The sequence below is a fragment of the Psychrobacter okhotskensis genome, from assembly GCF_965638355.1.
GTDB lineage: Bacteria > Pseudomonadota > Gammaproteobacteria > Pseudomonadales > Moraxellaceae > Psychrobacter > Psychrobacter okhotskensis.
The window spans coordinates 403,700-461,370 of the sequence record NZ_OZ281822.1 but is presented as its reverse complement, the minus strand read 5'-3'; the positions used below and the strand labels follow the sequence as shown (position 1 = coordinate 461,370).

Genomic DNA, 57,671 nt, shown 5'->3' with positions numbered 1-57,671 from the left:
GATTATTAAAGCACAATTCTCTACATAATGGGTTTTTGCTTTATTCTTGTCGCTGTTGACGTAATGATTAGGAGTTGGCATGGGAATTGCCATGTCACTACTTATTATTATTGACCGTCTTATCCATTAGCAATTTGGGCATAATATTATTTACACATAGTATTTAGGCGTAGTATGTATACATAGTATTTAGGCTTTTAACCTTGCCATATTACACAATCACACACTAGGCTCGGCCTAAGGATTACCCTTTGTTTAACCACACGACCCTTATCATTATTATTACTGTTATTGTCAGCTTGCTTGCTTGGCAAAACAAAGCGCTATTTAATCGGCTTATTTTTTATCCGCCTGCGGTAAATAATGGGCAATGGGATCGTTTTGTGACGCATGGTTTTATCCATGCTGATAGTATGCATCTGCTGTTTAATATGTTTACTTTGTATTTTTTCGGTCGTGCTATCGAAGGGTTATATCAATCGTTTTTGTTCGGTTATGGTTTCGTGGTGTTTTACGTATTGGCTATCATTGTTGCGATGATTCCAAGTTATCTTAAGAATAAAAATAACGCCAGCTATCTCAGCCTTGGCGCCTCAGGTGGTGTATCAGCCGTATTGTTTGCTTTTATTTTGCTGGCACCATGGGAAAAAATCTATTTATTCGCGGTCATTCCTATCCCAGCGATATTATTTGCGGTCGCTTATGTGGCTTATAGCATCTATGCGGACAAACGCGGTGGCTCAAACATCAATCATCTGGCACATATGTGGGGCGGCGCGTTTGGGATAATCGCCACTATTATTTTAGAGCCACAAGTGCTACCACACTTTTTAAATGCACTATTATCGCCAGGCTTTTAGTAAAGGCTAGCTTTTAGAGCAATTTTTTAAAAATTTTTTTTGAAAATAATTAAACCCTTATTAACTTTATCGCTCTACTTAAGCGGTTAAATACGTTTACATTTTAAGATTAGATAACGAATTATGATTATAGATATTATCGGTGACATTCATGGTTATGCAGACAAGCTAGTCGGTCTACTCACCCAGCTAGGCTATCGCCATAACGGACAATGTTTCGTGCCGCCAGCAGGTCATCGGGCGTTGTTTATCGGTGATTTGATCGACCGTGGGTCGCAGCAAATGGCCACGTTAGAAATCGTGTTTGCCATGCTAGATGCTGATGTGGCCGATGCAGTGATGGGCAATCACGAATACAATGCTTTGGCTTTCGCGACGCTTGATCCTAATAATCCTCAGGAATACCTACGCTCGCACAATGAGATACATATGCGCCAACACGAGGCCTTTTTGGCAGAAGTACCGTTTGGCTCAGAGCGTCATCACTATTGGCTACAGCGCTTGTATGAGATACCCCTATGGCTTGAGACCGACTATGCTTGCTTTGTGCATGCTTGTTGGGATGTAGACAGTATGGCGGTACTGACGCCGTTATTGACTGCTGATAATTGCTTAACGCCTGAAGCACTTGTCGCCACTGCCCAAGAGCATAGCGAACCTTTTGAAGCGTTGGAGAGGGTATTAAAAGGTGTGGAAACCCCCCTACCTGCGGGCATGGTAATGGTTGATAAAGAAGGAACTGAGCGCACACGAGTACGGGTACGTTGGTGGCTTGAAGGCCTCAACGAACGTACACTATATGAGGTTGCGCGTGCCCCTTCATCAGCATTGGCACAAATTCCAGCGGATATATTGGCAGAAAATATCGACTTTGCGCTTAAAACCGATAAACCCGTATTTGTCGGTCATTATTGGCTAACTGGGACGCCTGAACCATTGAGCCCGCAAGTAGTCTGTACTGATTATTCGGCAGCGGTCGATAGCGGTTATCTAACATGCTATCAGCTCGATACCGAGCAGCCTTTGCCACTCAAAGCCGGTAATTTTGTGCAATATCGCCACGACAAAGACCCAGTGATATCGTCATAATAAAAGCGCTATTCAACTCGCTTTCGCATTAATCAGTAAACTTGGCTTTACGAAGGCGGCAAAATTTTTGTATGATGGTCGTTTTGAGGATATCAAAGCATGAGCACTCTATCAGCTAGTGTTAACTCTGTTGAGCAAAACAGTCCAATCACCTCTCCTGCTGGTCAACCAAAAGTTGGCATCATCATGGGCTCGCAGTCTGATTGGGCGACCATGAGCGCCGCTGCGCAATTGCTCGCCGACTTTGATATCGCTTTTGCTTGTGAAGTCGTATCAGCACACCGTACACCTGACAGATTATTTGACTATGCCAAAAACGCCAAAAGCAATGGCTTACAAGTCATTATCGCTGGGGCTGGCGGTGCAGCACATCTGCCGGGTATGTGTGCCAGTCAAACGCCGCTACCGGTCTTTGGTGTCCCTGTAAAATCCTCGATGCTCAGCGGTTGGGATAGCCTATTGTCTATCGTACAGATGCCAAAAGGCGTTGCTGTCGGTACTTTAGCGATTGGGGCGGCAGGTGCTTATAATGCAGCATTACTGGCGATTCAGGTCTTGGCCTTGCATGACGACGTAATCGCTAGCAAGCTAGATACGCTACGCCAAACACAAACTGACACCATTCTTGCCAGCCCCACACCGGGCATTATCAACAACTAGATTGGCGATAATGGTTAGAAAATATCAAGACCAATTATTTGGACTATAAAATCTAACCGTCAAATCCAACGATCAATGTTGTAAACTTGATATTTATGCTTAGATGAGCTCTACTAAATACAAGGTGCATACAGTGCACCTTTTCCTATTTTAATAGATTAGATTTTAGACTTAATAAACCGAATAACCTTTATCCATTTCCAATTCAAAGAGCCTGCCATGACTACAGCGAACGCTTATCCTGTGACCCAAAACATTCGTACTATCGGTATTTTAGGCGGTGGTCAGCTTGGCATGATGCTTGCCGAAGCGGCCATGCCATTAGGTTATCAGTGTGTTTTTTTAGAAGACAATGCTGACTGTCCTGCCAGTCTTTACGGGCGCGTCTTTCATAGTGAGCAACTAGAAGCCTTTATTGCCGCCGCCGATGTATTTACCTTAGAGTTTGAAAACACGCCGACGGCGACCGTTGAACAACTGGCCAATTTATCAAAATCTGGTAGCAAACAAGGCATGTTTCCGCCACCGATTGCACTTGATATCGCGCAAGACCGCTTAAAAGAAAAGCAGATGTTTAATGCGCTTGAGATCGCTACCGTACCCTTTAAAGAAGTTAACTCTGAAGCTGAATTGCAGCAAGCTTGCAGCGAGCTAGGACTGCCAATCGTCCTCAAAACCAGCCGCGGTGGTTATGATGGTAAAGGTCAATTTGTCATCAAGCAAGACAGTGATATCAAAGCGGCGTGGCAAGACCTCAAAGACGCCGTCAGTGGCCAAGGTGAGTTGACGCCAACGCCAGCGCCACTCATTGCGGAAGGTTTTATTCACTTTAGCCGTGAGGTTTCTATTATCGCGGCACGGGGACAGAACGGCCAGATGCGCTGTTATGATTTGGTCGAAAACCATCACCATCACGGTATTTTGGCCAAAACTCAAGCGCCCGCCGTTGGTACTAGCCATCTACTCAAGCAAGCGACCGATGCAATTACCACGGTCATGAATCATTTGGGTTATGTGGGCGTGATGGCACTTGAGCTGTTCGTCACCAAGGACGTGCGTGGCAATGATGTTGTACTCGTCAATGAAATTGCGCCGCGTGTGCACAATTCTGGACACTGGAGTATTGAAGGCGCTGTCACCAGTCAGTTTGAAAACCATATCCGTGCCGTGGTTAATTTGCCATTGGGTGATACCGACAATGTTCATCCAGCGATTATGCTCAACGTTTTAGGACAGTACCCCGATATCAGCGCAGTGCTGGCTATCGATGGCGCGCATTATCATAGTTATCATAAGGCTGAGCGCGAAGATCGAAAAATTGCACACATCACATTGATGCCCAATGATGTCGCTAATTTGGAGCCTGCCTTAGCCAAGCTCGTCGCGGTATTGCCCAATAAAGTCGGCCTCGACAAAAAGTCTGCTCCTGTGAATAATCAGCCAAAAGCGACCAATGACCAATCAACTATTGGCAATGACACTGTTAAAGCTATAGAAAACCCTCAAGTAGATACTGATGACGATCAAACAGATAATGCGGTAGACGTTAAGACAAAAACAGCGAAGGTTAAGAAATAATGCAAATTTGGGTGGATGCTGATTCGGTGCCATTGATTGCCAAAGACTTGATTATCAAAACGGCTGAGCGGACGCAAACAATGGCTATTTTCGTCGCCAATCAGCCAATTAAATTGCGTAAGTCACCGCTGCTCGTCATGACCGTGGTGCCATCAGGATTTGATAAAGCCGACGATTATATCGTAGAACAGATACAGCCAGGTGATTTAGCAATCACCAGTGACATCCCTTTGGCCAACGATATTTTGGACAAAGGCGGCTTGGTACTGACCACACGCGGCATAGTCTACGACAAAAATAATATTAAGCAAAAGCTCAATATGCGCGACTTTATGGATACCATGCGCGGTACTGGCGTGTTAGAGCTGCAAGAAATGAGCGGACAAAAACCTTATGGTGACCGTGACAAAAAAGCCTTTGCCGACGGTCTTAATCGTTTGGTTCGCTGATTTTTATAGCCATAATCTTTGCTATCTATCTTAACCCCCTCCTAGCCTGTGCTCTTTGCAAACCGTATACATTCATAACCAAACACTATGCAATCGGCACGCTTCATAACGAAGTGTGCCCATCATTGTTGTTACGCTGTAGTCAACTTTTAAGACAAACAGTTTTTACAACAACAGTAACGTATATAAGAATAGGAATGACTATGAAAATTTTAGTAATTGGCGCCAGTGGACGAGTGGGAACTGATTTAGTTAAGCAGTTATTAGCAGATGATCATCAAGTGATCGGTACCACGCGTGATAAAAAGAAATTGTTCGATGCAGATAATTATTCGCAATTGGATTTAGACTTATTAGCAAATAAAGACGATATTCAAAATCAGATTGATGATGACGTTGAGGCGATATACTTTGTAGCAGGTTCCGGGAACAAGAACTTGTTAGAAGTAGATTTACACGGTGCGGTGAAAACAATGCAAGCGGCGCAAGATAAAGGTATCAATCGCTATATCATGCTTAGCACAGTGTTCTCATTAGACACCAGCAAATGGACAAGCCCTGCGATTGAAAATCTAAAAGAATATTACATCGCCAAACATTACGCTGACCAATGGTTAGTCAACGACAGTACTCTTGATTACACCATCGTCCAAGCTGCTGCCCTAAAAGAACGCGCTGGAACTGGCAAAATTACGATCAATGGTACTGATGCTGGCGAGAATGCGATTGCGGATGTAGCATCGACTTTAGCAGCGGTTTTGAATGCTGATAGCGCAAGTAAGAAAGTCTTTAGCATGCAAAATGGTGAGACAGCCATCGATAAAGCTATCGCAACATTATAATCAAGCTCAGCGCTACCATGTTTATAATTAAAGAAAAAAGCGAGTAAGCCTTCCGGTCTACTCGCTTTTTTTATGATGGACCATCTAATAAATTATCAGGCCAGACCACTTGGAAACGGAATGACGTCCTCTACTCTGTCGGCTCCTGTGATGACCATAAGCAATCTATCCAACCCCACAGCAATGCCACTACAAGGTATCAAGTCATTAGATGCCGCCAATAGATGCTCATCGATTGGCATGACTGGCAAATTATGGCGCTGGCGTAATTGATTGTCTTGCTCAAAACGCATTCTTAACGCCTGCCCATCTGCCAGCTCGTCATAGGCGTTGGCAATCTCAATACCATTGATATATAGCTCAAAGCGCTTCGCAACCTTATTACCGTCTTTATCTAAAGCCGTTTTTGCTAATGCTGCCGTTGCTGGTGGATACTCTATAATCAAAGTCGGCAAATCATGCCCTAAATTTGGCTCGACCGCGTGGCTAAATAATAGATCTAACCAGCTTTGCCGGCTTTCTTCTTCGCTATTGGTTGCACCGCTTTCTACATTATTAAAATCAAAACCGGTTAAACCTTTATCTTCTGCCACTGCTTGTAATGTCGCCAAACTGGCCGTCAGTGGATGTATACCAACGAAGTCCATAAACGCATCAACGTAGCGGTAATGATTCATCACAATCGAATAACCATATAGGGCTTCTAGTAGTTCGCCAAGCTCAGTCGCCATATCGGCTAAGCTATAGTTTGGCTGATACCATTCCAACATGGTGAATTCAATATTATGGCGTACGCCTATTTCATTATCTCGAAATACCGGGCAAATTTGATAAATAGGCATTTGCCAGCTGGCCAATAATCGCTTCATGGCAAATTCAGGTGACGTATGCAGGTAATAAGTGCGTGGTCGATCTTGATAGGTAACTTGCGCAGCGACGGACTGCAAAAAGGTATCCGTATTGCCAGCTTGCGACAACAGCGGAGTCTGTACCTCAAGCACCTGCCGCTTATTAAAAAACTGACGAATATCGCACATAAACTGCGCACGCTGCCGCGCCATCGCTAGGGTCATGGTGGGCGCGTAACTGGGCTTAGTATTTGGCTTAACAGAAGAACGGGTTGATTGGCTCATTAGTATTTACTGTGACTGATGAATAATAAAAATAGGGTGATAAGTAGGTTTTTGACTTTAGAACTGCCATTCACGGCGCAAATGATAATCACGGCGCAGTTGATCAAAATCAGCGCCATTAACTTGTCCGTCAATTATCTGACGTCGCAAGGAAGCATCATCTTGCATAATGTCATAAAACTTAATCAACTTATCTGGATGCGCTTTTAATTCAGACCACAAAAACATATTCAGTGGCAGCAGCTTTTGCATAGACTGTGCAGGTGTGACCGCCAGTTTTTCACATAGCGCATCATAGATAATTTGGGTACCGCGCAGCTTCCCCTCTACAGTATAACCAGCGATATGTGGCGTTGCGATAGCCAACTTGCTTAACAAACTCTCGGCAATCTCTGGCTCATGCTCAAACACATCAAGCACTGCTTGGCGTCCCGTACGCTCAATACCTGCTGCTAAATCACGCGCATGAATGACGGGTCCGCGCGCGCTATTAATGAGCATAGTATGCGCAGGCATCATACTCAGGGCATCTGCGTTGATTAGATGCCGCGTTGGGTAATCGCTACCACTCGGGTGAGTATAGTCTCTCTTATCAGTCAGTGGCACATGTAAACTGACAACGTCGCTTTGGCTAAGTACTTGCGCCAAGCTGGCGTTATTCGTCTCTGAAGGGGGCAATAACGGATCATAGCCCAATACTTGCCAGCCCAAATCATTGGCATACTGAGCGAGCGTGCTACCAATATTGCCAAGGCCAATGATGCCTAAGGTTAATGGCCTCGTTGGTGACGTCGTTGATAGCTGCCAATACTGCGGACGCAATGTCAAAATAGCCGTCAGTACATATTGGGCGACCGAATGCTTGCTACAACCCGCAGCATTGGCAAAAGTGATGTTGCGCGTCGCTAGATAATCTTGATCAACATGATCGGTGCCGATCGTTGCCGAGCCTACAAATTCTACGCTTTCATTATCAGCCAATAACTGCTCGTTCACTGGCGTCACCGAGCGTATCAACAATATAGTGGGCTGTAATTCAGCAAGCAATGCCGCATCGATATCGCGCCCCGCAACTTTGACAATATTTACTGTTTGCTCAGTCGCCTGTCCAAGCGCAGTGGCATTAAAAAACTCATCAAGGCTAGCGATATTACTGTCAGCCACAATAGTTATGCTGTTTATCGTATCTATCATCGCATTAAACCTTATTAAAAATTTCTATCAATCAGTACATAATTTATCAGTGACTTGTTATCTATGACATTATTTCGCTAAATATTTTTTACTACCGCTGTCGGCGTAGGCACAACACGCAAGAAAAAATTATTTCAGTCTCGCGCTAAAATGCGCCGTCTCTGTTTTATTTGGTATCAACTATATCCGCTATTTTCATTTTGCTCATCAACCGCTAATGGTGTATTTTTATCGATCAACACCTCTTCTTGTGGCGCAAATAGCTCATTTTTATGATTTGAAATCCATTCACGCCATACCGCAAGGCCGATAGCTAATACGACAGGACCGATGAACAAACCAACGAAACCAAAGGCTGTTAAACCGCCCAACACCCCGATAAAAATAATGATAAAAGGAATCTTGGTGGCACCACTAATGACGATAGGACGGATAAGATTGTCCACCCAACTGATGACCAATATGCCCCATAAAGCCAAACCAATACCTTCTACCGTATGACCTTGACTTAATAACCAAATCGACACCCCACCCCACACAAATGGCGTACCAAATGGGATTAAGGCAATGATAAAAGTGACAATCGTCAGTAAAATCGGACTTGGTGCGCCAGAGAAATAATAACCAATACCCGCCAAGATTGCCTGCGCCAATGCGGTCAGACCAATACCATATACCACAGCGCGGGTGGTCGTACCCACAGAGTCAATATAACCATCGATACGATTGCCAATGATATTGCGTAAGGCTTGGCGAATTTGGCGCACCAAGCTTGTGCCATCACGATAAAAGAAGAATAAAGTCATCAGTGCCATACCAAGCTTGGCAAGACTGCTGAACACCACATCAAAGGCGACTTTGCCGTAATATAAATGAGACTGTACCCAGATACGAAAGGCTTCTAGCGTCCCCTCAGGATTTTTATTAATGCGCCACAGCACATCTTTGACTTGTTGCCCGATAATCGGCAAATCCTTAACAGAGTCAGGCACATCCAAATACCCTACTTTAATACGATAGATTAAATTGCTGATAAGACTCAAAGCTTCCTGCTGCAAGATAAAAATACCAACCACCAGCGGCACACCGATGATGAGAGTAATACTCACAGTCATGATAGCGGCACTAAAATTTGAACTGAACTTTACTCGTTGGTGAAAAAAGTTATAAATAGGAAAGGTAACATACGCTAAAATCGCTGCCCACAATGCCGGTACAATAAAAAACTGTACCACTTGAAAACATAATATAAACAACACGACCAACAAAGTAATGGCCAATAAGCGCTGAATAATAAATTCTTTTGTCCAGTTTTCTATCATAGTGTATAAACCAAAAGCGGACAGCAAACCTCATACGGTATTGCTGAGAAGTTTATAAATGGGTGAACAGCAATTTATGGACAACATCCATAAATCGTATCCATTAGCGAAGGTGGTTGGCTATAAATCTACAGCTCAATTATTGGCGGCCATTACGCTCTGTGCCGAGACAACCGTAACACAGTTAACGCCAGTAATGTCATAGAAAACAGATGGCTGACCGACGATTATTATGCAACAAAATGGCTCAAATAAATAACGCTATGTTGTAATCTTTACTTACAACTTTCTTAGACGAGATTCACTAAAGCCTTACCTGAATAACCAAATCATCGTACGCAGAATGAATACCGAAAAATAATGACCACTAAGTACCCTACGCCGTCACTTTGTCAGTCATTATCTAGCAAGGTAAATCACTGGCGCGTTCTATTAGTAACAACAATTGATGTTATACTAGAATAATTATTTTGAACTTTTAAATGCCGCTACATTAATTTGACCTTATTTATTTTTGTCATTATTAAAGCGCATCACTTTTCACAACCCTTCTTTATCCTTCCTCTCTAAACGACATTAATATCTAATCGTTAGAGTAGTGCGGCATAAATTGGGTCTACTACATAAGCATTACATTGATGCTTATACAAGCGTTGCACGCATCATGCGAGTTCGATATCAGGACTCAGGGTCAAAAAAAATGTAAAAGAAACTATGATTGACGCGCGATGTTTTGAGTGAATTTCGGATTGATTTTATTTTAAAGCAACACTGCCTCACCAAATTTTAAATACTATATTCATAGGAACAATAACAATGTCAAAAGACAATGATAACCCTAACCTTACTGTCTCAAATGAGGCGAGTAAGAGCACTAAAACCCAAGATAGCGTTACTTTTGCTTTAGCCCAATCACACTTTTTGGTCGGTGATATCACTGCCAATGCAGCAAAAATGCGCACGCTGGCATTAGAAGCGCGTGAGCAAGGCGCTGATGTGATTGTCTTTCCAGAACTCGCACTATTAGGCTATCCACCCCAAGATTTATTGCTACGCCCTAGCTTGTCAGGTCGCATCAAAAGCGCCTTGTCTACTCTAAGTGATATCGATGACATCGTCATGATCGTCGGCTATCCACACGTTGATCACCATGGTACCTTCAACTCAGCCGCCATCCTGCATAACGGTCATCAAAAAGGCTTTTATCATAAGCAAATATTGCCAAACTATGGCGTGTTTGATGAACGCCGTTACTTTGACAAAGGTCGTAATCAAGTTCTGTTTGATTATAAAGGCATTACCATTGGCCTGCTCATCTGTGAAGACTTGTGGGAAAAAGGCCCTATTGCTGATCTCAAAAAGCAAGGCGCGGATCTGGTCATCAGCTTAAATGCGTCACCTTTTGAAATTGAAAAACAAGACAATCGTAAAACCATGCTGACCAAGCGCAGCCGTGAAAATGGCCTGCCGATTATCTATGTCAATGCGGTTGGCGGTCAAGATGATTTAGTCTTTGACGGTGGCTCTATGGCCGTGCAAGCTGATGGTAGCGTTGCCCACGAAGCGCCGCGTTTTATGAATCAGTTGCTACTGGCGACGTTAGATGTCAAAACCAGCAAGTTTAACACCCAGTCTAAAGCGCCTTTAACCCTTAGCCGCGAATCAGAGATGTATCAAGCGCTGGTGGTTGGTTTGCGTGATTATGTCAATCTTTCAGGATTCTCTGGCATTCTCGTTGGGCTATCAGGTGGTATTGATTCGGCCTTGACCCTCTGTATCGCCGTCGATGCGTTGGGTGCGGATAAGGTTTATGCGGTTATGATGCCGTACGAATATACCTCACAAATCAGCCTCGAAGATGCACAAGCACAAGCCCGTCGACTCAACGTTTCTTATACCGTTTGTCCAATTTTTGATGCCGTCGAAGGCATTCGTCATACCCTTGCCCCACTCTTTAATAAATCACCTGCGGACACCACCGAAGAAAACATCCAAGCACGTGCGCGCGGCGTTGTATTGATGGCACTGTCTAATAAGTTTGGGCATTTGGTCATCACCACCGGCAACAAATCAGAGCTGGCGGTTGGTTACTCGACACTGTATGGCGATATGGCAGGCGGCTTTGATGTCCTAAAAGACGTCTATAAATCGCAGGTTTATAAATTAGCCAGCTATCGTAACCGTTTAGAGGACACCCCCGTTATTCCTGAGCGCGTGATTACCCGTCCGCCATCAGCCGAGCTACGTCCTGACCAAAAAGATCAAGACAGCTTGCCTGACTACGACGTATTAGACGGCATCCTAATGTCTTATATCGATGAAGATATGGGCTATCAAGATATCGTGGATAAAGGCTTTGATGCGGACTTGGTCGCCAAAGTCATCCAAATGGTCGACAATAGCGAATATAAGCGCTGCCAAGCACCGATTGGCACCAAAATCAGCCATAAAGCCTTTGGTCGTGAGCGCCGTTATCCATTAGTGAATAAATGGTCAATAAAAGGCTAGAGTGTAATCGTCATCTGGCTGCTACATAGAAAGTCAGATGACGACAGACCTTACTTATAAATCGATTGCTTATTATTAGCTGGGTGCTTGCCCAGCTTTTTTTAGTTTCTGACCACAAAATTTTCTTGTTATTCCGACGATTCAATCCATTACTTTTAATTTATCTACCCCTACCTATTTCTATCCGAGTATGTCATGAGCTTGCTAACTGCTAGTGTGTTTATCTTTTTGCTAATTGCCCTCAGCGCCCTTGTCTCTAGCTCCGAGCTGGCCCTAGCCTCCGCCCGAAAAATCAAACTACAAGTGATGGCCAAAGAAGGCGAAGTACGCGCGCTTGATGTCCTCAATATGCAAGAACACCCTGGCAGTTTTATTACCGTGGTACAAATCGCGCTCAATGCGGTGGCCATTTTGGCCGGTGTCATCGGCGAGTCAGCCATCAGCCCCTATTTAGTGCGCTTGTTCGGTCATGAAGCGCTCGCCTCTGTGGTGTCATTTATCATTGTCACCAGCGTTTTTGTCCTGTTTGCCGACCTCATGCCAAAACGTCTCGCCATGTCCAACTCTGAACCTATCGCCATCAAAGTCGTACGACCAATGATATTTTTGATTTTTATCTTAAAACCTATCATATGGGTGTTTGATGGTGCGGCGAATTTTCTCTTTAAGCTGCTAGGCATCTCTACGGTACGTAAAGATGAGATGACATCCGAGGATATTGTCGCGGTGATGGATGCCGGTGCGGAAGCGGGTGTCATCAAACACCAAGAGCATCACCTGATTGAAAATATCTTTGAGATGCAAGAGCGTACCGTCACCTCAGTGATGAATCCACGCGAGAATATTGTATATTTTGACAGCAAAGTCAGTACCGAAAAAATTGTCGAGGTGATGATTAAGCAGCCGCATAATAAATTTTTGGTTTGTCTTGACGATGATTTAGAACATATTATGGGCTATGTGGAGTCACGCAGTTTTTTAGCTTTAGTGTTGAATCAGCAAGAGGTAAGCTTAACCGATAAGGCATTATTAAAACCGGCGCTTTTTATCCCTGATACCTTATCTTTATTTGAAGTGCTTGAGATGTTTAAATCGACGGGCGCTGACTTTGCGGTGATCGTCAATGAATATGCGCTGGCGGTAGGCGTCATTACCCTAAAAGATGTGATGAGTATTGTCATGGGCGAGCTGGTCACGCTAGAGGAGCAGCCTATCGTCCAACGTACCGATAACTCCTGGTTAATCGACGGTATGACGCCAATCGAGGATGTCATTCGCTCATTGGGTATCGTCAATTTACCCAACAGCCAAAACTATGAAACGATCAGCGGTTTTATGATGTATATGCTCCGCAAAATCCCTAAGAAAACCGATAGCATCGAATATGCCAATTATCGTTTTGAGATTCTGGACACGGATAAGCTGAAAATCAATCAGCTGCTGGTGACCAAACTTGAAGTGGTTGTTTAGCGTAGTTAAGGTCTGTTGAATTGAGGACACGCCCTAATCTCGAGCACCAAATATGGCGGTACCGACGCGCACCATGGTCGAGCCATTGGCAATCGCCTCTGCCATATCATCACTCATACCCATGCTAAGCGTATCCCAACCAGTTAATTCTGGATGATCGCGCTTAATGTCTTCAAATAATTGCTTGGTGCGAGCAAAAGCATCGGTGTTGGCTTTTGCGGGAATAATCATCAGACCACGCAACTGCAAACGCTCATAGCCTTTCATTATGTTGATCAATGCTGGTAACTGGGCTGGTAAACACCCTGACTTGCTGTCTTCATTATCAATATTGACTTGAATCAAAACGTTTAGTGGCGACAACTCACTTGGACGTTGGTCGTTTAGACGCTTCGCAATAATGTCACGCTCAACCGTTTGTACCCAGTCAAAATGCTCAGCGATATCGCGCGTCTTATTACGCTGGATACTGCCAATATAATGCCAAACGATAGCGTCACCAACCGTCTGAGATTTTAAAGTACTGATTTTTTCGATAGCTTCTTGTAGATAATTTTCCCCAAAGTGATACTGACCTTGCTTGGCTAACGCCGCAATCATGTCAGCAGGTTTGGTTTTAGAAACCGCAAGTAAAATGACCTCATCTACTGCACTGTCTTTGGCTTGTTGCTCTGCCTGCGCGACCTGCTCTTTTACCTGTTGCCAATTGTCAACGAGGCTTACCTTATCAATATTATTTTCAGCATCTTTCATATATGGCTCACAAGGATAAATTACTCAATTATTTGTTTTGGCTGTTATTAAGACTTTTATAAAAATTTTGCCATGAGCAAAATTTAAACAATAAATAAATGACTGCCTAATTTTACATTTTCTTAGCCTAGTAGATGGTTAAATGCCAAGAGTCTTGTTATGATATTGTTACATGGTTTAACATATGCTACTAAAAATAGTAGTAACAGTAACAACCATGACCTACTCCATCGCCAAATAACTGAGCTAGCATAGGATGAGTGAAAAGGTTATTGTTTAAAACCTGCTGCTAAGCTCTTTTTGCCTTACCTTTATTCATTGATAGGAATGCCTGATTATGGCTGAAAAAAACAATCTAAGCATCGAAGATCTGCTGCGTTTTACGGTCAAACATAAAGCGTCGGATTTACATATTTCAGCCGGCATGCCAGCGATGATTCGGGTCGACGGTGAGATGACGCGCATCAATATGCCAACGATGACACATCAAGTGGTGCATCAACTTATTTATGACATCATGAATGATAAGCAGCGCGCTGACTTTGAAGAGTTTTATGAGACGGATTTTTCTTTTGAAATTCCTAACTTAGCACGTTTTCGGGTTAACGCTTTTAACCAAAATCGCGGTGCCGGTGCTGTCTTTCGTACCATTCCTTCCAAAGTTCTGACCATGGAAGACTTGGGTATGGGTGAAGTGTTTAAACGCGTCTCCGACTTCAAGCGTGGCGTCGTGCTAGTAACAGGTCCGACAGGCTCAGGCAAGTCAACGACCCTAGCGGCTATGATTGATTATATCAATGAGAGCCGTAAAGAGCATATTTTGACCATCGAAGACCCGATTGAATTTGTCCATGAATCTAAAAAAAGTCTGATTAACCAACGCGAAGTACACCGTGATACCTTGGGTTTTGAGCCAGCGCTACGTTCAGCATTGCGTGAAGATCCCGATGTTATCCTCGTCGGCGAGCTACGTGACCTTGAGACCATTCGACTTGCGCTCACAGCTGCTGAGACGGGGCACTTAGTCTTTGGTACCCTGCATACCAGCTCAGCGGCTAAGACCATTGACCGCGTGATTGACGTATTCCCTGCGGCCGAAAAAGACATGATTCGCGCCATGCTGTCAGAGTCGCTACAAGCGGTAATCTCACAGACTCTATTGCGTCGCCAAACTGGGGGACGGATTGCCGCGCATGAAATTATGCTGGGTACGCCAGCGATTCGTAACTTGATTCGTGAGAATAAAATTGCCCAGATGTACTCGGCTATCCAGACAGGGGCTGGCGATGGCATGATTACCCTAGATCAAACGCTTAAGAACCTTGTGACCAAAGGCACGATTAGCAAAGACGTTGCTCGTCCTTATGCCAAACAGCCTGAAGCATTTTTATAGTTATAGTATTGCTGATTGGTTGACACTTCCTATTTGATGAAAATCCCTAATAGTCAGTGATTTTTTTACACCTTATTTGTTTTTAATGATCATGATGACTGATCTTTAAAAATTGATATTAGACAATTTTTAATCGATTTACATCGAATGCAGGTACGATATGGATATTGATAAATTATTACAGTTGATGATCAATAAAAACGGCTCCGACCTTTTTATTACCGCTGATGTAGCGCCTTCCATGAAAATAAATGGCAAGATTCTACCGGTTGGTAAGACGCCTCTGAGCGCTGAACAAACCATGAAATTGGTTAAAGGTGTGATGACAGCAGGCCAACGCCAAGAGTTCGAAGAGACCAATGAGTGTCAATTTGCCATTACTGATGAAGCGCAGCAAGCACGCTTTCGAGTCAGTGCCTTTATACAGCGCGATATGGCAGGCATGATTTTACGGAAAATCGAAAATAAGATCCCAACCGTCGAAGAGCTACGTCTGCCGCCAGCGTTAAAAGAGCTGGCCATGAAAAAACGCGGTATTATCTTATTGGTCGGCGCAACTGGTACGGGTAAATCGACCACCTTGGCTGCCATGATCGGTCACCGTAACCAAAACTCTCATGGTCATATTATTACCATCGAAGACCCGATTGAATTTGTCCACAAACATCGTGGTTGTATCATTACTCAGCGGGAGGTCGGTATCGATACTCACTCCTTTGAGGCCGGTCTAAAGAACACCTTGCGCCAAGCGCCAGACGTTATTTTGATTGGTGAGATTCGTAACCGCGAGGTCATGAGTTATGCGATCCAATATGCAGAAACAGGCCATTTGGTATTTGCTACTTTGCACGCCAACAATGCCAACCAAGCAATTGACCGTATCATTCACTTTTTTGAAACCAGTCGCCACAATCAGTTGTTTATGGATTTGTCGCTGAACTTGCAAGCCATTATCGCCCAGCAATTGATTCCAACCCCAGACGGTAAAGGTCGACGGGCAGCTATTGAGATTTTATTAAACTCACAACTGATCAGCGACTATATCCGTAAAGGCGAAGTGCACGAAATCAAAGATGTCATGACGCGCTCGCGTGACAGCGGCATGCAAACCTTTGACCAAGCACTCTTTGACTTGTATGAGCATGGCGAAATCACTTATAAAGAAGCGATATTGCACGCCGACTCCCCCAATGATCTGCGCTTAAAAATCAAACTCAGCAGCAAAAATAGTAACGCCAATTTAGACGAAGGTGCTGATAGCTTGTCCTTAGACGTCAGCTAATCTGTAGCAAATAAGTCAGTCAATAAAAAAACAGCCCTCAATCATGAGGGCTGTTTTTTGCATGCATTAATATCAGCATCTATTAAGTGGTCATATAGCCATTATTTTGCGCTGTCGCGACATTCTTGATTGTTACAAATGCCATATAGTACCAATGAATGACCCGATAGCTTAAAGCCATGCTCAGCGGCGACTTTGATTTGTTCTTCTTCAATAGTTTCATTATGAAACTCAATAATCTTGCCGCAAACGTCACAAACCAGATGATCATGATGCTCTGCTTGGGTAATCTCAAACACAGATAAATTGTTTTCAAAGTTATGGCGCTCAACAATCCCTGCTTGTTCAAACTGGGTCAGTACGCGATAGACGGTCGCTAGCCCTACATCTTCACCTTGCTCAATCAGTGCTTTGTAGACCTCTTCTGCACTCATATGATGCAGCTCTGCGCGCTCAAGCAACTCTAAAATTTTGATACGCGGTAACGTTATTTTTAATCCTGCTTTACGTAAATCTTGATTGGTAAAAGAAGCCATAATATCCCTTCTGACTGTTAAGTCTTAGCAAATAAAAACTAAAGAACATGAGGTAAATAATCGCCAATGATTATTATTAATTAAATACTAAAAATTCAAATAGCCCTAAACTGGCTTATCTTGCGAAAATTTTTAGCATGGTTAGCGTGGTTAAACCTCACCGCAAGTCTATGAATTTGAAATATAAAACATCCAATACGTGAGGTAGTGTTTGGTAAATAATGTCGTAAGTGGTAGGCAATTGCAAGTAAATGACGTATCATTTGTCCAAGATTGTCGGCAAGACCAGCAGCAACGCTTCTTGACCGCACCTAATCCATTTTTTATGAGTCATCTTACCATGATAAAGACATTAAATTTTCGTCCGTTAAGCCGCGCAAGCGCATTACGCAAGATTGTCCTGACCGGTATGCTTAGTGCCTCGGTTGTGATGTCTGGCTGCTCATTAATGAGTGTGTATAAGATTGATTTGCCACAAGGGACTGCGATTACCCAAGTGCAAGCACAAAAACTGCAAGTGGGCATGAACCAAAACCAAGTCCTTTATATTTTGGGCAGCCCAGCGATTAAAGATACGCTAGAGCCTAAACGTTGGGACTATATTTACGATTATAAAGCGGGCACAGAAGGTAAACGTAAAGGCATCGCTAATGTCAAAAACGCTAGCCAACATTTAGTGGTGTATTTTGATGATAACGGCTTGGTCAGTCGCATCGAAGGTATCGAAACCCTGCCTGCCCAATAATTCTGATGTAAATTTAGGCTTATTGGTTGTTAGTCTCAAAATGGCAGACTTGATAACGCTTAAGCTTAACGGTTCGGCTAAATGATTAACCTCGAGACTTACTTTTGCGCTGAGACATAGGATCAGCGCTTAAGCTGCGATAGACTTCTATCCGGTCAAACGGCTGCAATTGATAGTTTAGCGGCTGCTTTTGGGCGTAGATACCTACATGCCAACGCTTAGCCGCTGGTGCTGTCACATGTACCACTTCCTCACACCACGTTGCCAATGCTGGAAATTGCATCAACCAGCCTGCTTGCGCGAGTGCCTCATACAAAGTAGTGCCCTCAGCGACTGACAACGTCAGATAATGTTGACGCTGCGCCTCTTCAGCATATGCCAGATATACTGTCATGAACGCGCTCCGCTTAGACTGGGCCACAGTATTACTGTTACGAGTATGGTTAAATTCAACCGCATCAGCCGTTAGCTCAACCACTGCATCACCCAGCCTATTAATGCCAATAGCAATGCCACTGGTACAATGAGACGTATCGCTACCCGCCATAGGTTATAGAACGCTTCATTGCCAAAGTTTAGAGACTTGCGTAAATGGCTTATCTTCATCTGCCAGCCGGCGAAAATCGACAACAACAATACCGTGATACTACTGATAATAACCAGTATACCTACTAGCCATGTAGTCGGTATAACGAGGACTAGTACCAGCGCTACCACAAAAGTTATCATCAAGCTAACCAACAGTCCAAACTTATGCGCCAACTGCTGTGCACTATAATGTAGCAAGTAGCTCGCCACAAACACCACCCCTAGCCAATAAATCAGTTGTCCGATCGGCGGTAGTGCCATGCCACTGATGAATAATGCTACAACGCCAACCAATAACTGTAATATCCATATAGGCAATACCAGCTTGGTCGCCCGATATTCTTGATTGGCACGAGTGCGTGCTGGCTTTTGCGCATTGATATTGTCTACCTCTACCGCTGTGACGACTTGCTTGGTTGATAAATGTTGACCGAACCAATACAGTCCTGTACCCGCCCCCACACTGACTAGCGCTAAAGCAACCGCGCGCGCCCATTCACTTAAGCTGATACCCGTCATCGCAAAGTCAATATTCGGCAAACCATTCGCCACCCCTAGCAGCAAGCCGACGAGCATTAATCCTAAGCCAATCGGTAAAGGCGTAACACCGAGTAAGCTTAATAAGACGGCGATGACCATCAATCCCGCAGCGATAGCAAAGCTTGGAATGTCAGGTGCACTATTAATATCGCTAAGCGCTGATACAATACCCGTGCTAGCGCCCGATATGACTAACGCGGCAATAATAATCGAAACTAGGGCTGCCAACCAACCAAAGCTTCGCCATAACGGACTGGCATCAGCCTCACGAGTGAGTTTCTGCATACCTGCCAACGGGGCATCGACACTACGATAAGCGAGCGCAATCTCAGCATATACCACTGGCAGTGAGACCAATAGCATTGCCAACAGCCAAAGTAACCAAAAGTCAATCTCACCAATGGACGCAGGCGCAAACCAGCGAAACAACAATAGTGGTAGCAACGCGGCGATAAAATAAGAAGCATAGCGGATCATCATAATCTAAATCCAAACGATCTAAAGTGAATAACGATAATTTATAACCCTCTGTACAATACACAGGTCTGTTTAATATAAGGGACTATCTAATATAAGGGACTAGCAGTTATAAAAAAACCCCGAAATCGGGGTTTAATAACTAAATAATGGCTGACACCTAAGCGACGGTTCCATAGCAAGGTGCTATCTATGATACAGCCAATTTATAATATAGCCGACGCTAAGCAATATCACTTAGTGAACGGCGCTCACATAGTCGGCCAAAATACGGATATCGCGATCTGACAGCTTAGAAGCTACTGTCTGCATCATACCCTTTTCGCCTTCTTTCGCTGCATCGTTAGCACGCTTTTGATCATCGCTTGCGATATCATCTTCGCGGCCAGCGGCACGGAACAGTTTTAGCTGAGTCGCAATATATTGCGAGTGTTGTCCACCTAAACGTGGAAACGCCGCCCAAGTATTACCGGCCGCATCTGGACCATGACAACCTGCACAACCAATAATGCCACGAGATTTGTCACCACCTAAAAACAGCTTGGTCGCTTCTTGGTTAGTCGCTGGATTACCGAAGCCAACACCCCAAGGTGCTTGGCTTGCATAATAGCCTGCCACATTGGCCAAGTCTTGTTGCGACAAATTCGCCACTTGCGACTGCATAATACCGTTTTTGCGGTAGCCTGCTTTAAAATTGACCAACTGCTTATAGAGATACTTAACATTTTGGCCGCCTAAATTAGGCTGAGCAGGAACAACACTGACACCGTCAACACCATGACAAGCTGCACAGACTGTTTCTGCAATTTGCTTGCCGGCGTTAACGTCATATTCGGGAACAACAATAGCAGCTTGTACGCTGAAACTTGCAACGCATAAACTGGCAGCAGCGATTAACTTTTTCATTGATACAAATCCTACTAGCTCGGCGTAAGCATTATTTAGAGTGGTTGCATCGACGAGCCCATTGATATACGTCGCGCTACTATTTAGCGAGTTCAGCATATATCTTATGGACTTGTTACAAGCAGTCTGAAAGTACTTACTAACATCAGGGTTTATTTTGGATTATTATAGCAAGACTTTATAGTATTTGCCTACTTAATCCCTAATTAATACCTACTCAGTCACAGTAGCCAATGGTTTTTCTATTGGTGCTACCACAGAAAACTGCCTGAAAAATAAAAAGCGCATGAGGGGTATGCCCCTAGCGCTTTATTATATCCGTCTAAAATTTTGGTCAGGCACCTGCTATTTATGCGTTTTGCTATTTACTCATATAGTCAATCAGCTTGCGATAGTCATCATTACTACAGTTATCACAGAGTCCGCCAGCTGGCATCTGTGTCATACCACTTTTGACTGAGTTGATCAGAGCTGGCATGCCTTTTTGTTGGATGAGCTGCTGCCACTTAGCACTGTCGCCTTTTTTGATAGCATTCAACGCGCCACTATCGTGACAAGCCGCACATGAGTTATTATAGGTCGTAGCAATATCAGCAGCACCGGCACTGGTTGTCATTGCCGTTGTCAGGATGAGCGCTGCGCCGCTACCTGCTAACAGACGGCAGGTTTTGGTAAAAAGTGTGGTGATTGAAGACATGGGACACCCCCTTATGTGTTTTTCAGACGTTTAATTTAATATTTGCTTAGTTAAATACGATCTTAAACGTTTTTCATTAAACATTGTAACAATATATGTCGACTTAATATACATGAATCGAGTTTGGCTTTCGTAACGCCTTTATTGTGCTGTAAAGAACTTTCGCTAAGCGCTACTACGCTTTAATGGTATGCTGTCGTTTATATGAGACTAATCGCCATCATTTCAATAAGTAAGACGGTTAATAGTATAGAATAGTCACTAATTTGAGACGATCATTGCTATCAGCCTTAGCCACTCGCGTTTTATTTATTCGATGCGCCGCTTGAACGATTAGCCAACCCCCAACTCTCACTACCGTATCCAATTTTTTGCAGATTAATGAGCCATTTATGAGTACCCCGTTTACAGATGTCGCCGCCGAACATGCGGTGTTTAATACCAAATCGCGCCAACGAATTCAGCAAACTGAGTTTATGACGTCAGCACCTACGTTTCGCCTTTGTCCGCCTGATGTCGGGTTAGAGGTTGCTTTTGCAGGACGCTCAAACGCGGGTAAGTCCTCGGCTATCAATGCATTGACCAACCAGCGGCAGTTGGCGCGCTCGTCCAAGACGCCTGGGCGTACGCAGATGATTAACTTTTTTAGTATTGGTGACAAGCACAGACGTCTGGTTGATTTACCAGGCTATGGTTATGCTGCCGTGCCGCTGGAGATGAAAAAAGAATGGCAGGTCGAATTGGAAGAATACCTGGTATCGCGCTCAAGCCTAGCAGGTTTGGTGTTGATGACAGATATTCGTCATCCGCTCAAATTCTTTGATGAGCAAATGCTATTTTGGGCCAAAGAAGGTGATCTACCTGTCCATATTTTGCTGACTAAAGCGGATAAATTGAAATATGGCGCTTCTAAAAACGCCTTACTCAATACCCGTAAAAGACTAAAAAAGTTAGGTCTTAAATGCACCATTCAACTGTTTTCTGCCTTAAGAAAAGAAGGGCTTGATGAATTGGCTGGGGTAATGGGCAATTGGTATGAGTACCAGCTTAGTGATGACAAAATCATTGAATCTTCTTTTAATCTGCTTGATGATGAGCCACTTACAGAAGAAGATATGTTCGAAGATAATGAGCAGCCTAACCATGAGTTGCCAACTGATAAGTAAATAGCAGAGTATTAGTAGTACTTCATAAAAGTTGATAAAAAAAAGGGTGTATCGTTAATAGCGATACACCCTTTTTTGCTGTCATGTATTTGTTCACATTGATTCTAGCCGCACAACAGTTTCGCTAATTCTTGCGGTGTCTCTACCTGATAAGTGGGTAACTGAGCAGCCAGTTCGGCGCTGGATGCGGTACCATAGTTGACAGCAATGCTAGTCATACCCAGCTTATTTGCCATTTGAATATCATAGATACTGTCACCGATGAATACCGCGCCTGATATTGGCTGCTGCGTATGATTCAAGATGTCGGTCAGCATTTGTGGATCAGGTTTTGAGCCTGACTCATCAGCACAGCGGGTAATGTCAAAATAATCATGACTTGCCGAAGCATCCAATACGCGATCCAGTCCGCGCCGCTTTTTGCCAGTAGCCACGGCAAGCTTACGACCCTGCTGTTGCAAAGTCTTTAGCATGGCCTCCGTAGGGGCAAAGAACGGTGTGCGATGGCTATTTGGAATATAGTAGTCAGCGTAGCTTTGCTGAATGGCCAGCTTTTGCGTGTTACTTGCCTGTGGATACAAAATCTCAATACCGTTCATCAGGCTAAGACCAATGATGTCTTTGACTGCTTGATCAGTCGTGTGAAAGCCATGCGCCTCTCCAGCCACATGCATAGACTCAACGATTAGACCAATTGAATCCATCAACGTACCGTCCCAATCAAAAATAACTAGCGTCTTATCAGCTAAGCCATGATCAGACTGTTCACTCATAAATTTGCCTTGGTAAATGGTGTGCATTTATTACAGATACTAAAACGTCACGCCGACTTATTAATACAAATCAATAAGTGAGCATGACGTTTAGGGTTAACACTTAATACTGGCTACACTTTAACATGGAGCGCAAAGCGGTCAAGTTTATTCAGGCAACTTGGTTTGCTCTGGTAGCCAATCAGCCATCTCATCTGGTAATGGTGCGGTAATAGTCTTATAACCCGGAATATCTAAGCGCCATGCATGCAAGCACAGACGATGCACGCCAGATTTGTCATGGACGTTATACTTATCGTCACCTAGGAGAGCGTGACCCAGATGAGCCAAATGCACCCGGATTTGATGGGTACGACCCGTTAGTGGCTTCGCTTCGATTAAGCTGACCGGCTGACCGGCAATCATAAAACGGCCATGCACGATAATATCTGTCTGGCTTTCTTTAGATTGAGGATCCTGCGCATCTACTTTCACGCGGCGCTCACCACTAGCCAGTGTATAGCGTAGCAATGGTGCATCGATACGTTGCTCATTCAGGGCAGGCTGACCCTTAGCAATGCATAGATAATGCTTTTGGATGGTTTTGTCGACGAGATGCTGCTGCAAGGTTTTCAGCGCTGAGCGCTTCTTGGAAATCATCAGCAGACCTGAGGTATCTTTATCGATGCGATGAATCAGCTCTAGGTATTTTTTACCAGTCACTTCACGCATGGCTTCGATAACGCCAAAATCAAGGCCGCTGCCACCATGTACGGCAATACCAGAAGGCTTATTGAGCACTAGCAGACCATCGTCTTCATAGACCACTCGCGCCAATAAGCTATTGGCAAATTCAGTGCTGATAATGGGTTTTTCACGGGTCGCCAGCTGTACAGGAGCGATACGCACCACATCCTCACGCTGCACTCTATCGTGTGCTTTGCAGCGCTTATTATTAACTCGAATCTCATCTGAGCGAATCATTTTATAGATGTGCGACTTGGGCAGACCTTTTAGACGGTTCAATAAAAAGTTATCTAAGCGCTGGTCGTGCTGATGGCGAGTGACTTCAAGGTAATTGACCTTTTCAAAGTTACTAATCTCATCGTCGGCGCTTTGCGGGCGAGTTTTGCTATTGAAGATAGCAGGAGCTTCATGGGTAGTTGCGTCGTCAGTCATTTTGGAGTTTGTCATTTTTAGTTAGGTATTTACACAAAGATTTGTTATAGTTTAGCATGTTGAGCGCCAATTAAGCAGAGGTTGCGGCAATAATCGTTATTGTCTCAAACAACTTATCGCCATCTTTACTACTTGCTAGTAACGAGGCCTACATTGTACTTCAAGCTAATTTTGCACGCATCATCTAATTTTTAGGATAAAATGCCAATTAACACATGGCATAGCGTCCAGTAAACGGTATTTATACCAAATATAATCGCCTTGACCATGGTAGCAAACGCGCCCATGTATCAAGCGATAGCAGTACACAACTACTCATTTAACGCACGACCACGACTTGATTTTTAATCATGCAAGCGCGCGCAATTGAGCAAGTGATGGTAGTCCGATATTAAGAGTTTAGAGCTGCCTGAATATTGGCGGTCAAACAGATATAATAGATGTCATATAAAAGATATATACCCAATCGAGCGATTCGCCGATTACTATTCTGTTTGCCAAGTACGCCCCGCTGAGCAGCAGCGCAGTGGCACTCTTAAGGTCAGACACCAAAATACATAGATGTTATAAGTTAAAATAATAGATAAAACAATTGATTTGATTTGAGCTAATATTGAGAGGTTCGTTGAATTTAACGGTTTAGCGAATAAACCGAACAGCGAATGAATTGTGACCATGTGGCAAGCGCTTCGATAGACTCTTACAAAGTATATTACATGCCCTTCACCACTTTAGATGTTCATCATCTTGGTAAAACTTACGATGGCAAGGTGTTAATCGCCAAGCCTCTAGGCCGATAAAAACGGTTGACAGTCGGTGTCGATATTTTAGCGGTAGTTTTCAAGCCCTTAAAGTGTGACAGTAGATAATATTACAGCCTTACACCCTGTATCAGTAACTACTTAAAGCTCTCTGTTTGCTACGCTCAAACGCAGTCAATTCATTGTGAATTAATAGGCAATTTTTTTATATGTGCCACTTAATACGCTCTTTTATTTATTCAATTTTATCTGAGCACAATGCTGCTCTATCATCTGGTATTTTTAGCTAATCTTAATATTAGCGTCCCTTGCTACCACCGCTTCCTTACTTTGGTTATTATTATATTGATCACTGTCCAATTGGCAGTCTGAATAAATCGTTAATGTGGCTTGTTATAAAAGCCACTTACCATAAAAGTTTTTTCATTCAGAGTTTTTCAATATATTAGTCGTTGTCCTGTGTATTCATAGGATAATAGTATGAAACGCATTCTGATTAACGCCACTCAAAACGAAGAAATTCGTGTCGCCTTATGTAAAGGCAACCATCTTTACGATTTCGATTTAGAAAACCGTACCCGCGAACAAAAAAAATCTAACATCTATAAAGGCCACGTCACCCGTGTCGAGCCGTCGCTTGAAGCCGTGTTTGTCGAATATGGCTCACAGCGTCAAGGGTTTTTGCCTATTCGTGAGATTTCTGCCGAATACCTTAGCGGCAATCCACGTGATGAAAATATCAAAAAATTGATTAAAGAAGGCGATGAGCTCATCGTCCAAGTCGAAAAAGAAGAGCGCGGTAATAAAGGCGCTGCCCTATCGACTTATGTGTCATTAGCCGGACGTTATCTGGTATTGATGCCAAATAACCCTCGTGGCGGCGGTATCTCGCGTCAAATCTCGGGCAAATTGCGCGAAGATATGAAACGCATGCTAGGCGGGCTTGACTTGCCAAAAGGCATGAGCGTCATTATTCGTACTGCTGGTATTGGTAAAACTCAAGAAGATTTGCAACACGATTTAAACCATCTGCTCAATATCTGGCAAGCCATCCAAGAGCAAAACCAAAAATATCCATCACCGCGCTTGGTACATCAAGAAGCGGGCGTTGTTACTCGTGCCGTGCGTGATTATCTACGCGATGACATTGCTGAGATTTGGATCGATAACGAAAACGCTTATATAGAAGCGGCAGGCTTCATCGATGCGGTCATGCCAAAACAAGCTGAAAAACTGCGTAAATATACCGATTATGAGCCGATGTTTTCGCGCTTTAATATCGAAAAACAAATCGAAACTGCCTATCAGCGTGAAGTGCGCCTGCCATCAGGCGGCTCAATCGTTATCGATCAAACTGAAGCCTTGGTCTCTATCGATATCAACTCAGCCAAGTCGACCAAAGGCTCAGATGTCGCTGAGACGGCTTATCATACCAACTTAGAAGCCGCAGACGAGATTGCTCGTCAATTGCGTCTGCGTGATATGGGCGGCTTAATTGTCATTGATTTCATTGACATGAATGACAATAAGCACCAAAAAGAAGTGGAAAAACGTCTGATTGATGCCACCAAATATGACCGCGCGCGCGTGCAATTTGGAGATATCTCTAAGTTTGGTCTGATGGAGATGAGCCGTCAGCGTCTGCGTCCGTCATTAGAAGAGTCGACGGGTTATATCTGCCCGCGCTGTCATGGCAACGGTATGATTCGTGACTTGCGCTCGCTGTCACTATCGATTATGCGTCAGATTGAACAAATTGCGCTAAAAGAGCGTCAAGGTGAAGTGCAAGCCGAAGTACCGACTGATATCGCCGCTTTCTTATTAAATGAAAAGCGCGATGCCTTAGTTTATCTTGAGCAAGACAGTGGTACGCGTATCACCATCTTGCCGCACGCACATTTAGAGTCACCAAACTTTAAGCTACACTTTAACCGTGATGGCTTTGCGCCTTCAAGCTACGAGCGTATTACGGATACAGCCCAAGAACATAGTGATCTTGGCTACGAGGTTGACTGGCAAACTGCTGAGAAAGAGCGTCCCGAGCAGCAGCCGACCCGCCAGCCACGTCAAGTAGCAGACAATAGCGCCACAAGCCAAGCAGCTAACCGCGCACCTACTACTGCCCCAAGCGCAACTGAGCAACAGCAGACTAGCACCGTCAGTCATAGCAATGAGCGTCGTAATAATACGAATACGAACGCCAATAACGCTGTGTCAGCACGTGCACCACAAGACAATAAAGCGAGCGTTGCCGCGCCTGTAACCACTCAAGCTGCTAGTGTTGCAACGACTGTGCAGCCGCAAGCTGTGGCATGGTTGTCGAATCTATTTGCACAAGCCCCGCAGGCGCAAACAACCAATAGTGTCAGTAGTCGTGATGCCGCAGAAGCCATCGAAGCCCTCGTAAACAATGGTGGGCAAAGTTTAGGCTCTTTCGGACAAGTTGATAATAGCGCGTTGACTGGCAATGCCCAGAGCACATCGCAAACGACTCAACCAGAGAGCAGCCAAAAAAGCGATAACCAAGCGTCGAATACCAACGCTAACCGTCAGCAAGCACGTCGCAACACGGACAGTGATAATGACAGTGACGACAACAATGCTGAGGATAGAAGAAGACGTAAGCCGCGCAAATCAAGATCTTCTAAGCCGCATCAAAGAAAAGAGCAGCGTGACGAGACGAGCAATGATGATGTAGCCAACAATAATGCCGATAGCAGCGCTGCAACCAATACTGATGACAAGTCAGCTGATAGTAGCCAAGACAAACGTCAGCAGGACAATAGCAATAGACGCCCTAACGATCGTAACCGCAATAATCGTCAAGATAGCAACCGTAATAGTAATAACAACGGGCGTAACGACGGAAATCGCGATGATACTGAGCAAAAAGACAGTAACGAGGCAGCGGCAGCAGACGAGCAGACTCGCACTAAACGTAAGTCGAACGCTCAGCGTGCCTCACGCGGCAAGCTTGAGCGCGGCGATACACTAACAGCTGACAATGTTAAGCAAAACGCTCAGCAAACGGCTACCAGCGCTAGCAAGAACCAATCAAGCACACGCCGAAACCAAGACCCTAACGAAGTAGTGCTACAGGTCAATGAAGCAACCAATGAGCTTAAGACACCAGAAGTGGTGCACTTATCCTTAGATGACAGCAAGTCTACACAGACAACTCGTCAGTCAGCTGAAGAACAAAGCTCCGCGCGCGATACGACGAAAGACGAAGCAGCGAAAGAGCCTACAGACAATAGTCATACTCAGCAGAACGCTGCTAAAGAAAGTGTCCACCAGCAAAATAGCGCGGTGAAAAATACTGACAAGCATGGTACGAATGAGCACGGTACCAGTCAGCACGTTACCAGTCAGAAAAGTACTCAGGTGAAAAGTGCTCAGGTGAAAAGCGCTGAAGAAAAAATCACTGAAGAAAAAAGCGCTGATATAAAAAGTAACGCTAAACAGGATAATGAGTCTGTTAGTGAGACGCAAAAAGGCAATACCCAAGCCAATACTGGCAAAAGCAATGATGCAGAAGTGAGCACTACGGCAGATCAGGTGCAACAGGCTGCACCTACAGACGACCGTAAAGTCAATGACAAAACAGCATCGGTAGATGAGCAAACAGCGTCTAAAAACAGTGTTGACAGTCAAGCGGATAGTCAGAAGCCAGTCACTACTGAGGCAGCTAGCGTAGCAGCAGCACCAAGCGCACAAAAAACTGACGACGGCAATGCAACTACGCCCGCGACGGATACTAGCAACCCTAGTAACTCAGCGCTTGAGCTGACGCATGACGCATTGTTTGCCAAACGCTACGTGACAGCTAAGAAGTTCGGGCAAGCGAGCAATGACCCACGTGTCGTTCGTAGTCAGCAAGCGCAATCTGCTGAGCAGCCGCAAGCAACTGAGCAAGTAGTAACAAGCGCACCAAGCATTCGTGGTACAGTTGGTGACTTTGTTCGTAAGGCATTAACCGATGCAGAAAGTCGTTTAAAAAATGATGGTGTCATCAGCTGCTTTATTGCTGCTATCGAAGCACATACGCAGCAAGCCCAACCGGCTGTTAATGGCGCTAAGGTTGAACGCGATTCAAGCGAGAACAAAGGCGACGACAATGACTTTGCCACTCGTCGCTTTGACTTTAGCAACTACGGCTATCAACCTTTAGCCGCGGATTACCTTGCCCGCTTTGAAGCGATGACGCAAGCGGTCAGTCAGTTTGCGGCAGCGCAAGGCAAAACAGCCGTTGAGCCACGTGCTATTGGCAAACGTGCCAGCAACGATCCACGCGGTCAACATCCTGATTATCAGGAACCAGCGGTACTCACTATTGCTGATGAGCAAGCAGCGCAGCCAACCATGACCGCTAGCGAGCCAGTCACTGAGTCTAAGCAAGCTGGTAACGACGTGGATGCGCACAAGGTAGAAGCGACAGCCTTAGCCAATCAAACGCAGACATACGATATCACTGCTGAGAGCGAACAACTGCTAAAAGCAGAGCAAGCGCTAGAAGAGGCAAATGCCAGTGGCAATGGCAATGATAATAGCATTGACAATAAAACTGCTGATGTCAAAGATGTTGAGGCTGAGCAAGCAGAAACTGAGCAGCCTATAGTGGAGCAACTGACTAAAGAAGAAAGTCAGGCAGCTAAGTCAAAAACCACGATTGCCAGTTATAAAAACATGATTGAGAATGTGGCGGAGCAACTATTGCCACAAACAGGTATGTTTAATTTAACCACGCCAAAAGTACCAAAGGCGCGCAGCCGTAAGCCAAAGACTGACCATAAAAAGCCAACGCAAGCTGAAAAGCTAGAGTCTGGTGAGTCAGACAGCGAAAGCTAATTGTAGAGCCCAAAAGCAAAAGCCCCAAAGTTGTCAGCAACTTTGGGGCTTTTTTATTCTATAGGTTGCTTTAAGTCTTAACATTGATCGCTTATATGCATTATATTTAATGTATAGGCAAGGAATTTTAGAATCGCTACAAGGCGACCGACCGCAGATAGTACACTGAGTACATCTAAGGCGTGTAACACTGTAGCGATTTAAAAGTGCTCTGACTATAGCGCTTTAATGCGCAGAAGAAGCGTCTTTATCCTTACCGCGTATTTTGCCAATCATCGTCATAATGCCAACCATGATCACACCTACTACCAAGCCGACCAAACCATTTAGCAGCATTGTCGTCGCACTTTCAAATATGCCAGTCAGATGCGCCAAGTCTTCGACTTCATGATGCAAAAAGTCGATACCGTGTACCAGAATACCACCACCGACTAAGAACATCGCCAATGTCCCAGCGATAGTTAAAAACTTCATCAGCTTGGGTGCCGCCGATACCAAAAATTTACCGATTTTTTGCGTGACACTGCCTGATTTTTTCATCAGATAAAGACCCGCATCATCCATTCTGACGATACCAGCAACCAAGCCATATACCCCAACCGTGATCGCTATCGCAATAATGGAGAGTACCAAGCTTTTTTCTAGCAAGCTTGCCCCTGCAGCTGAGCCTAAGGCAATGACGATAATCTCAGCAGACAAAATAAAATCTGTCCGAATAGCGCCTTTGATTTTTTCTTTTTCAAAAGCAACAAGATCGATGGTTTCATCCGCATTGGCTTGCCGACGGGCATTTTGCTCCTCGTCGTGTGGTAAGACGTGAGGCCAAAACTTATGAATGACCTTTTCAGCGCCTTCATAGGCTAAGAATAGCCCGCCACACATCAGCAAAAACGTCACCAAGGGTGGATAAATGGTACTGATTAATAACGCGGCCGGTACTAAAATGAGCTTATTGATGAATGAACCTTTAGCGACGGCCCAAACCACTGGTAACTCGCGATTGGCTTTGACCCCTGTTACCTGCTCCGCATTCAGGGCTAAGTCATCACCTAGCACCCCTGCGGTTTTTTTGGCGGCCACCTTGGTCATGACCGAAACGTCATCGAGTATTACACTGATATCATCAAGTAGGGTTAACAAACTGGCACCTGCCATACGCACTCCTTAGTATAAATTCGCTTAGATTAGTAAATGTTTCAAAATGACAGTACTTCAAAATAAATGTTGCAACATAATAGTGATGTCATCATAAAAAGTGATTATAAGCAGTAGACTACCTATAGGTGCGACGATATGAAATAGTACAAATGTATTTTATTTTTTCAAATTTAACCGCCATCGATGCATTATGTTTATGATGGGTATAAAAATAGCCTTTAGAGGTTATTAAAAAAATTATGTTAATATAGCGTATATGATTACTTATCCTTTATGATTGATAAATGCGATAAAACCAGCCAATGTCGCCCTTCTTACCACACGACCTACTCGTCATGATGGGTCAGAGACCATACAAAGCCCTTTTATTATGAACCCTTTATTAGGCGTGACTGCCTAAAGGAAACACCCTATGTCCTTCTCTCCTTTTTCGAAAGCCGTGCTGACTGCTGCTAATTTTTCACGCAACCATTTATCTCGGGTCATGATGAGTGCCTTATTGGTCATCGTCGCGGCTGGCTGCTCAAACAATGCCGCCGATGCCACCAGTACTAATGCTAGCGTGGTTAATAGCTCTCAAGCCAAAACCAGCACTGCCCCAATCACGACTGAAAGCGACGCTGCTGTGGTTAAAGCACTACAAGCCAACTTAAACGCCTCTGGCATTGAAGAAAAAATCATCTCCGCCGTGCCGACTGATATGGATGATATCTATTGGGTCACCGCTGAAGGGCTGCCTGCTTTTTTTACCGACAAATCCGGCAAGCATATTATTCAAGGGCAAATCATTGCGGTTGGTGACGCTGCCCCCGTCGATATTAGCGCCGCCTTAGTCGCTGGTACTGCGCAAGAAGCGCTAAAAGCCGTCGATAAAAGCGAGATGATTATTTATCCTGCAAAAGGTGAAACCAAGGCTGTGGTCTACGCCTTTACCGATGCTGACTGTGGCTATTGTCGTAAGCTGCATTCAGAGATGGATGACATCAATGCACGCGGTATCGAGGTACGTTATCTCGCATGGCCACGTAGTCAGGAATCAGTGCCTAAAATGGAGGCGATTTGGTGCAGTGAGGATCGCAATGCTGCCATGAATCAGGCCAAAATAGGCGCAGATATCCAAGGGCCTAGCTGTAGCAATCCGGTGCAAGAGCATATGGCATTGGGCGCAAGACTTGGTGTGCGTGGTACGCCAGCGATATTTACTGAAGCAGGCGAACAAGTAGGTGGTTATCTCCCAGCCGCCGAGTTGGCTCAAGCAGTTGGTGCTATCTAAGCGAACGCAGGCTATTGAACGTAAGCTACTGAATTAAACGCGAGCGATTGATTCAGTAGCTGTTATATATTTTTGATATTGTTGACCACAGCGACATTGAGTAGACGTCACAAGCGCTTGTCGGTATGATACGATAAAGCGCAAGGCAACATCAGCCACATACTTTTTTATCTAAGCATTTTTTATCCCACTATAGTGAAGCAATGGCAAGACTGACATTAGGAAGATGAGCGCAGACCGTACGTTTAGTACCGTAAGCGCATCTGATACCGTAACAGCTGGTCATTGCTGCACTATATTTAACCTTTTGAGGATACTGTGAGCAACTCCATCAAACTAGCTATACTTGGTCTGGGCACCGTCGGAACGGGCGTGATCAACTTAATCAATGATAATTTAGATGAGCTAAAACGCCGTAGCGGACGCGATATTATTATTACCGAAGTCGGTACGCGCCGTCAGCGTGATGATATCGATCCCGATATTATGCAAAACAGTGATTTGATGGCCATTGCTGCCAGTGACAATGTCGATATCGTCATCGAAGTGATCGGCGGTACTACCCTCGCAAAAGACGTCATCATGCACGCTATCAAAAACGGCAAACATGTGGTGACGGCAAATAAAGCCTTGTTGGCTGAGCACGGCAATGAGATTTTTGCTTTCGCTGAAGCCAATAATGTCCACGTCGCTTATGAAGCGGCGGTCGCAGGTGGTATTCCAATCATCAAAGTGATGCGTGAAGCATTGGCTGCTAATAAAATCAATTGGTTGGCGGGTATCATTAATGGTACTGGCAACTTTATCATGACCGAAATGCGCGATAAAGGTCGTCCGTTTGCAGACGTGCTGAGTGAGGCGCAAGAGCTGGGTTATGCCGAAGCAGATCCTACTTTTGATGTCGAAGGCATTGATGCAGCGCACAAACTGGCCCTCCTCGCCTCGATTGCTTTTGGTATTCCGCTACAGTTTGATAAAGTCTACTGTGAAGGCATTACTGGTATCACCTTACAAGACGTCAACTATGCCGAAGAGCTTGGTTATCGTATCAAACACTTAGGCTTTGCGGTGCGCCGTGATAGCGGAGGCAGCAATGGCGACGATGCAGGTATTGAGCTACGCGTTCACCCCACACTGATTCCTCAAGATGCGCTACTAGCAAATGTGAATGGCGTAAAAAATGCGGTGTTGGTCAATTCGCACCCGCTTGGGCAGACGCTATATTGTGGTGATGGCGCTGGCGCTGGTGCTACGGCGTCTGCAGTAATGGCAGATGTGATGGACTTGGTTCGGGTATTGGGCAGCAAGGACAACGACGATCAAAGCAACAGTAATCAAAACAACCACGGCCACCATGTGCCGCACTTAGCTTTTATTCCTGAACAACTATCAGATACGCCTATCTTGCGTGCTGAGCAGATGATCACGGGCTATTATTTACGCGTTCATGCTTTTGACAATCCTGGCGTATTGGCTGATATCACTCGTATACTTAGCGATGCCGGTATCAACATCGATGCTATTTTACAAAAGCCTGCCCATAAGCTGGGTCAAGTACCCGTCATTATCTTGACGCTACCAGTGGTCGAGAGTCAGATGAATCTGGCCATTGAAAAAATTGAAAAGCTAAACACCATTACCGATAAAGTGGTTCGCATTCGTTTGGATGAGCTTGCTTAAGTTAGAAGCTTATCACTGGTTTTTAATAATGGCTGATTTTAGTCTTTTAAGACTTTGCTATAGATAATACTGTAGTCACATTCATGAGCCATTGTTTTAACCTTGAATAAAATCCAGCCGTACTTATATTATCGTTAACAGAAATGATTTTAGTCGCGTTTTTTGTTTAAACACACAGACTTTTATTAAAACAAATGAAAAGGAACAACAATAATGTCAAATGATGCAATTGTAATTTTAAACGGCGCACGTACCCCAATGGGCGGCTTCCAAGGCGCTTTAAAAGACGTCAGTGCAACCGACCTAGGCGCAACAGCCATTAAAGCCGCTGTTGCTCGCTCTGGTGTTAGCGCGGACAAGATTGACGAAGTAATTATGGGCTGTATCTTAACAGCGGGTTTGGGTCAAGGCCCTGCGCGTCAAGCCATGCGTAAAGCTGGTCTATCTGATGCCACCGGTGCTGTCACTATCAATAAACTTTGTGGTTCAGGTCTAAAAGCTGTGATGCAAGCACATGACGGTATCAAAGCGGGCAGCTTCGATGTCGCAGTTGCGGGCGGCATGGAATCCATGACCAATGCTCCTTATATTATGCCAGGCGCACGTGGTGGCTATCGTATGGGCCATAAAGAAGTCAAGGATCATATGTTCCTAGACGGCTTAGAAGATGCCGAAACGGGTAAACTAATGGGTCAATTCGCCCAAGAAATGGCCATTGAAAAAGGCTATACCCGTGAGCAAATGGATAACTTTGCCATTGAGTCGCTGAATCGCGCCCTCACTGCTATTAAAGACGATCATTTCAAAAATGAGATTGAACCCGTTACTTTTGAGACGCGTAAAGGCGAGCAAACCGTCGACACCGATGAACAGCCCGGTCTTGCCAATGCAGAGCGCATTCCTACGTTGCGCCCAGCCTTTGCTAAAGATGGTACGATTACCGCCGCCAATGCTAGCTCAATCTCAGATGGCGCTGCTGCTGTCGTAGTTATGAAAGAGTCGCAAGCAAAATCTGAAGGCCTTGATTATCAAGCACGTATCGTGGCAACGGCTTCGAACTCGCGTCATCCAAGCGAATTTACCATTGCACCCATTGGCGCAATCGAAAAAGTATTAGCCGGTGCAGGCTGGTCAGTTGCCGATGTTGATCTATGGGAAATCAATGAAGCCTTTGCGATGGTGACCATGGCTGCAATGGATGAGCTAAACATTGAGCATGCCAAAGTAAACATTGAAGGCGGTGCTTGTGCCCTTGGTCATCCAGTTGGCTGCTCTGGCGCACGTATCCTAATTACCCTGATCAACTCTTTACAGCGTACTGGTGGTAAGAAAGGCGTAGCTACTTTATGTATCGGTGGCGGTGAAGCAGTAGCAGTAGCCATTGAACTACCATAGGTAACGAGTATTAAAGTTAACATTGTGATTTAAAGTGTAATTACTAAAAATCACTGTGTCATTGAAGCGCTAAAGTATGACTTAAAAATATAGTATTTTGTTCTTTAAAAGACCGCATTGCCAAACGCTTTGCGGTTTTTTTGTGCGCAAAAATTTCTCAATAAACAAGTTTTGTTCTTTACCGTAAGAAAGCCTTAACTCAAATATATATATCTATCATTCCTTTTACAGCATCTTACACGCAATTACTTCAAGTGCACACTTTGCTACCTTCCTCATATATCTCATTCAAAATCCTGATGTTACGATAATTACAAGTTGAGGTAGAAGCTACTTAGATCTATATGACTTATCACTTATTAATTTTGAAAGTTTTTTACCAGACCAAAAATTTAACTACCTAAAAAAACTATTAATAATTTACTCATACAAAAGGAAGATAATAATGAGCCAACTAATTCGTTTAAAAGACATCCAAGCTACCCACCGTGATCTTATTGGTGATGACTATTATGACCCAACAGGCAAAACAGCCTACGGTGTTAATGAAGAAAAAATCGGTAAAATCGAGGGCGCATTAGTAGAAGATACGACTGGTCGTATTCGCTACTTAATTGTTGACGCTGGAGGCTGGTTTAGCTCAAAAGAAGTATTAGTACCAGCAGGTTTAGCACGTATCGTTGGTGATGATGTATTCTTTGATAGTTTAACGCAAGCACAAGTAGAAGCGATGGACGTCTATGACCATGATTATCAGTACAGCTATAAAGAGCAGTACGAAAAAGATCGCCAATCATTCGTTGCTGACAGTGTGCCAACTGCAGAACGTATGGAAATTGCGGAGCATAACTACGACGCGCCAAACAAGTTAGAGCTATTAGAAGAGCGTTTGACTGTTAACAAAGATCGTATCGTCGCAGGGCTAGTAAAAGTCGGTAAGCATGTCGTGACCGAAGAACGTAATGTAGATGTTGAACTAGAAGAAGAGCATGCCAACATCGAGCGTACCAATGTTGACCGCCCTACTGATCGTCATATCGGTGATGTGAATGGCAATGAAAGCATCGAAGTAGAGCTCTCAGCAGAACGTGCCCGCGTTGGTAAAGAAACCTACGTTTCTGAAGAAGTGAACGTTGGTAAAACAACTGAGCGTCATACTGAGACTATCGTTGAGACCATTCAGCGTGAAGAGCTAGATATTGACCGTGATGGTAATGTGGTTGATCGTGAAGGCAATATTGTCGACCGCGACGGTATTACTGCTGAAGATGTACGCCGTGCTCGTGGTATGTAGTACGCCAAAAATAGTTGCTTAATGCATTTAATTAGATAAATAAGTGGAAAGTGACTGTTGATAAATGCAAATATTAGAAATAGCTGAGTATGCTACTCAGTTAAAAAAGACCAGAGTTCGTCTCTGGTCTTTTTTTGTGTCAGAGCATGTCCTCAATTCAAGCGAGATTAACGCTGCCACTCTTTTATAGTAAATTAACTATAAACTCGCATACTTCATGACAAGCTTTATAATGAAGTTAACAGTAATCGATAACCCTGATGTTCTATAATAATTAAGAAATCTTCAACGATATATTTTTGCAATTTATTTAATAATAAGGAAAAATAAAATGACAGCCGATAATAATAACGACAGCCGAAATCAACCAGTAAATAATAACCAATCGCTAGCGACTGACACCAATCCGCCTATTGCTGATCATAGTGCTGAAAACAAACTTCCTGCTCCTGAACATGATAGAGAGCCATTGGCTACCTTGAATCAAAAAGCCAATGGCGGGCGTTTAGAGTTACTGGAAGAACGTCCTGTCGTTAACAAAGAACGCTTGGATGTGGGTAAGGTCACGGTCACTAAGCACTCTCGAACCAAGACGATACAAGTGCCAATTGAGTTGGTAGAAGAATATATTACCGTCCGCACCGAATATAATGATGCCGAAAGTCAGGATTTACTGTCAGGCAATTACGATGATAAGGACATACTGCGCCATGTTGAACCATCGCTCGACAGCAAGGCGGTCGTGACTATCAATGGCAAGCAAGTTGAAATCGGTGATGCGCCCATTGAGATTATCTTATCGCGTCAAGTAGCGACCATCACTAAAGACACCTATGTCATTCAAGAAGTCGATGTCAACAAGAGTACCCACACCCATACTGACAATATCGAAGTCACACTTAAGCATGAAGAGCTAGACGTGACAGAGGAAGGGTTTTTGGAACATGAGCGCAGCCCTATTCAAAAGAAATAGACCGTTAATAAGAAATTGATATCAGCAATACCGTCGCGTTTTTAGGATATTTTGACTATAACTCAAAAATCAGATATAAAAAAAGCAACGACAACGTTGCTTTTTTCTTGATTGCTTGCTTATTGATTATGATGTTTTCTTACATTCATAAGTGTTCACATTAGCGGCATCTGCACCTGCTGTGCGCATCACGCCCGTTTCACGCGCTTCGTGTGCCACACGCCATTGGACAAAACCTTCTCCACCATCCATAGCAGTCTTTGCTTCAAAAACTTCAGGATTGCTAGCGTCATTGGTTTTCATCAAGGTTGTTGTTCCTTGAGCAGTAGCAATGACCACTTGGTTATCGGTATCTTTATAAGTTGCTGCAACTTGCAACTTAGGAGCACACAGGTAGTTTATCTGCGTCACACCACCGTTCACCGAAGCAACAGTATCATCCTCTACCTCACTGGCTGACGCATCTTGTGGAGCGACTATCATATTATTGGGCTCGGCAGGTTCGGCAGACATAGGAACAGATTGCTCTTCGCTTATGTTGTCTTCTAGGCTCTGCTCAGGCTCTTGCTTTTGTTGACAGGCTCCAACCGTTAGAGCACCGGCCAATAAACCTGTCATCACAACAGAGGTACGCAACTGTTTTAATAATTCTACATTCATAATACGCTCCCAAATAAATATGTTAAACACTATAGCGTGTCCATAAATTCACGCCTATACTGAATTTGTAAACAATCGCTACAAAGCCATTGCTTATTGTTTGAATAATTAACTGAATAGTCTTATCCACTTAGCAAGTATAGTCAATGAAAAATAATATCGAACCATCATGCACTGCTGCTATTGTCGCGTTTTTAGGAGATTGTGACTATACTTTTCATAAGCGTTAAAAAAAGCCCCCATCTATGTTAGATGAGGGCTTGTTACGACCATTGAAAACGCTTTTAGGACGGCTTACTTATCCCTAATGGTAACGCTTTAGATTTTACCGTGGCATTGCTTATATTTAAGTCCCGAACCACAAGGGCAAGGTGCGTTACGGCTGATATTCATACCAGCGTATGGATTCGGCTCATCACCGATTCTAAAGTTGCGATCCGCATTATTACCAGCACCAATCGCAGCGCCTATCCCTGCCGCGCCGCTATTAGGGTTACGATTTTGTGGTTGCCCCTGCTCTGCTGCATTATTGTCCGCATTGCTATCTAAGTTGTCGATATCATCATGCTCGAATTGCATGCGCATATGCGCGGCATTCTCACGTTGCTGCGTTTCTAATGCCGCCAGCTCTTCTTTGGTCGGGATATGGACACGTGATAAATCTTGTACTGTCTCTGACTTAATCGCCCCTAGCATCATTTGGAATAACTCAAACGACTCCCGCTTATATTCTTGCTCAGGGTTTTTTTGCGCATAACCGCGCAGATGGATACCTTTGCGCAGCTGATCCATTTGCGTCAAATGTTCTTTCCAGTGCTTGTCTAGGCTTTGCAGCATAAAATGACGCTCAAGCTGGGCGGCATCTTTTTCACCCATTTGCTCACGGCGACCATGATAATGATCCAGTGCTGTCTGAATGATTTTGGCGCGTAGCCCTTCTTCATCTAAGCGGCGATCTTCATCTAGCCAATCATTAATCGGCATTGATATCTTAAACTCATCCTCAAGCTCATCTTCCAATCCATCAACATTCCATTGGTCATCGATAGAACCTGGTGGGATAAATTGGCTAATCATGGCGTTATAGACTTCATGATGCATGACTTCGATGGCCTCTAGCAGATCCATATCTGCGAGCAAATCATCGCGCTGACCATAGATCACTTTACGCTGCTCATTGGCAACATCATCATACTTGAGGAGATTTTTACGCGCATCAAAATCGCGGCTCTCAACTTTACCTTGCGCGTTTTCGATCGATTTGGAGACCATTTTGTGCTCAATGGCTTCGTCTTCTTTGAGTCCCATGGCGCGCATCATATTGACAACGCGGTCACCGGCGAAGATACGCATCAAGTCATCTTCGAGCGATAAGAAGAAGCGCGACATGCCAGGGTCACCTTGACGACCGGCACGACCACGTAGCTGATTATCAATACGGCGTGATTCATGGCGCTCAGAACCAATGATATGCAAACCACCAGCCGCAACGACTTGGTCATGTTTGACTTGCCATTCTGCCTTCAGGCGCTTCATCTCTTCTGGGCTGACCGAATCAATGTCTTCGATAAACGACTGCCAGTTACCACCAAGGATAATATCAGTACCACGACCGGCCATGTTGGTGGCGATGGTGACCGATTTTGGGCTACCAGCCTGCGCGATAATTTCGGCTTCACGCTCATGCTGCTTGGCATTTAGCACGTTATGCTTGACGCCTTCTTGATCCAGTAAGTACGACAATTCTTCGCTGGCTTCAATCGTCGCCGTACCAACCAATACTGGCGCACCTTTGGCTTGAATCTCTTTAATCTCGCGAATGATGCCTTTATATTTTCCTAACTTGGTCAAGAAAATCTGGTCATCCATATCGATACGCGCAATGGGCTCATGGGTTGGGATCACGATGACGTCTAGGTCATACGTTGATTTGAACTCTGCCGCTTCGGTATCAGCCGTACCGGTCATACCAGACAATTTGTCATAGAGACGGAAATAGTTCTGGAACGTGGTGGTTGCCAGCGTTTGGTTCTCCGCTTGAATCTCGACGTTTTCTTTGGCTTCGACCGCTTGATGCAGCCCTTCTGACCAACGACGACCGGGCATGGTACGACCGGTGTTTTCATCAACGATGACCACTTCGCCATCATCGACGATATAATGGACGTTTTTGACAAATACATGATGGGCGCGGATGGCTGCTTGGACGTGTGCCAATAACGGCAAACGGCTTGGGCTATATAAACTTTCGTTTTCGCCCAGCTCGCCCACTTCGATTAGGAAACGCTCAATTTTTTCATAGCCCTTTTCGCTAATCTCGATCTGACGGTTCTTTTCATCAATCCAAAAATCTTCTTCTTCGTTATTCTTATTAGCTTCTTCATCTTTTGAACGAATTAGCACCGGAATAATAGTATTAATCAATGCATACATACGTGAAGAATCTTCGGCTTGACCCGAAATAATCAGCGGCGTACGCGCCTCATCGATTAAGATAGAGTCAATTTCATCGATAATACAAAAGTTTAATGAGCGCTGCTTTTTTTCGCCTAAACTAAACACCATGTTATCGCGTAGATAATCAAAGCCATATTCGTTATTGGTACCGTAGGTGATATCCGCTTGATAGGCGTCGATTTTTTCTTGAGGTGGTTGTTGTGAATAAATCACGCCAACCGTCATTCCCAAAAAGCCAAACAACGGACGGTTCAATTCCGCATCACGGGCGGCCAAATAATCGTTGACCGTGACCAGATGGACGCCTTTGCCACTGATAGCGTTGAGATACATCGCCAAGGTACCCATCAAGGTTTTACCTTCACCGGTTTTCATCTCAGCAATTTTGCCTTCGTGCAAGGTGAGACCACCGATCAGCTGCACATCGTAGTGGCGCATGCCATTGACACGTAGCGATGCCTCGCGGCAAACCGCAAACGCTTCCGGTAATAATGCATCTAAGCTTTCACCATTTTGGTGTCTTGCTTTAAACTCTTCGGTTTTTTGTTGTAATTGCTCATCAGACAGGGCTTGTATCGTCGCCTCATGTGCGTTGATCTTGCTGACCACTTTGCGCATGCGTTTTAATTCGCGGTCATTTTTGGTGCCAACCACACTGCCTATAATCTTTGATAACATAATTTTTTGACCTATGGAAATATTCGATAATTAGTACGCATGACAGCGCTTTACTCGCTGCTTATTCATTATTTGGCTGATTACGGTTTCATTTAAGGCAGTCCAATAAACGATTGCCTAATAACTTTATAATAAAATCTTGCCTAATGAAGTATCGCCCAATTAAGTGTGCCGTCATTATATATGGTTATGACGGCGATGGATACAAGGGCAATGAGTAGATATTTGCCGACGTAAAAACGTTGCAGGACGTGTTAAAATAGCGCTTATGGCTTTAAATTATTTAGCTTTTTAATCACCTCATTTAACGGCATGATTTGCTCACTATCCTTAGCTATTTATTATTATAAAAACACTTATTTCGCCCACAGTAAACTCATAAGAACCAAAAGAGACTCTGCATGACCGCTAAGCCGTCCGCTCAAAATCCTCATTCAGCTGAACCGTTAGTCATAGGTGATGCCATCTATCATTTGGCAGACCATACGCCGATGATGGTGCAATATCTAACCATGAAAGCCAATTATCCGCAAGCACTGCTGCTGTACCGGATGGGTGACTTTTATGAATTATTTTTTGATGATGCCAAACGTGCCGCGCAAATCTTAGACATCACCTTGACCCGCCGCGGTACTGATAAAGCCGGTAATACTATTGCGATGGCAGGCGTGCCCTTTCATGCCGCTGACAGCTATATGGCGCGGCTGATTGCGGCTGGGCAAACCGTGGTCGTATGTGAGCAAATTGATGAGTCAGCCTCTGACACTGCCACTGGCACTGACAATGCAAATAGCGCGTCCAAAGCGCCTACGATGGGTGACAAGCAAAAGAAAGACAAAAGTAAATCTGCTGCTAGTAGCATCATGCGCCGTGAAGTGGTTAAAACTCTGACCGCTGGGACGATTACCGATGATGCGTTAATCGCGCCCAATCATACACCGACCGTGGTCGCGATTGATATTGCAATGCCAAAAGGTAACAGCAACCAAGCTTTGCAAGCCGCCATTAGCCAAATGGACTTGGCCGCTGGGACGTTAACGACGCAAACAGTAAACGCTAATAATGACGATATCGAAGGCTTACAAACTCAAATGCTGACGGTGCTGGCACGCTTTGCCCCGAGTGAATGTATCATTAGCGAGGCACTCAGTCACAGCGATGTAAATAGTAGTGGTAATGGCGAAGATTGGTTGACATGGCTACGGCAAAATCTTGATTGCCCTATCATCGAAGTCGCTGCCAATGACTTTCATCGTGAGCATGCCAGCGCAACCCTTTGTCAGCAGTTTGAGGTACAACGCCTCGATGGTCTAGGAATTAGCGATGCCACGCTTAGCCAGTCTAGCTGTGCCGCCCTTATTCATTATGCACGGCAAACCCAACAGCGCCATGTGCCACAAGTTAACCAGCTTATCGTCGAGTACAGCGATGACTATCTAATCATTGATGCCAATAGTCAGCAAAATCTTGAACTGTTTACCCCCGTCAGCAGCAATGGAACGTCGCTGATATCCGTGCTCAATCACTGTCAGACGCCGATGGGACGTCGTTTATTGGTGCAGCAAATGAAGCGTCCACTACGTCAGCATGCACGTATCAATTTGCGCTTAGAGGCGATAGCCAACCTTTTACAGACAGACAGTCAATCGGATGAAAACAAACAGCTTAAGCAAAATTTAGAAAAACATTCATTGGTCAGCAATTTACGCGAAACCTTAAATGCTATCGGTGATATTGAGCGTATCAGTAGCCGTATCGGGCTGATGAGCGCTAAGCCGCGTGACCTGCGTAAGCTTGCTGATGGTATTGCTAGCAGCGCCCAGCTCACTACTCTACTGATAAATGCAGGTATCAGCCATGAGCAGGCAGGACTGTTGCCCATGCTGATGCAGCAATTGCCTGCGCAGTTACCTGCGGTGCAATCAGTCGCTGAGCTGATTGAGCGCGCTATTATCGCAGAACCGCCCGCGCATATTCGTGATGGCGGCATGCTAGCCGCAGGTTTTGATGCAGAGTTTGATCGCTTAACCCATCTGCATGATAATATCCAAGTGACCTTGGATAAGATGGTAGAGCGCGCGCGTCAAGAGAGCCAATTACCCAGCCTAAAAGTAGGCTTTAATAAAGTCAGCGGCTTTTATTTTGAATTGCCCAAAATGCAGGCAAAGAATGCACCGGCGCATTTTATCCGGCGGCAAACCCTGAAGAGCAGCGAGCGCTTTATCACTGATGAGCTAAAAGAAGTCGAGACCGAGTATCTAAGCGCACAGACATTAGCGTTAACTCGTGAAAAACAGCTGTATCACCAACTGTTGACACTATTAAGCAGTCATTTAGCGGAACTACAACAGCTAAGCGCGGCTATTGCGCAAATAGATGTGCTTAGTAATTGGGCGCAACTTGCGATCACTTATCACTGGCAGCGCCCAGTCATGAGTAAGGACTTAAAAGAGGCTAGCGGGTTAGAAAACAATCATTCAAAAAGTGGCTTGAATCATAACAACCAAACCAGTATCGATATCAAAGCAGGTCGCCACGTAGTAGTCGAAGCGGCGTTAAATCCAGCCAATACTGGAAATACTGGAAATACTGTTAATAAAATCAACAATTCTCAACCTGCGAGCCATTTTGTCGCCAATGATTGCGCTTTAGGCAGTCATGCAAATCCTGAGCGCCTACTAATGATTACAGGCCCTAATATGGGTGGTAAATCAACCTATATGCGACAGACTGCGCTAATTGTCCTACTGGCGCATTGCGGTAGCTTTGTCCCAGCGGCTAGTGCTTATATTGGCGACATCGACCGTATCTTTACCCGTATTGGCTCAGCCGATGACTTGGCGGGTGGTAAATCAACCTTTATGGTTGAGATGATTGAGACCGCTAATATCCTCAATCAAGCAACGAATAAGTCGCTCGTGCTGATGGATGAAGTTGGACGGGGTACGGCAACCACCGATGGATTGGCAATCGCTCATGCCTGTGTCAATCGCTTGGTCGAGATTGGCTGCCTGACATTATTTGCCACCCATTACTTTGAGCTAACGCAATTGGCAAATAATAAAGACAAAAGCCATGCTAATATTCGCAACGTCCATGTCGCTGCTAGTGAAGTCGATGGTCAACTGCTGCTACTGCATCAAATCAAGGACGGTGCGGCAAGCTCAAGCTTTGGGCTGCATGTGGCTAAAATGGCGGGGATTCCTACTCAGGTATTAAATGATGCCAAGCGCTACCTAGTAGACAACTTGAAAGTAGACAACTTGAAAATAAATAGCGTAAAAACAGAAAACGAAAAAGTTGCAATCGATAAAGTTGATGACAAAAATGACTTAGCTAAGTCAGTAAAGGATAAACGCCAGCAGGCTTATAATGACGAGGCAGAAAAAGAAAATGGCAGCAGTAATAGCCAAACTAGAACTACGAATAATAATCCACAGCAAAATCAGCTATTTAGCTTGCAAGATGAGCTTAACGCTATTAACCCTGACAACCTAACACCCAAGCAAGCGCATGATTTAATCTATCATTTGAAGAAAATCATTAGTCATTAAAGGGAATTGTCAAATCGTAGTAAAGGCGCTAAAATACGCTTTATTTTCGACTATTCTATTTAGCCAAAAGCCAAATCAATAACAGGTAGACATCACTATGACCTTTGTCGTTACAGATAACTGCATTCTTTGCAAATACACCGACTGTGTAGAAGTCTGTCCTGTGGACTGCTTTTATGAAGGACCAAACTTCCTTGTCATCGATCCTGATGAGTGCATCGACTGCGCGCTATGCGAGCCTGAATGTCCCGCCAATGCCATCTTCTCAGAAGATGAAGTGCCCAAAGGGCAAGAGATGTTTACGGAGCTAAATGCTGATCTGGCCCAAAAATGGCCGAATATCACTGAGATGAAAGGTCAGTTGCCAGAAGCTGAGAAGTGGGATGGCGTGGAAGGTAAGATTCAGTATTTAGAGAAGTAGCTCAATAGCTACAAAAATTATTTATAATAAAAAAGGCTGATGCAAATGTATCAGCCTTTTTTGTTGCTTTCTGTCATCTATCAAAATGATTCGTCAATCACATACTTTTATTTAGTAGCTATCAATAAGCCCCTCTGCAAGAGTTAGGTAAATACCTATCAGGAATAGTAGTGCCATCTATAGATGAACCACAACGCCAACTCCCAATATTCTTACTATTACTCGTAATACCAACTATCGGATTAGCATTACTCCCCATCTGAATCGGTGCAAGCGTTAGAGCATTCGTACTAGTAGTTAACGAAGATAATTGAATTTCGTTAACTTGCACGTTAATAATACCATTGGTACTGACCACAATGTTTTTCACATATTTAGTATGAATCGAGTCACAAGCATTTGGTAAGGCTGTACCCAAATTTGATGACGGAGAATCTACAACCTCTATTACTGAGATACGACATGCCGTAGCAGCTAAAATTACCTCTGAGAGCTTGGCTTGCATAGTGTAGTTTTGATAAGCTGGGAATGCGACTGCGGAGAGAATCCCCACAATAGCAATGACGATCATTAGCTCTATCAAGGCAAAGCCTGACTGTGGTCTATAAGTTTGATTTAGGGGAGATAACAGCATCACAGCATCACAGCAAACCATATTAATATTGAATCTATGCTGTTGCATGCGACATGCCACTTTTATTTACTGCATACATTTTTTAAAAGTCGCATAAGTAATTATAAAAATTTTTTCTCGGTTTATAGAGTGTATGGCACAGCTTAAACCATAATCTTTTTAGCTAAAGGGTAGCATAAGGCAGTTAATATGCCCCATACTAGCCAACCAAACGGTAATATGTTTTGGGCAGGTTTAAATCCAGTTGCACTGATAAGTAAAGCAACTATAAAAAAGATAAGAGAGCTAATCAGTAAGGCACCGATGATATATTTCATGGCGATTCCTAAATCTATCTATAAAAAATATTTGGAGAATAAATGTCGCTTACCAAGGTCTTAGATTTACAATATTCACAACCTTGTCAGCCTCCGCTTTATCGATTAGTACTACCATATTGATGGCACTAGCCTTTAGCGGTAGATAACTACTCACTGTCGGATATTTAGAGAGTATGTTATCAACGTCTGATTTATCGTTATAATTATATAGCTCCTCAATAGGTTTTGACTTAGTAACTAACAACGCAGCTACTGTATCAAGCGGCTGATAAAGCTCTGGGCGCTGCGATGGTGCTATACCATAGCCTATTTCATCGAACAGTATCTGCTGGCTAACCTCTTTATCATCTTTAGGAATCACAGCAGCAACATATCTTGCTCCTGACTGACTCACCTTTTGATACGTTGGTAGCGCTTCTGTCAGCTTGCGTTTATCAATCTCATTATTTTTGACCAAATCAAATCGATCTACGTTATAAACAATCCATGCCGGGCGACCATCATAGACATGATAGAACCCATAAGCAAATGCGGCCAGTTGTATTAAGACAATGACAGCTAGGTCAAACTTAAGCGTCCTCTTCTTAGGTTTATACACAATAAATGTCAGTAGCGGTCCCAAGATAATATCTATCCCAAGCATAATCAAAAATATCTTAATGACCCCTGTCGCCTGATATAAAGGTTGTGGATACCAGACAAAAAACACAATACCTAAGCTAACCGCCGCAATCAATAAACTGGCTACCAAATGCCAGCCAAACGCTTTTAGTTTATATATAAACATATAGTCAACACTCTAAAATAGATAAATCGTTATTCAAGCTATTGTAGCTTGTTCTATGCGTCTGATAAATAACCTTTGCCAATCTTCCGCCCACAAAAAAGCAGCCAATCGGCTGCTTTTTTAGTATAACTATGAATACTAGTTAAGAATTAACGGCACTGTGCAGGAGCGTAGTTAGCTTGCATTGGATTAGCAGGAGCAACAGTAGCAATTGGGTTAGTAACACCTGTTCCATTTGCAGTTGTACTTGTCAGAGAGGCACAACCAAAATCTAAAGAGCCAGACGCACCAGCAGCTAAAGCAGCTTGAAGAGTTTGACCAGCTGCGTTGCTACGTACCCAAGGCGTTAAAGTAAGCTGATCTGCTGCACCCTCTGCAACACCTACTGTAGCACCATCATAGTCGATAGTAATAACACCTGTAGCAGCATCTACTAATACGCTGTCGACATATTTAGAGGTTGCACCTACACCACCAGCTTTTGCATTCCAGTTAGCGGCTTGGGTGATAAGATCTTGCGGTGTAGAAACCTCTGTGCTTAACATGGTTTTAGCAGGCTCTGCTAGGTTAAAGCCTTCAGTTACGCGTGAACGAACGGTGAAGTCTTGATAAGCAGGTAGCGCGATCGCAGCCAAAATACCGATAATGGCAATAACGATCATTAGCTCGATTAAGGTAAAACCTTTTTGTGCAGTGTTCATATGAACTCCTTTGGGGTATATAAAGATAATTGGCTGTTGTTAATACAGTCGCATTTTTTATCTTTAGGGATATTGTCTATTTCTTTCTTACTATAAAGATTGCATTTATTATGCCAATATCCTAATTACAATAATTCTACCCTCAAAAACACCTTTAACAGCGTGATTTACTATGTTTAGTTTACAAACAATCGTAAGTTTGACGCTAAATGTTACGCTTAAGATACTGAAAATTGTCAGTTCACCTATAATAAGTAATGTAAGATAAAGATGACTGACAATTTTTGTCAGATTATTCATATATATATATTCAGTTAATGCTATTTGGTCCACTCATCGCCAGTACCACATTTCTTATTTACCCCCGTACCTCGACACTTAATACCCTGATAATTTAGCGTTAAAATACCATCATTAGTCATTTGACTAGTAGACTTAGGAGTAGCAGTAACATTCCATTTATCCGTCAAAGTATTGTCCGGTGGCGTTAAAGGAATGGGGTTAATAGTAACGTCATATAGCTTATCGCCCTGCCTCGGGTATTCGATGGCAAACTCATCTTTTATACCTACACTAATCGCACTATAACTGCCCTCAGCCAGTTTACGACTTTCAATTTGCAAGCCAATGTTTTGCATCTCGCTCATCATGTCAGTACGTTTAGTCTTAATAACGTACTGCTGATAACTGGGATAAGCAATCGCCGCTAAAACACCAATAATAGCGACGACTATCATCATTTCTATCAATGTAAAGCCACGCTGATTTTTTATAATCTCTTTATGACTATACTTCACTGCTATCATCACCAATCCCCCTGACCTGTGCCGCAATTAGTCGAAGCAGCGGTGATTGTTCTATCTTTGCTTTTGCACCGTACGCCATTACTACTGAGCAGAAAAATTTGCGCACTTGAATTCTCAAGGGAGGTGCTTGGCTCGGCTAATATGCGCCATGAGCTACCCGCAGTAGAATAACCCGTACCTGCCGGAGCCAAGGTGTTACCCGTACTACCATCGACTAAGGTAATCATATAGTAGAAATTGGTACTATCACTACCTCTAGGGACATAGATAGTCTGGTTATCAGTCTCATCGTATGCATAGCTAAAAGTGCCGTCACTTGCTTGTTTTTTTGGTATAAAACCTTTATAAGTCAGAGCACTAGCGCGCCAACGGTTGAGCTCTATATCGAGCTCCTGCATCCGTGCTTGTGCCTGTGACTCAGCATTACGTACCACGAACTGCCGATAAGAGGGAATCGCAATTGCCGCTAGGATAGCCACTATCATAATGACTACCATCAGCTCTATGAGCGTAAAGCCTACTTGTTGTTTTAACGCCTTCATATTCATGCGACTATCCTATTAGTCTACTTCATACCAAGTTTTAGGCTGTAGCGTATAACGTTCGTTAAATATCAACTCAGGAGCGCTACCACTGCCGAGAATCTCCTCTGCTAAGCCCTGTACTTCATTGAGCGGACTATAGGCGTCTTTTCCAGTATCCGTTCCGAAGTCCACCCGATCTGTCGCACGCTCTGCCAGTGTACGAGTACCGATGAGCAAACGCTGGTTCGACAATGTCGAGCTACGAGGGCCTAGGGTCAGCTCTTGTAGCCCTTTACCTGCTCTGACAAAGCCGCCGGTACCGTTTTTGGACTTGGGATCGGTACAGATACCGTATGGTAGGCAGTATAGCTGACGCTCTGAGCCACCGACGATTTTGGCTGAGCAAGTGTTTGTTGAGCCATAGCTCATGTCTGGATTATATGCTGTCGTATATAAGAAGCTATCGATGACTTCTGATTTACCAATACCTTTGGTATAGCGTACATTGCCATAGCCATCGAACCGAGTCAGTGGATAATACCAACCCTGCTTGGTACCCTGACGCATCAGATCACTGACTACGTTTTTTTGCGCTAGTGTATATCCTGCTGCACCGAGAGTGCCTATGCTACTCGGTAGCTCGACTAGATTACTGGTAGTGGTATTATCAGCAGTTAAGTCTGATATCATCTGACCGCCATCAGCCGCTGCTGTCGTGGTAAAGTTACTCGCATAAAAGAAGCTATCTGGTTTGGTCACATCGGTATCCATAATCCCATATAGTCTATCTGACTTACTCAGATCACGTATCTTTGAGAGTGGTGAGCTACGATCACCTGAGATGACGTTTACGAGCGCAAATAAACTGTTACTTTGAGCGTTACGATGGAAGCTGACCACCGGACGCTCATAGAACCGATGATTGAATTTGGTATCGGTACCGCTATAAGCCCCTTTGAGGATGCGCGTCACTCGCGTATTGGCAAATGCGGTCGTCGGCGTTGATGTACCCACTGGCGAGCCAATGGCGCTTGGCGTTTTGAACCCAGCATTGGTAAAGTCAGCACGGAACAGCTGACCACCTAAATCGGCAAAGTAAATATGATCCATAAAGCCATCATTATCACGATCGAGGGTAGTAATACCTGCGACGACACTGTTTGTCATAGTACTGACTGTCGTTGATGCAGAGCCAGTACCAGCTGCTGACCATATCAGGTCACCTGTGATAGCGTTGACGATATAGACTGCATTGCCCTTGACCGCTGTTTTACCTGAGCAAGTGCCTAAACTGGTATCGGTTACGCCAACTTGGAATTTTTCATACTCATAACACATGTCATAGCCACCGCCGAACACTAAGACATTAGTGCCTTTATCATTAGTACTGTTGCTAGTTCTTATCTTTGCCTTGGTAGGCTTAGACCATATCTGACCCATACGGCCAAAGCCTGCCTTGGCTGGCGTGATCGTGAACATCATGCTTGGGCTGGTTCTAGTCGTCAGGTCAAGACCATATAAAGCCTCGCCACCCATACGCAGACCACCATAAGCATAGAGACCTTTATTACCATCCGTTGCGATATTCACGACGTTATTGGTTAGATCGTATCTATAGTCCGCACTGACCAGCCAAGGCGCATCGATACCGAAGTTCGGTGAGCCTATCTCCGCTTTGTTTGAATCATTAACTAAGGCGAGAGATTTGCTCTTATCTATGAGCATCTCTCTTGGGATCACGACGAAATCTTCTTTTCCGCCATCTCCGCCAGCACTATAATTATCAGCATCTACGAGATGCAGACCACCTTCGCTCGAGCCAAATAACACGTAATCATCACGCGTCGCCGTGACCTTACCATCATCATCTAACGTGGCGGAATACGATACCGCAGCTGGCGTTGAGTGAATGGTTGCCCCAACCACCCTAATTTCTTCAGTTGCATTAGCAGTTGTGAGAGTCATATCTTTGACCGCTGTATTCGGCAAATTATTGAATCCTAATAAGTTCAACAGTCGTTTTAAAGTGATTTCGTCAAAGGTAGCCGTATCGCTAAATGAGGTAGTGGTCAATGCTGCATTATCTACTACGACTTTGCCCAAGGCATTCACCCCAAACCTTCGTAGTACTGGCGTCGTACCGTTTAAATCTTCGACATATAGGGTTCTGGTCGATGTTACACCAGTGTTTGGGGTGTTCAGTAGCGCATAGAAGCCACCCGATTTCACTTCATTATTGGCACCGCCATAGTCCTTGTCTGACCATAAATCCTGAGTACTTGGGTTTAGGTCGCCGGCTACATTAGTAAATAGCTTTGAGTTGCTCTTGCCATAGAGCGTGCCTTCATTTAGGAGGTATTTTTTCATATTACCACCCCAAATGACTGAGTTACCTGCCACATCGGATTGCAAGGTTGGATAGTAGGCAACCGCGAGTTGGCTGTCCGCACGATACGGATCGTCAGGGATAATGATAGTGCCTGAGGGCGTAGAAGGAAGGTTCTGATTTAAGCCACTGATAAAGCTCGTAATACTCTTGACGATATCATCTGTGGACTGCGCTGAGTAGAAGCCGCCCTCTCCATAGCCGCCAACTCCTGGCAGATCAGGATGTGCTTTTTCACCCCAGTTACAGGCATTTCTCGCATCTAGGTCTGTGATGCTTGCACAATTATAAAAGTCACGGTTGGCAGTGATACCGGTCTTGGGGTTGGTATAAGGTAAGTTGACGATATCTGATGCATTGACATTAAACACTGAACCAAAGCCCACGACTGCGGTATATATCTCTCTATCTGTGCCTAGCGGATTGATCGCCGGATTACGTAAGGCTTTGGCAAATGCGCCGACTTGTGGCATGGCATTATTATTTTCACTACCACTAGGAAGCGTAACTGATGGTATGCTAAATGAATTGGCACCTAACGCTAATTGCATTACATAGTTAGGATTAGGAGAACTGTTAGGGTTACCATCAGTTAAGAAGTAGATACCGCGTCCATCACAAGATGAGGGTGATGACAGAGGACTATTATAACGACCACCGCTTTTTGAGTCGGCAACTGATTTGTCGTAACCACTATAAGAAGAGGCAGAGGGATTAGTACCTAACATATAAGCACCTACTTCTGCATAGGCATTGGCGGTTGGCGTACCATTACCGCCTCTAGCATCGGCTACAGCTTTTTTAATCTTCGCAATTTGGGTAGCGTCTACCAAAGCTGCAGACACCACTATCTTGCCGGTACTTCCGTCAGCGTCTCTGGCAGTACCATCTGATGAGGTTCTCACTACATTATCGCTACCGCTCTGTGACGAGTACTGTCCAATGCCAATAGACACCTTATTTTTATCTAGCAGACTACTGTCCAACAAAGTAAAAATAGCATCTTTTAGACGAGTAAGGCGGTCATAGTACTTAGTAGAGGTGTAAAAGTACCTGTTGTCACTACCAGAGGTTACATAGTTATACTCACTACCTAATGAAGGATTACTAATCTTAGTATCACAGATTGAAAAGTTGTAACTACTATTACCGGAACCATCTCTAGGGCCGCATCGATACCATTGACCCTCAGGAGATAGTCGATAATAATATCTTGCACCAACTGCGCAGAAGTCTTTGGTATAAACAGGTGTAGTATTTGAGTCCTCAGACCCTTTAGTGTAGCTGGTACCAGACGGCAGATCACAGGTAACTGCACTATTTACCTGATTCAAGGTCATACTACCCGAAGTATCGAGCATCATGGTGATCGTGGTCTTACCGCCTTCAGCCGCTTTATAGATCTCTAAATCGCCGATTTTTTTGCCCGCGACATCTGCATGCGCAACAGGCAACACAATAGTTGATGCCATGACCACGACCAGATACTTGAGTGGTAATACCTTACTATCGCGAGCTGGCGATACATTATTTAGTCGTTTCATGACATCTATCCTTTTATGTAAATAATCAAATGAGTAGCGAAACTAAGGTGAGGATGCTAATACACATCCTGCTTGTCCCCCTCTACCGAATGGGATACATTCTGTAGAAGAAGATAGATTTGCAACATCTGCTTGCTCATATAACATTTTACTTGGTGTGCTAGCCGCTAACAGACATTCATTTAATGATTTTTTGCCAGTTGCTACGTTATATTTAATACTGGTTTGCTCATAACACTTATCAGTACCTGCCTTGGGCTCATTATAAGCTGGCAATGAAGAAGTTGGTCTAATATCGAACTGGTATTTTTTACTGGTACGATCTTCGCTTTCTTTACCAAGAACCATATGCCCAAACCTTTCAGCATTGGGTTCAGGCGGAGTAATGGTAATACTCATCTGTGTCATCACTGCTTGACGAGCACTTGTATAATCAGCTGCATCTGTATAATCACAGACACCTTCGTTCAGTCCATCTACATAACCACCGGCAGGCGCTCTAACTGTCGCACTTTTTGTGAGATAGCGTTGTGTCCGAGGATTAAAGCAATAAATAAACTCATTTGTTTTATTATCTTCAAATAACAAAAAATGACCAAGTGCGCCCGTTGCGCTTGTAACATCTCTGTAACCTTCAGAATTTGCACCACCATTTACCATCGTTTCTAGTTTTTGGTTGGCGCTATCTGCTGATTGCAATAATACCGTATTGATCTGATCGCTAGTCGCAACTTTAAGATCTGTCGTACTTTGCCTGACTGCGATAGCGCCGGCTAGCATAATAAGTACTAAGAATAATAAGACCACTATCAATGTCGCGCCCTGCTCGGTGCTTCGATATGTCATATTGATATCTTGTTGTGTCGAACTTGATAAATCGCGGTATCGAATCACTTTGAGTCTCCTTACCAATATGTTATAGGGTAGTACTTACATTTACGACACGAGCGTTACGTAACAATGTTGTGGTCTCATACGTGCTACGGACTTTCTTTTTATTACTAGCATCTGTTTTCAATTTATTATCTGTAGGCGACTGACCTAACAAGGCAAATTCCGACTGCTCAGCACTCCCTATAATGGGTGTACTACCATGCACAATTAAGCCAATCTTGACAGAGGTAATGACTGGCTTATCAGTCGTTATCGCTAAGTAGGCACTGCTCGGGAGATAAATAAGTTGTCCTGCATTAGTTCCAGTGGTGTACTGGGAACCTAATAGTACTTTAAACTGATCAACGTTTACGATAAACTCTTGACCTGCTTGACCAAAATTTTTGGAATCAGATGAAGGTGTGAAAGTAGCTATATCACCAGTTTTATTTGCGCGTCCGGCATCACAGGCTAAGACTAGGTCCTTAATAGCGGTAGTGCTGGTGTTACTTGTTGCCAGACGTACAAAATAGCGCTCAATAACGATATCATTGACAGCAGCAGTTGCCCCTTCACAATCTATCATTGGAGCGCCTGTTATATTGGTATATTGAATTGTCAGCTGATCACTATTGGTATTGGTATTTGATATACCTGTCCACCCGTTCGTACCGACAGCTGTATCGCCTGCTCGTCTGGTCAAATACCCTGTATTGGGATAAGGAGTCGGTGCATTCGGAACGCCAATATTCAGACCCGTTAAAACAATACCGCCATTAGGAGTGGTGCCATCAATTCTAGTAGTTGGATTACCAAGATTTGCTAAGCGAATACTTTTTTCTAATTGTTGTAAGCCGAACACACTAGCGTCCTGTAACTCACTACCGCTGGCCTGAATACTGCTTGTCTTCACATTGATCAGGTATACTTGGATAACGGCTGCAGATACGATTAAACCAAGTACTAAAGAAATCATTAGCTCTATTAACGTAAAGCCTACTTGATGATCATTCATATACCTGCTTTGATAATTATATGACATCAGTAAGCCTCCATAATAAAGCACTCAGCACCATTCTTATAACTGCCATTTGCCTTGGCACAGGCCTTAGCTTCAGTATCACTTAATTCAACTGTAGTGTCTCCCCAACTTGCCACAAAGCATTGAAGTTCTTGATTGCCAGATGTACCAGGACAACCGTTTGGTACCATACCAATATTAATGTCATTAGCACTTGCATATGACTTTAGTAATAACGCATCACGCGTCGCTAATTGTTTGATATTACAACTGGCTCCAGCCGTAGGTGCAGTATTAGCGCTTGTTATACAACTATTTTTGGTTATGGTTTTGCTATCGACACTGATACTGTCTGAAGTACCGTTTATCGCTGCCTTAAAAGCAGCAATACCGCTAGGATTCGTACGCATCGTCTCTGCGCCGCCTCGCATAATAGCTAAAGAACGAGTACGCATTAGACTTTCATCTGTCGCCTTAATCGCTGACATTTGCATGGCACTAAACCCTAACACAGCCACAGCTAGCAATAGTAATGCGACCATCACTTCTATTAACCCTACACCTGCCTGTGTGTCTCTGATATTCATTAACAGCTCCCAGCATTTATAACATTAACATTAGCAATATTAGTAAGACTTACTTGTCTGGGCGTCTCACTATAAGAGCCACTATCACAGACGGTATATACTACTGTGGCATTATTGGCTATTTTCTTATTAGGTTGAAAAACAATACTGGTTACTGTAGATGGAGTAATTGTTTGAGTAACAGTACTTTTAGCGCTAAGATTATAGGTAGATATATCTTCACTACCAGCTTGCAACTTTATTGTTTTAGGTGTGCTAGTACTCGTATATATAACAGTTATATTTTGACGACGGAGTATACTCTCAACCTTTGCTTCCTTTAACGCATTAGCCAGCGTAGCCGCAGTCGACTTTACGCGCTGATTGGCCAGCTGAGTACTGATACTAGGCGCTGCTATACCGACAATAATGGCAAGCACAGCAATCGTTACCATCAGCTCAATCAGGGTGAATCCTGAGCTGTTCATTCGCAATTGGTAAGGTACATTTTTCGCAGATGCGTTCACATCAAATCCTATTTATGGCTGTGTGCAGCTCTAATTTCTTAAAGGCAATAAATACCTAATTTTTATAGTAATGAAGCCGGTATAGCTCGCCTCATTTTTTAATTATCTATAAGACTTCTATACAATACTGCACTGCAATTTTTATTCCATTTAACTTGATAAATGGTGTTGTAGTAACGGTTATATCGAAAAGTACAGAGAAATAACAAATTTAGCTAAGGTATATTCATAATATAGCGGTAAGGTAACACATTAGCAACATAATAGTAGACACCAATAGATTAGTGATAATCTATCACTGGTTACCGTGCGCTAATGCATAGGCAAAAAGATGATATCCATGGGAGGGTTGATGCTGATCAAGCGGTGCAGCGCCGAATGAGCTGTGCAGTGTACGTCCTAATGCTTGCAGGCTAGCACCAGTGGTGGCAACATCATCGAATAAGATAATACGCTTGACGGCTGGCTTTTCGATTAAGGCAAAGGCATTGTCCAAATTACTCAAGCGTTCGGCACGGCTCAGCCCTTGCTGACTGACAGTGTTATCAACACGCTGCACCCCATGCCACAATGGAATCTGCCAATGCTTAGACAAATGTGCTGATAGAATACTAACGGGATCAAAGCCACGTTTGATCAGTCGTTGAGCGGTGGTCGGCATGGCGACAATCACACTGTTATCATGATGACAACCGTGCGGGCGTGGCAATTGACGCAGAGCGTGTAGCAATAAGGGCAGCTTGGTCATGTCCTCAGAATGCTTAAACGCACGAATCGCTTGGCGCATCGGGTAATCATAATAAGTCGCTGCTTGGATAGAGAGCGTACTAGCAGCCGCGATGTCGACCTGAAAAGGCTTGGGCAACCAGCCTATACTATGATGACAATGCGAACAGAGCAGACCATGATTTAGTCGTTTATCAAAAAAACGACGCAGATTGGTAAGGTTCGAAGGATTGTTCGGTAAGGAGTCAGATACAGGATTGAGTATGTTTGATGAGTGCTGTGAGGTGCTACGATGAACGCGGCATAACTGGCAGCGTATACTGAGATACTCTGCCAGCCATAGTCCGGTTTGATAAGGGGCTAGGTGCTGCATACTTTGGTGCTGCATGCTTTGGTGCTGCATGCTTTATGGTTAGGATGAATATTAATACTAAAAACCCTTCCAATCGTTAAGTACGATACCAAAACCAATCGAGGTATTTTCATGATTATAATCGATGATAGACTCGCCATAACCTTGGAATAGCTGCACAAAGCCATTGACGTTTTCTGTTAATGGATAAGTATAGTCGATTTGCGCGGCGCCTTTATTGGTGCCTGGATTGTAGCGCAAAGTACCACTCAGGCTTTGCTGCTTAGGCAAGTCATATAAGAACTTGATATCGCCATAACCCATATAATCTTCGATATCTGGGTTGTCTTCACTACTGTCATCTTCGTTATTCACGCGAGCCCATAGACGCGGTATGACCGACAATTTACCCCACTCTGCGCCTGCCATCAGATAAGCACGGTTCCATGAGCGTGATAACGGATCTCCCTGTCCATTAGAATGGTGAATAGCGCCTACCCCTAACATGCGTAAACGACCACCAAAAGGCAAGTCTGCTGTCACAGGTTGGGTCAAAAATATTTCAGGCTGATAATCAGTGGCGCGGAATTCTCGTGAGTTATCCTCATTATAGACCTGCCAGTGCGACTCTTG

48 protein-coding genes (1 of these 48 cut by a window edge) are annotated in these 57,671 nt (G+C 44.1%); 21 read left to right on the top strand and 27 right to left on the bottom strand.

The genetic code is table 11. The features are described from left to right. The first annotated feature begins 251 nt into the window (after positions 1–251). The 6 genes from ACSUPM_RS01950 to ACSUPM_RS01925 all read left to right on the top strand — a co-directional run bounded on the left by ACSUPM_RS01950 (position 252) and on the right by ACSUPM_RS01925 (position 5,478). On the top strand, positions 252–860 hold the full coding sequence (locus ACSUPM_RS01950; RefSeq protein WP_025651690.1) for a rhomboid family intramembrane serine protease: 609 nt from the start codon (positions 252–254) through the stop codon (positions 858–860). Between the two features lie 123 nt (positions 861–983). Next, positions 984–1,949 (top strand): metallophosphoesterase, encoded by a 966-nt coding sequence (locus ACSUPM_RS01945; protein WP_025651691.1) that lies wholly within the window; start codon positions 984–986, stop codon positions 1,947–1,949. Between the two features lie 99 nt (positions 1,950–2,048). Further along, positions 2,049–2,609: a 5-(carboxyamino)imidazole ribonucleotide mutase gene (gene purE, locus ACSUPM_RS01940; protein ID WP_084212283.1), complete on the top strand. Its 561-nt coding sequence runs from the start codon at positions 2,049–2,051 to the stop codon at positions 2,607–2,609. Between the two features lie 219 nt (positions 2,610–2,828). Next, positions 2,829–4,187, top strand: a complete 1,359-nt coding sequence (locus ACSUPM_RS01935) for a 5-(carboxyamino)imidazole ribonucleotide synthase (RefSeq protein WP_201566136.1) — start codon at positions 2,829–2,831, stop codon at positions 4,185–4,187. Next, a complete protein-coding gene (locus ACSUPM_RS01930; protein WP_201566135.1) occupies positions 4,187–4,636 on the top strand; it encodes a YaiI/YqxD family protein in 450 nt (149 codons plus the stop codon). Before ACSUPM_RS01935 ends, ACSUPM_RS01930 begins: the two co-directional genes overlap by 1 nt. Before the next feature lie 203 nt (positions 4,637–4,839). Further along, complete coding sequence (locus ACSUPM_RS01925) at positions 4,840–5,478, top strand: NAD(P)H-binding protein (protein ID WP_101210780.1); 639 nt, start codon at positions 4,840–4,842, stop codon at positions 5,476–5,478. Between the two features lie 95 nt (positions 5,479–5,573). Here ACSUPM_RS01925 and epmA read toward each other — a convergent pair whose 3' ends face one another. The 3 genes from epmA to ACSUPM_RS01910 form a co-directional block, all read right to left on the bottom strand. Continuing rightward, positions 5,574–6,611: an EF-P lysine aminoacylase EpmA gene (gene epmA / locus ACSUPM_RS01920; protein ID WP_201566134.1), complete on the bottom strand. Its 1,038-nt coding sequence runs from the start codon at positions 6,609–6,611 to the stop codon at positions 5,574–5,576. Between the two features lie 57 nt (positions 6,612–6,668). Continuing rightward, complete coding sequence (locus tag ACSUPM_RS01915; protein ID WP_201566151.1) at positions 6,669–7,793, bottom strand: 4-phosphoerythronate dehydrogenase; 1,125 nt, start codon at positions 7,791–7,793, stop codon at positions 6,669–6,671. 188 nt (positions 7,794–7,981) lie between these two features. Then, positions 7,982–9,127, bottom strand: a complete 1,146-nt coding sequence (locus ACSUPM_RS01910) for an AI-2E family transporter (RefSeq protein ID WP_025651698.1) — start codon at positions 9,125–9,127, stop codon at positions 7,982–7,984. 58 nt (positions 9,128–9,185) lie between these two features. Between ACSUPM_RS01910 and ACSUPM_RS01905 the strand changes: the two genes are divergently transcribed. From ACSUPM_RS01905 to ACSUPM_RS01895, 3 genes are all read left to right on the top strand, one after another. Next, positions 9,186–9,332 carry a hypothetical protein gene (locus ACSUPM_RS01905; RefSeq protein WP_156915598.1) on the top strand — a complete coding sequence of 49 codons (147 nt, stop codon included), beginning with the start codon at positions 9,186–9,188 and terminating at the stop codon, positions 9,330–9,332. A 611-nt stretch (positions 9,333–9,943) separates the two neighbouring features. Then, positions 9,944–11,635, top strand: a complete 1,692-nt coding sequence (locus ACSUPM_RS01900; protein ID WP_025651699.1) for an NAD+ synthase — start codon at positions 9,944–9,946, stop codon at positions 11,633–11,635. Positions 11,636–11,830: 195 nt separating this feature from the next. Next, positions 11,831–13,105, top strand: a complete 1,275-nt coding sequence (locus ACSUPM_RS01895; protein WP_025651700.1) for a hemolysin family protein — start codon at positions 11,831–11,833, stop codon at positions 13,103–13,105. Positions 13,106–13,138: 33 nt separating this feature from the next. Here the strand turns inward: ACSUPM_RS01895 and ACSUPM_RS01890 are convergent, their stop codons facing one another. Continuing rightward, entirely contained in the window at positions 13,139–13,858 is a 720-nt protein-coding gene (locus ACSUPM_RS01890; RefSeq protein WP_101210783.1) for a YggS family pyridoxal phosphate-dependent enzyme, read from the bottom strand. Between the two features lie 337 nt (positions 13,859–14,195). Between ACSUPM_RS01890 and ACSUPM_RS01885 the strand changes: the two genes are divergently transcribed. Next, positions 14,196–15,251: a type IV pilus twitching motility protein PilT gene (locus ACSUPM_RS01885; protein ID WP_201566133.1), complete on the top strand. Its 1,056-nt coding sequence runs from the start codon at positions 14,196–14,198 to the stop codon at positions 15,249–15,251. A 160-nt stretch (positions 15,252–15,411) separates the two neighbouring features. Further along, entirely contained in the window at positions 15,412–16,533 is a 1,122-nt protein-coding gene (locus tag ACSUPM_RS01880) for a PilT/PilU family type 4a pilus ATPase (RefSeq protein WP_025651703.1), read from the top strand. 101 nt (positions 16,534–16,634) lie between these two features. Here the strand turns inward: ACSUPM_RS01880 and fur are convergent, their stop codons facing one another. Beyond that, positions 16,635–17,069, bottom strand: a complete 435-nt coding sequence (gene fur, locus ACSUPM_RS01875; protein WP_025651704.1) for a ferric iron uptake transcriptional regulator — start codon at positions 17,067–17,069, stop codon at positions 16,635–16,637. Positions 17,070–17,394: 325 nt separating this feature from the next. Here fur and ACSUPM_RS01870 point away from each other — a divergent pair, with 325 nt between their 5' ends. After that, positions 17,395–17,814 carry an outer membrane protein assembly factor BamE gene (locus ACSUPM_RS01870; RefSeq protein ID WP_201566150.1) on the top strand — a complete coding sequence of 140 codons (420 nt, stop codon included), beginning with the start codon at positions 17,395–17,397 and terminating at the stop codon, positions 17,812–17,814. Between the two features lie 85 nt (positions 17,815–17,899). On the opposite strand, the gene ACSUPM_RS01865 is transcribed toward ACSUPM_RS01870, so the two are convergent. The 4 genes from ACSUPM_RS01865 to ACSUPM_RS01850 form a co-directional block, all read right to left on the bottom strand. After that, on the bottom strand, positions 17,900–18,208 hold the full coding sequence (locus tag ACSUPM_RS01865; RefSeq protein WP_436880142.1) for an RnfH family protein: 309 nt from the start codon (positions 18,206–18,208) through the stop codon (positions 17,900–17,902). A 71-nt stretch (positions 18,209–18,279) separates the two neighbouring features. Further along, positions 18,280–19,422 carry a hypothetical protein gene (locus tag ACSUPM_RS01860; RefSeq protein WP_201566131.1) on the bottom strand — a complete coding sequence of 381 codons (1,143 nt, stop codon included), beginning with the start codon at positions 19,420–19,422 and terminating at the stop codon, positions 18,280–18,282. Positions 19,423–19,656: 234 nt separating this feature from the next. Further along, entirely contained in the window at positions 19,657–20,325 is a 669-nt protein-coding gene (locus ACSUPM_RS01855) for a c-type cytochrome (RefSeq protein ID WP_025651708.1), read from the bottom strand. A 361-nt stretch (positions 20,326–20,686) separates the two neighbouring features. Further along, positions 20,687–21,022: a c-type cytochrome gene (locus ACSUPM_RS01850; RefSeq protein WP_101210784.1), complete on the bottom strand. Its 336-nt coding sequence runs from the start codon at positions 21,020–21,022 to the stop codon at positions 20,687–20,689. Positions 21,023–21,414: 392 nt separating this feature from the next. On the opposite strand from ACSUPM_RS01850, the gene yihA reads away from it, so the two are divergent. Beyond that, complete coding sequence (yihA, locus tag ACSUPM_RS01845) at positions 21,415–22,188, top strand: ribosome biogenesis GTP-binding protein YihA/YsxC (RefSeq protein WP_025651710.1); 774 nt, start codon at positions 21,415–21,417, stop codon at positions 22,186–22,188. Between the two features lie 104 nt (positions 22,189–22,292). On the opposite strand, the gene ACSUPM_RS01840 is transcribed toward yihA, so the two are convergent. Further along, positions 22,293–22,961 (bottom strand): HAD-IA family hydrolase, encoded by a 669-nt coding sequence (locus tag ACSUPM_RS01840; protein ID WP_201575819.1) that lies wholly within the window; start codon positions 22,959–22,961, stop codon positions 22,293–22,295. A gap of 147 nt (positions 22,962–23,108) precedes the next feature. Next, positions 23,109–24,119, bottom strand: coding sequence for an RluA family pseudouridine synthase (locus tag ACSUPM_RS01835; RefSeq protein ID WP_201566129.1), 1,011 nt, complete (start codon positions 24,117–24,119; stop codon positions 23,109–23,111). A 1,241-nt stretch (positions 24,120–25,360) separates the two neighbouring features. Between ACSUPM_RS01835 and ACSUPM_RS01830 the strand changes: the two genes are divergently transcribed. Further along, complete coding sequence (locus ACSUPM_RS01830) at positions 25,361–29,728, top strand: Rne/Rng family ribonuclease (RefSeq protein WP_201575821.1); 4,368 nt, start codon at positions 25,361–25,363, stop codon at positions 29,726–29,728. A gap of 225 nt (positions 29,729–29,953) precedes the next feature. On the opposite strand, the gene ACSUPM_RS01825 is transcribed toward ACSUPM_RS01830, so the two are convergent. Beyond that, positions 29,954–30,883, bottom strand: a complete 930-nt coding sequence (locus ACSUPM_RS01825) for a DUF808 domain-containing protein (RefSeq protein ID WP_201575830.1) — start codon at positions 30,881–30,883, stop codon at positions 29,954–29,956. 415 nt (positions 30,884–31,298) lie between these two features. Between ACSUPM_RS01825 and ACSUPM_RS01820 the strand changes: the two genes are divergently transcribed. The 5 genes from ACSUPM_RS01820 to ACSUPM_RS01800 all read left to right on the top strand — a co-directional run bounded on the left by ACSUPM_RS01820 (position 31,299) and on the right by ACSUPM_RS01800 (position 37,501). Next, entirely contained in the window at positions 31,299–32,159 is an 861-nt protein-coding gene (locus tag ACSUPM_RS01820; RefSeq protein ID WP_436880141.1) for a DsbC family protein, read from the top strand. A 318-nt stretch (positions 32,160–32,477) separates the two neighbouring features. Beyond that, positions 32,478–33,839, top strand: coding sequence for a homoserine dehydrogenase (locus tag ACSUPM_RS01815; protein WP_025651716.1), 1,362 nt, complete (start codon positions 32,478–32,480; stop codon positions 33,837–33,839). A gap of 213 nt (positions 33,840–34,052) precedes the next feature. After that, positions 34,053–35,234, top strand: coding sequence for a thiolase family protein (locus ACSUPM_RS01810; protein ID WP_101210791.1), 1,182 nt, complete (start codon positions 34,053–34,055; stop codon positions 35,232–35,234). A gap of 445 nt (positions 35,235–35,679) precedes the next feature. Continuing rightward, positions 35,680–36,528, top strand: a complete 849-nt coding sequence (locus tag ACSUPM_RS01805) for a DUF2382 domain-containing protein (RefSeq protein WP_436880140.1) — start codon at positions 35,680–35,682, stop codon at positions 36,526–36,528. A gap of 331 nt (positions 36,529–36,859) precedes the next feature. After that, positions 36,860–37,501 (top strand): YsnF/AvaK domain-containing protein, encoded by a 642-nt coding sequence (locus ACSUPM_RS01800; RefSeq protein WP_436880139.1) that lies wholly within the window; start codon positions 36,860–36,862, stop codon positions 37,499–37,501. Between the two features lie 126 nt (positions 37,502–37,627). Here the strand turns inward: ACSUPM_RS01800 and ACSUPM_RS01795 are convergent, their stop codons facing one another. Then, positions 37,628–38,161, bottom strand: coding sequence for a hypothetical protein (locus ACSUPM_RS01795; protein ID WP_436880138.1), 534 nt, complete (start codon positions 38,159–38,161; stop codon positions 37,628–37,630). A 318-nt stretch (positions 38,162–38,479) separates the two neighbouring features. Further along, entirely contained in the window at positions 38,480–41,296 is a 2,817-nt protein-coding gene (gene secA / locus ACSUPM_RS01790; protein WP_201608170.1) for a preprotein translocase subunit SecA, read from the bottom strand. A 401-nt stretch (positions 41,297–41,697) separates the two neighbouring features. Here secA and mutS point away from each other — a divergent pair, with 401 nt between their 5' ends. Both mutS and fdxA read left to right on the top strand, forming a co-directional pair. Continuing rightward, on the top strand, positions 41,698–44,850 hold the full coding sequence (gene mutS, locus ACSUPM_RS01785; protein ID WP_436880137.1) for a DNA mismatch repair protein MutS: 3,153 nt from the start codon (positions 41,698–41,700) through the stop codon (positions 44,848–44,850). Positions 44,851–44,947: 97 nt separating this feature from the next. Continuing rightward, positions 44,948–45,271 (top strand): ferredoxin FdxA, encoded by a 324-nt coding sequence (fdxA, locus tag ACSUPM_RS01780; RefSeq protein WP_160021089.1) that lies wholly within the window; start codon positions 44,948–44,950, stop codon positions 45,269–45,271. Positions 45,272–45,392: 121 nt separating this feature from the next. On the opposite strand, the gene ACSUPM_RS01775 is transcribed toward fdxA, so the two are convergent. The 13 genes from ACSUPM_RS01775 to ACSUPM_RS01715 all read right to left on the bottom strand — a co-directional run. Continuing rightward, positions 45,393–45,953 (bottom strand): pilin, encoded by a 561-nt coding sequence (locus ACSUPM_RS01775; RefSeq protein ID WP_436880136.1) that lies wholly within the window; start codon positions 45,951–45,953, stop codon positions 45,393–45,395. Positions 45,954–46,048: 95 nt separating this feature from the next. Beyond that, positions 46,049–46,222 carry a hypothetical protein gene (locus ACSUPM_RS01770; RefSeq protein ID WP_436880135.1) on the bottom strand — a complete coding sequence of 58 codons (174 nt, stop codon included), beginning with the start codon at positions 46,220–46,222 and terminating at the stop codon, positions 46,049–46,051. A 49-nt stretch (positions 46,223–46,271) separates the two neighbouring features. Beyond that, complete coding sequence (tfpZ, locus tag ACSUPM_RS01765) at positions 46,272–47,012, bottom strand: TfpX/TfpZ family type IV pilin accessory protein (RefSeq protein WP_436880134.1); 741 nt, start codon at positions 47,010–47,012, stop codon at positions 46,272–46,274. Positions 47,013–47,161: 149 nt separating this feature from the next. Beyond that, entirely contained in the window at positions 47,162–47,713 is a 552-nt protein-coding gene (locus ACSUPM_RS01760) for a pilin (protein WP_436880133.1), read from the bottom strand. A gap of 320 nt (positions 47,714–48,033) precedes the next feature. After that, positions 48,034–48,519 carry a type IV pilin protein gene (locus ACSUPM_RS01755; protein ID WP_436880132.1) on the bottom strand — a complete coding sequence of 162 codons (486 nt, stop codon included), beginning with the start codon at positions 48,517–48,519 and terminating at the stop codon, positions 48,034–48,036. Beyond that, positions 48,519–49,067, bottom strand: coding sequence for a type IV pilin protein (locus ACSUPM_RS01750; protein ID WP_436880131.1), 549 nt, complete (start codon positions 49,065–49,067; stop codon positions 48,519–48,521). The genes ACSUPM_RS01755 and ACSUPM_RS01750 overlap by 1 nt, the downstream gene beginning before the upstream one ends. 12 nt (positions 49,068–49,079) lie before the next feature. Further along, on the bottom strand, positions 49,080–52,973 hold the full coding sequence (locus ACSUPM_RS01745; protein WP_436880130.1) for a pilus assembly protein PilY: 3,894 nt from the start codon (positions 52,971–52,973) through the stop codon (positions 49,080–49,082). 42 nt (positions 52,974–53,015) lie between these two features. Further along, entirely contained in the window at positions 53,016–53,819 is an 804-nt protein-coding gene (locus ACSUPM_RS01740) for a PilX N-terminal domain-containing pilus assembly protein (RefSeq protein WP_227675057.1), read from the bottom strand. Positions 53,820–53,889: 70 nt separating this feature from the next. After that, positions 53,890–54,861, bottom strand: a complete 972-nt coding sequence (locus ACSUPM_RS01735; protein WP_436880129.1) for a PilW family protein — start codon at positions 54,859–54,861, stop codon at positions 53,890–53,892. Positions 54,862–54,887: 26 nt separating this feature from the next. Then, positions 54,888–55,454 (bottom strand): type IV pilus modification protein PilV, encoded by a 567-nt coding sequence (gene pilV, locus ACSUPM_RS01730; protein ID WP_436880128.1) that lies wholly within the window; start codon positions 55,452–55,454, stop codon positions 54,888–54,890. Then, on the bottom strand, positions 55,454–55,960 hold the full coding sequence (locus tag ACSUPM_RS01725) for a GspH/FimT family pseudopilin (protein ID WP_436880127.1): 507 nt from the start codon (positions 55,958–55,960) through the stop codon (positions 55,454–55,456). Before ACSUPM_RS01725 ends, pilV begins: the two co-directional genes overlap by 1 nt. 295 nt (positions 55,961–56,255) lie before the next feature. Continuing rightward, positions 56,256–57,074 carry a ComF family protein gene (locus ACSUPM_RS01720; protein ID WP_436880126.1) on the bottom strand — a complete coding sequence of 273 codons (819 nt, stop codon included), beginning with the start codon at positions 57,072–57,074 and terminating at the stop codon, positions 56,256–56,258. Positions 57,075–57,116: 42 nt separating this feature from the next. Continuing rightward, positions 57,117–57,671, bottom strand: the 3' end of a protein-coding gene (locus ACSUPM_RS01715; RefSeq protein WP_436880125.1) for a phospholipase A. Its footprint extends 891 nt past the window's final position; 555 of the gene's 1,446 nt are visible here — the last part of the coding sequence; the start codon falls outside the window, past its right edge; it ends in the stop codon at positions 57,117–57,119.

Bases quoted from the DNA above. Each gene is read 5' to 3' on its own strand.
- tfpZ (WP_436880134.1), bottom strand. From the start codon at position 47,012: ATGTTTATATATAAACTAAAAGCGTTTGGCTGGCATTTGGTAGCCAGT.
- ACSUPM_RS01910 (WP_025651698.1), bottom strand. From the start codon at position 9,127: ATGATAGAAAACTGGACAAAAGAATTTATTATTCAGCGCTTATTGGCC.
- ACSUPM_RS01750 (WP_436880131.1), bottom strand. From the start codon at position 49,067: ATGAATATGAAGGCGTTAAAACAACAAGTAGGCTTTACGCTCATAGAG.
- ACSUPM_RS01905 (WP_156915598.1), top strand. From the start codon at position 9,186: ATGGGTGAACAGCAATTTATGGACAACATCCATAAATCGTATCCATTA.
- ACSUPM_RS01925 (WP_101210780.1), top strand. From the start codon at position 4,840: ATGAAAATTTTAGTAATTGGCGCCAGTGGACGAGTGGGAACTGATTTA.
- ACSUPM_RS01895 (WP_025651700.1), top strand. From the start codon at position 11,831: ATGAGCTTGCTAACTGCTAGTGTGTTTATCTTTTTGCTAATTGCCCTC.
- ACSUPM_RS01755 (WP_436880132.1), bottom strand. From the start codon at position 48,519: ATGATAGCAGTGAAGTATAGTCATAAAGAGATTATAAAAAATCAGCGT.
- mutS (WP_436880137.1), top strand. From the start codon at position 41,698: ATGACCGCTAAGCCGTCCGCTCAAAATCCTCATTCAGCTGAACCGTTA.
- ACSUPM_RS01870 (WP_201566150.1), top strand. From the start codon at position 17,395: ATGAGTCATCTTACCATGATAAAGACATTAAATTTTCGTCCGTTAAGC.
- ACSUPM_RS01770 (WP_436880135.1), bottom strand. From the start codon at position 46,222: ATGAAATATATCATCGGTGCCTTACTGATTAGCTCTCTTATCTTTTTT.
- yihA (WP_025651710.1), top strand. From the start codon at position 21,415: ATGAGTACCCCGTTTACAGATGTCGCCGCCGAACATGCGGTGTTTAAT.
- ACSUPM_RS01805 (WP_436880140.1), top strand. From the start codon at position 35,680: ATGAGCCAACTAATTCGTTTAAAAGACATCCAAGCTACCCACCGTGAT.
- ACSUPM_RS01860 (WP_201566131.1), bottom strand. From the start codon at position 19,422: ATGATGATCCGCTATGCTTCTTATTTTATCGCCGCGTTGCTACCACTA.
- ACSUPM_RS01890 (WP_101210783.1), bottom strand. From the start codon at position 13,858: ATGAAAGATGCTGAAAATAATATTGATAAGGTAAGCCTCGTTGACAAT.
- ACSUPM_RS01885 (WP_201566133.1), top strand. From the start codon at position 14,196: ATGGCTGAAAAAAACAATCTAAGCATCGAAGATCTGCTGCGTTTTACG.
- epmA (WP_201566134.1), bottom strand. From the start codon at position 6,611: ATGAGCCAATCAACCCGTTCTTCTGTTAAGCCAAATACTAAGCCCAGT.
- ACSUPM_RS01720 (WP_436880126.1), bottom strand. From the start codon at position 57,074: ATGCAGCACCAAAGTATGCAGCACCTAGCCCCTTATCAAACCGGACTA.
- ACSUPM_RS01935 (WP_201566136.1), top strand. From the start codon at position 2,829: ATGACTACAGCGAACGCTTATCCTGTGACCCAAAACATTCGTACTATC.
- ACSUPM_RS01740 (WP_227675057.1), bottom strand. From the start codon at position 53,819: ATGACATATCGAAGCACCGAGCAGGGCGCGACATTGATAGTGGTCTTA.
- ACSUPM_RS01855 (WP_025651708.1), bottom strand. From the start codon at position 20,325: ATGAAAAAGTTAATCGCTGCTGCCAGTTTATGCGTTGCAAGTTTCAGC.
- ACSUPM_RS01810 (WP_101210791.1), top strand. From the start codon at position 34,053: ATGTCAAATGATGCAATTGTAATTTTAAACGGCGCACGTACCCCAATG.
- fdxA (WP_160021089.1), top strand. From the start codon at position 44,948: ATGACCTTTGTCGTTACAGATAACTGCATTCTTTGCAAATACACCGAC.
- ACSUPM_RS01775 (WP_436880136.1), bottom strand. From the start codon at position 45,953: ATGCAACAGCATAGATTCAATATTAATATGGTTTGCTGTGATGCTGTG.
- ACSUPM_RS01930 (WP_201566135.1), top strand. From the start codon at position 4,187: ATGCAAATTTGGGTGGATGCTGATTCGGTGCCATTGATTGCCAAAGAC.
- ACSUPM_RS01835 (WP_201566129.1), bottom strand. From the start codon at position 24,119: ATGACTGACGACGCAACTACCCATGAAGCTCCTGCTATCTTCAATAGC.
- ACSUPM_RS01880 (WP_025651703.1), top strand. From the start codon at position 15,412: ATGGATATTGATAAATTATTACAGTTGATGATCAATAAAAACGGCTCC.
- ACSUPM_RS01820 (WP_436880141.1), top strand. From the start codon at position 31,299: ATGTCCTTCTCTCCTTTTTCGAAAGCCGTGCTGACTGCTGCTAATTTT.
- ACSUPM_RS01900 (WP_025651699.1), top strand. From the start codon at position 9,944: ATGTCAAAAGACAATGATAACCCTAACCTTACTGTCTCAAATGAGGCG.
- ACSUPM_RS01865 (WP_436880142.1), bottom strand. From the start codon at position 18,208: ATGACAGTATATCTGGCATATGCTGAAGAGGCGCAGCGTCAACATTAT.
- purE (WP_084212283.1), top strand. From the start codon at position 2,049: ATGAGCACTCTATCAGCTAGTGTTAACTCTGTTGAGCAAAACAGTCCA.
- ACSUPM_RS01760 (WP_436880133.1), bottom strand. From the start codon at position 47,713: ATGAACACTGCACAAAAAGGTTTTACCTTAATCGAGCTAATGATCGTT.
- ACSUPM_RS01800 (WP_436880139.1), top strand. From the start codon at position 36,860: ATGACAGCCGATAATAATAACGACAGCCGAAATCAACCAGTAAATAAT.
- pilV (WP_436880128.1), bottom strand. From the start codon at position 55,454: ATGAATATCAGAGACACACAGGCAGGTGTAGGGTTAATAGAAGTGATG.
- ACSUPM_RS01840 (WP_201575819.1), bottom strand. From the start codon at position 22,961: ATGAGTGAACAGTCTGATCATGGCTTAGCTGATAAGACGCTAGTTATT.
- ACSUPM_RS01945 (WP_025651691.1), top strand. From the start codon at position 984: ATGATTATAGATATTATCGGTGACATTCATGGTTATGCAGACAAGCTA.
- fur (WP_025651704.1), bottom strand. From the start codon at position 17,069: ATGGCTTCTTTTACCAATCAAGATTTACGTAAAGCAGGATTAAAAATA.
- ACSUPM_RS01735 (WP_436880129.1), bottom strand. From the start codon at position 54,861: ATGAATGATCATCAAGTAGGCTTTACGTTAATAGAGCTAATGATTTCT.
- ACSUPM_RS01830 (WP_201575821.1), top strand. From the start codon at position 25,361: ATGAAACGCATTCTGATTAACGCCACTCAAAACGAAGAAATTCGTGTC.
- ACSUPM_RS01850 (WP_101210784.1), bottom strand. From the start codon at position 21,022: ATGTCTTCAATCACCACACTTTTTACCAAAACCTGCCGTCTGTTAGCA.
- ACSUPM_RS01745 (WP_436880130.1), bottom strand. From the start codon at position 52,973: ATGAAACGACTAAATAATGTATCGCCAGCTCGCGATAGTAAGGTATTA.
- ACSUPM_RS01825 (WP_201575830.1), bottom strand. From the start codon at position 30,883: ATGGCAGGTGCCAGTTTGTTAACCCTACTTGATGATATCAGTGTAATA.
- ACSUPM_RS01795 (WP_436880138.1), bottom strand. From the start codon at position 38,161: ATGAATGTAGAATTATTAAAACAGTTGCGTACCTCTGTTGTGATGACA.
- secA (WP_201608170.1), bottom strand. From the start codon at position 41,296: ATGTTATCAAAGATTATAGGCAGTGTGGTTGGCACCAAAAATGACCGC.